Source organism: Rhizobium sp. GR12 (assembly GCF_036596185.1).
Lineage (GTDB): Bacteria > Pseudomonadota > Alphaproteobacteria > Rhizobiales > Rhizobiaceae > Agrobacterium > Agrobacterium nepotum.
Window position 1 is genome coordinate 57672 of sequence record NZ_JASXTH010000010.1, and the last position, 57671, is coordinate 115342.

Annotated in this window: 48 protein-coding genes (2 of these 48 cut by a window edge); 20 read left to right on the forward strand and 28 right to left on the reverse strand. The window is 59.1% G+C overall.

Annotated elements, in window-relative coordinates:
• The 11 genes from QSK43_RS18050 to QSK43_RS18100 all read right to left on the reverse strand — a co-directional run.
• A protein-coding gene (locus tag QSK43_RS18050) for a glucarate dehydratase family protein (protein WP_332304608.1) crosses the window boundary here: on the reverse strand, nt 1–298 show its 5' end (the start). The gene continues 950 nt to the left of window position 1, outside the view; the window shows 298 of its 1248 coding nt (coding positions 1–298); its start codon is at nt 296–298; the stop codon falls past the left edge of the window.
• Between the two features lie 11 nt (nt 299–309).
• Entirely contained in the window at nt 310–1095 is a 786-nt protein-coding gene (locus tag QSK43_RS18055) for a sugar phosphate isomerase/epimerase family protein (protein WP_332304609.1), read from the reverse strand.
• Nucleotides 1092–2126 (reverse strand): hydroxyacid dehydrogenase, encoded by a 1035-nt coding sequence (locus tag QSK43_RS18060; protein ID WP_332304610.1) that lies wholly within the window; start codon nt 2124–2126, stop codon nt 1092–1094. The genes QSK43_RS18055 and QSK43_RS18060 overlap by 4 nt, the downstream gene beginning before the upstream one ends.
• On the reverse strand, nt 2123–3292 hold the full coding sequence (locus QSK43_RS18065; RefSeq protein ID WP_332304611.1) for an SGNH/GDSL hydrolase family protein: 1170 nt from the start codon (nt 3290–3292) through the stop codon (nt 2123–2125). Before QSK43_RS18065 ends, QSK43_RS18060 begins: the two co-directional genes overlap by 4 nt.
• A 15-nt stretch (nt 3293–3307) precedes the next feature.
• Nucleotides 3308–4057, reverse strand: coding sequence for an SDR family NAD(P)-dependent oxidoreductase (locus QSK43_RS18070; protein WP_045020823.1), 750 nt, complete (start codon nt 4055–4057; stop codon nt 3308–3310).
• A gap of 18 nt (nt 4058–4075) precedes the next feature.
• Complete coding sequence (locus QSK43_RS18075; RefSeq protein ID WP_332304612.1) at nt 4076–6406, reverse strand: alginate lyase; 2331 nt, start codon at nt 6404–6406, stop codon at nt 4076–4078.
• Between the two features lie 71 nt (nt 6407–6477).
• A complete protein-coding gene (locus QSK43_RS18080; protein WP_332304751.1) occupies nt 6478–8007 on the reverse strand; it encodes an extracellular solute-binding protein in 1530 nt (509 codons plus the stop codon).
• A 60-nt stretch (nt 8008–8067) separates the two neighbouring features.
• On the reverse strand, nt 8068–8949 hold the full coding sequence (locus QSK43_RS18085; RefSeq protein WP_332304613.1) for a carbohydrate ABC transporter permease: 882 nt from the start codon (nt 8947–8949) through the stop codon (nt 8068–8070).
• 11 nt (nt 8950–8960) lie between these two features.
• Nucleotides 8961–9890 carry an ABC transporter permease gene (locus tag QSK43_RS18090; protein ID WP_045020831.1) on the reverse strand — a complete coding sequence of 310 codons (930 nt, stop codon included), beginning with the start codon at nt 9888–9890 and terminating at the stop codon, nt 8961–8963.
• A complete protein-coding gene (locus tag QSK43_RS18095) occupies nt 9887–11002 on the reverse strand; it encodes an ABC transporter ATP-binding protein (protein ID WP_045020833.1) in 1116 nt (371 codons plus the stop codon). The genes QSK43_RS18090 and QSK43_RS18095 overlap by 4 nt, the downstream gene beginning before the upstream one ends.
• 30 nt (nt 11003–11032) lie before the next feature.
• Entirely contained in the window at nt 11033–11743 is a 711-nt protein-coding gene (locus QSK43_RS18100; protein ID WP_045020835.1) for a GntR family transcriptional regulator, read from the reverse strand.
• 147 nt (nt 11744–11890) lie between these two features.
• Between QSK43_RS18100 and QSK43_RS18105 the strand changes: the two genes are divergently transcribed.
• Nucleotides 11891–12094 carry a hypothetical protein gene (locus QSK43_RS18105; protein ID WP_332304614.1) on the forward strand — a complete coding sequence of 68 codons (204 nt, stop codon included), beginning with the start codon at nt 11891–11893 and terminating at the stop codon, nt 12092–12094.
• Between the two features lie 38 nt (nt 12095–12132).
• Here the strand turns inward: QSK43_RS18105 and QSK43_RS18110 are convergent, their stop codons facing one another.
• Entirely contained in the window at nt 12133–12747 is a 615-nt protein-coding gene (locus QSK43_RS18110) for a TetR/AcrR family transcriptional regulator (RefSeq protein WP_332304615.1), read from the reverse strand.
• Nucleotides 12748–13055: 308 nt separating this feature from the next.
• Between QSK43_RS18110 and QSK43_RS18115 the strand changes: the two genes are divergently transcribed.
• From QSK43_RS18115 to QSK43_RS18130, 4 genes are all read left to right on the forward strand, one after another.
• Complete coding sequence (locus QSK43_RS18115; RefSeq protein ID WP_332304616.1) at nt 13056–14132, forward strand: efflux RND transporter periplasmic adaptor subunit; 1077 nt, start codon at nt 13056–13058, stop codon at nt 14130–14132.
• Nucleotides 14132–15217: an efflux RND transporter periplasmic adaptor subunit gene (locus QSK43_RS18120; protein WP_332304617.1), complete on the forward strand. Its 1086-nt coding sequence runs from the start codon at nt 14132–14134 to the stop codon at nt 15215–15217. Before QSK43_RS18115 ends, QSK43_RS18120 begins: the two co-directional genes overlap by 1 nt.
• On the forward strand, nt 15214–18285 hold the full coding sequence (locus QSK43_RS18125) for an efflux RND transporter permease subunit (RefSeq protein ID WP_332304618.1): 3072 nt from the start codon (nt 15214–15216) through the stop codon (nt 18283–18285). Before QSK43_RS18120 ends, QSK43_RS18125 begins: the two co-directional genes overlap by 4 nt.
• A 225-nt stretch (nt 18286–18510) precedes the next feature.
• The gene (locus QSK43_RS18130; RefSeq protein WP_332304619.1) at nt 18511–19227 is read left to right on the forward strand and encodes a FadR/GntR family transcriptional regulator; all 717 of its coding nucleotides are present in this window, start codon (nt 18511–18513) and stop codon (nt 19225–19227) included.
• Here QSK43_RS18130 and QSK43_RS18135 read toward each other — a convergent pair.
• A complete protein-coding gene (locus QSK43_RS18135) occupies nt 19196–20614 on the reverse strand; it encodes an aspartate ammonia-lyase (RefSeq protein ID WP_332304752.1) in 1419 nt (472 codons plus the stop codon). The two genes, QSK43_RS18130 and QSK43_RS18135, sit on opposite strands and share 32 nt — an antisense overlap.
• A 283-nt stretch (nt 20615–20897) precedes the next feature.
• On the opposite strand from QSK43_RS18135, the gene QSK43_RS18140 reads away from it, so the two are divergent.
• From QSK43_RS18140 to QSK43_RS18180, 9 genes are all read left to right on the forward strand, one after another.
• The gene (locus QSK43_RS18140) at nt 20898–22358 is read left to right on the forward strand and encodes an amino acid permease (protein ID WP_045020844.1); all 1461 of its coding nucleotides are present in this window, start codon (nt 20898–20900) and stop codon (nt 22356–22358) included.
• The gene (locus QSK43_RS18145) at nt 22355–23308 is read left to right on the forward strand and encodes an asparaginase (protein ID WP_332304620.1); all 954 of its coding nucleotides are present in this window, start codon (nt 22355–22357) and stop codon (nt 23306–23308) included. Before QSK43_RS18140 ends, QSK43_RS18145 begins: the two co-directional genes overlap by 4 nt.
• Nucleotides 23309–23627: 319 nt before the next feature.
• On the forward strand, nt 23628–23717 hold the full coding sequence (gene kdpF, locus QSK43_RS18150; protein ID WP_006313429.1) for a K(+)-transporting ATPase subunit F: 90 nt from the start codon (nt 23628–23630) through the stop codon (nt 23715–23717).
• Nucleotides 23718–23850: 133 nt separating this feature from the next.
• Nucleotides 23851–25554, forward strand: coding sequence for a potassium-transporting ATPase subunit KdpA (gene kdpA / locus QSK43_RS18155; RefSeq protein WP_332304621.1), 1704 nt, complete (start codon nt 23851–23853; stop codon nt 25552–25554).
• 9 nt (nt 25555–25563) lie between these two features.
• Nucleotides 25564–25728 (forward strand): hypothetical protein, encoded by a 165-nt coding sequence (locus QSK43_RS18160; protein WP_332304622.1) that lies wholly within the window; start codon nt 25564–25566, stop codon nt 25726–25728.
• Nucleotides 25729–25772: 44 nt separating this feature from the next.
• On the forward strand, nt 25773–27857 hold the full coding sequence (gene kdpB, locus QSK43_RS18165; RefSeq protein WP_332304623.1) for a potassium-transporting ATPase subunit KdpB: 2085 nt from the start codon (nt 25773–25775) through the stop codon (nt 27855–27857).
• A gap of 12 nt (nt 27858–27869) precedes the next feature.
• A complete protein-coding gene (gene kdpC, locus QSK43_RS18170) occupies nt 27870–28436 on the forward strand; it encodes a potassium-transporting ATPase subunit KdpC (protein WP_332304624.1) in 567 nt (188 codons plus the stop codon).
• Nucleotides 28437–28498: 62 nt separating this feature from the next.
• Complete coding sequence (locus QSK43_RS18175) at nt 28499–31201, forward strand: sensor histidine kinase KdpD (RefSeq protein WP_332304625.1); 2703 nt, start codon at nt 28499–28501, stop codon at nt 31199–31201.
• 60 nt (nt 31202–31261) lie between these two features.
• Entirely contained in the window at nt 31262–31951 is a 690-nt protein-coding gene (locus QSK43_RS18180; protein ID WP_045020849.1) for a response regulator transcription factor, read from the forward strand.
• Nucleotides 31952–31987: 36 nt separating this feature from the next.
• Here the strand turns inward: QSK43_RS18180 and QSK43_RS18185 are convergent, their stop codons facing one another.
• Nucleotides 31988–33040: a threonine aldolase family protein gene (locus tag QSK43_RS18185; protein WP_332304626.1), complete on the reverse strand. Its 1053-nt coding sequence runs from the start codon at nt 33038–33040 to the stop codon at nt 31988–31990.
• Between the two features lie 374 nt (nt 33041–33414).
• On the opposite strand from QSK43_RS18185, the gene gltB reads away from it, so the two are divergent.
• Both gltB and QSK43_RS18195 read left to right on the forward strand, forming a co-directional pair.
• A complete protein-coding gene (gene gltB / locus QSK43_RS18190; protein WP_332304627.1) occupies nt 33415–38160 on the forward strand; it encodes a glutamate synthase large subunit in 4746 nt (1581 codons plus the stop codon).
• Nucleotides 38161–38341: 181 nt separating this feature from the next.
• Entirely contained in the window at nt 38342–39796 is a 1455-nt protein-coding gene (locus QSK43_RS18195; protein WP_332304628.1) for a glutamate synthase subunit beta, read from the forward strand.
• A gap of 156 nt (nt 39797–39952) precedes the next feature.
• On the opposite strand, the gene QSK43_RS18200 is transcribed toward QSK43_RS18195, so the two are convergent.
• From QSK43_RS18200 to QSK43_RS18215, 4 genes are all read right to left on the reverse strand, one after another.
• Nucleotides 39953–41308 carry an ATP-binding protein gene (locus QSK43_RS18200; protein ID WP_332304629.1) on the reverse strand — a complete coding sequence of 452 codons (1356 nt, stop codon included), beginning with the start codon at nt 41306–41308 and terminating at the stop codon, nt 39953–39955.
• Nucleotides 41305–41979: a response regulator transcription factor gene (locus QSK43_RS18205; RefSeq protein WP_045020860.1), complete on the reverse strand. Its 675-nt coding sequence runs from the start codon at nt 41977–41979 to the stop codon at nt 41305–41307. The genes QSK43_RS18200 and QSK43_RS18205 overlap by 4 nt, the downstream gene beginning before the upstream one ends.
• Nucleotides 41980–42186: 207 nt before the next feature.
• Nucleotides 42187–43416, reverse strand: coding sequence for an SGNH/GDSL hydrolase family protein (locus QSK43_RS18210; protein ID WP_332304630.1), 1230 nt, complete (start codon nt 43414–43416; stop codon nt 42187–42189).
• A 64-nt stretch (nt 43417–43480) separates the two neighbouring features.
• A complete protein-coding gene (locus QSK43_RS18215) occupies nt 43481–44704 on the reverse strand; it encodes a lytic murein transglycosylase (protein ID WP_045024990.1) in 1224 nt (407 codons plus the stop codon).
• Nucleotides 44705–44899: 195 nt separating this feature from the next.
• On the opposite strand from QSK43_RS18215, the gene galU reads away from it, so the two are divergent.
• A complete protein-coding gene (gene galU / locus QSK43_RS18220) occupies nt 44900–45787 on the forward strand; it encodes a UTP--glucose-1-phosphate uridylyltransferase GalU (protein WP_045024988.1) in 888 nt (295 codons plus the stop codon).
• A 62-nt stretch (nt 45788–45849) separates the two neighbouring features.
• Here galU and uppP read toward each other — a convergent pair whose 3' ends face one another.
• Entirely contained in the window at nt 45850–47319 is a 1470-nt protein-coding gene (gene uppP, locus QSK43_RS18225) for a polysaccharide biosynthesis protein UppP (protein ID WP_332304631.1), read from the reverse strand.
• Nucleotides 47316–47633 (reverse strand): hypothetical protein, encoded by a 318-nt coding sequence (locus QSK43_RS18230; protein WP_332304632.1) that lies wholly within the window; start codon nt 47631–47633, stop codon nt 47316–47318. The genes uppP and QSK43_RS18230 overlap by 4 nt, the downstream gene beginning before the upstream one ends.
• A 97-nt stretch (nt 47634–47730) precedes the next feature.
• Here QSK43_RS18230 and QSK43_RS18235 point away from each other — a divergent pair, with 97 nt between their 5' ends.
• On the forward strand, nt 47731–48096 hold the full coding sequence (locus QSK43_RS18235) for a PAS domain-containing protein (RefSeq protein WP_332304633.1): 366 nt from the start codon (nt 47731–47733) through the stop codon (nt 48094–48096).
• A gap of 73 nt (nt 48097–48169) precedes the next feature.
• On the forward strand, nt 48170–49165 hold the full coding sequence (locus QSK43_RS18240; RefSeq protein ID WP_045024982.1) for a KpsF/GutQ family sugar-phosphate isomerase: 996 nt from the start codon (nt 48170–48172) through the stop codon (nt 49163–49165).
• A 3-nt stretch (nt 49166–49168) separates the two neighbouring features.
• Here QSK43_RS18240 and QSK43_RS18245 read toward each other — a convergent pair whose 3' ends face one another.
• From QSK43_RS18245 to QSK43_RS18270, 6 genes are all read right to left on the reverse strand, one after another.
• The gene (locus QSK43_RS18245) at nt 49169–49636 is read right to left on the reverse strand and encodes an NfeD family protein (protein WP_332304634.1); all 468 of its coding nucleotides are present in this window, start codon (nt 49634–49636) and stop codon (nt 49169–49171) included.
• Between the two features lie 2 nt (nt 49637–49638).
• Nucleotides 49639–50688, reverse strand: a complete 1050-nt coding sequence (locus tag QSK43_RS18250; protein WP_045024977.1) for an SPFH domain-containing protein — start codon at nt 50686–50688, stop codon at nt 49639–49641.
• 58 nt (nt 50689–50746) lie between these two features.
• A complete protein-coding gene (gene hemH, locus QSK43_RS18255) occupies nt 50747–51781 on the reverse strand; it encodes a ferrochelatase (protein WP_332304635.1) in 1035 nt (344 codons plus the stop codon).
• 354 nt (nt 51782–52135) lie between these two features.
• On the reverse strand, nt 52136–54019 hold the full coding sequence (locus QSK43_RS18260) for a 5'-nucleotidase C-terminal domain-containing protein (protein WP_332304636.1): 1884 nt from the start codon (nt 54017–54019) through the stop codon (nt 52136–52138).
• A gap of 217 nt (nt 54020–54236) precedes the next feature.
• The gene (gene omp10, locus QSK43_RS18265) at nt 54237–54611 is read right to left on the reverse strand and encodes an outer membrane lipoprotein Omp10 (RefSeq protein WP_045024973.1); all 375 of its coding nucleotides are present in this window, start codon (nt 54609–54611) and stop codon (nt 54237–54239) included.
• A gap of 148 nt (nt 54612–54759) precedes the next feature.
• Nucleotides 54760–56205, reverse strand: a complete 1446-nt coding sequence (locus QSK43_RS18270; protein WP_332304637.1) for a homospermidine synthase — start codon at nt 56203–56205, stop codon at nt 54760–54762.
• A gap of 82 nt (nt 56206–56287) precedes the next feature.
• On the opposite strand from QSK43_RS18270, the gene QSK43_RS27185 reads away from it, so the two are divergent.
• Complete coding sequence (locus QSK43_RS27185) at nt 56288–56479, forward strand: hypothetical protein (RefSeq protein ID WP_442967855.1); 192 nt, start codon at nt 56288–56290, stop codon at nt 56477–56479.
• A gap of 4 nt (nt 56480–56483) precedes the next feature.
• Here the strand turns inward: QSK43_RS27185 and QSK43_RS18280 are convergent, their stop codons facing one another.
• Together QSK43_RS18280 and QSK43_RS18285 are read right to left on the reverse strand one after the other, a co-directional pair.
• Nucleotides 56484–57119, reverse strand: a complete 636-nt coding sequence (locus QSK43_RS18280) for an aminotransferase class IV family protein (protein ID WP_332304638.1) — start codon at nt 57117–57119, stop codon at nt 56484–56486.
• A 93-nt stretch (nt 57120–57212) separates the two neighbouring features.
• Nucleotides 57213–57671, reverse strand: the 3' end of a protein-coding gene (locus QSK43_RS18285; protein WP_332304639.1) for a M3 family oligoendopeptidase. The gene runs 1392 nt beyond the window's last position; the window shows 459 of its 1851 coding nt (coding positions 1393–1851); its start codon lies beyond the right edge, outside the window; its stop codon occupies nt 57213–57215.

Sequence of the window (57671 nt, forward strand, 5' to 3'; positions counted from 1 at the left end):
TGTGGTCAGCCACAGCTGATTTGGCATTGATGCCGCCGTTGCCGGGCAGTGCGGTGATAACGCGCGATTTCAGCTCGTGAAGATGGAACGGATCCAGCCCGATAAGCGCAGGAGCGGCGCGTCGCAGCCCATCCAACGCCTTGATGCTTCCGTAACTTTCCCCGAGGCCAACCGTACCATCGTCGCACACGACTTCGATGACAGTGCGCAGCGCATGGGGCTGATGCACACCTTTACAGTTCAGCAGCGGCCTGTCGGGAATGGCGACCGGTGTAAGATGAATTTCGGCTATGCGCATCAAAAAGCTCCTTATCGCCACCAGTTGCGCGCTGCCTTCAGCGCATCTTCCAGCGGTGGCAGTTCGGGATGCCAATGGCGCTCCCATTCCAGACTGAGGGGGATGTGTCGTTCGCCCGACTGTAAAAGCGAAAGCAGATCTGTAATGGGAAAATCGCCGTGGCCGGGCAATACGTAGCGCCGTTGCCCATCGCTGCTCATTGTGCTGTCCTTGACGTGCAGATGGACGACGTTTTTCGCGACGTGACGCCAAAGGGTTTTGAGATCGGAGCCTTTAGCCCAGGTATGGTGGGTGTCCCACAAGATCTTTGCTGTCGGCACCCGGTCAATGAAGGCGAGAAGCTGCTCGAAATCCGCCAGCGCATCGTGGGTCTCGATCATCAGGTCGACATTCAGCCCGCGTGATTGTCGCAGCGCCTGCCAGTCATCCAGCAGTTCCGCCGCGCATGTCATCTCGTCCGGCCTTAACCGGCTGCCACCGTCGAAGATACGCAGATAGGAAATGTCAGCAGCTTCCGCCCAGGCAATAAAGGGCTCGATGACGGAAAGGTCGGTGCTGCCGAACAGCCGAATGGACGTGTTGAGGGCGGCAACACTGAGATATCGTTCGGCGAGGAAAGCTGCAAACTCCGCAGGGGTGCCAAACTCGGCAGAGAGCGCCGGGATCAGATCGACCGTACCGGATAGTGCGCGCAGTTCCACACTCGCGATACCATGTCGTTGCGCCAGATCGCTCGTCTCGTGCAGATTGAGTTCGGAGCAGCCAAGCGTTGAAAAACAATAATCGAAAGCGCTCATGCCATACGCTCCATATCCCGCTTCTGAACCGGATGAAGCGGGGCAAGCCCCGCGACGAAACGTTCGATCTCGGTAATGGCCAAATCGGAAAGCGCCCGCAATTCATTGCCCAGCGCCCCGGCAATATGGGGGGTGAGCACGACATTGGGCAAATCGTAGAATGGGCTATCCGTCGGCAGGGGTTCCGGTTCCGGCGTATCGATCAGAATACGCAGCCGCCCCGAAAGCGCTTCCGCCAGCAATGCGTCATGATCGACCAGCCAGCCGCGTGCCGTATTGATGAAGATCGCATGATCAGCCATCAGCGCCAGTTCGCGGGCACCAATCATGTGGCGGGTTTCGGGCAGGATCGGCGCGTGCAGGGAGACCACATCGGACCAGGCGAGAAGCTCGTCGAGCTCCATTTTCGTTGCACCAAGTGCGGCCGCGTCTTCCACCGAAAGAAAGGGGTCGTAGGCGGCGATCTCGAATTTTCCGCGCGCCAGCATGTCCATGACCAGCCGACCAATCCGTGACGCGCCGATAATGCCGACTTTGCGGGAATGATTGCCGAGATAGGGCAGGTTCATGCCACGCCTGCTGCCAAAACCGCCGGTGCCGCGCTCTGCCCGATGTTGGTCTCGCAGACGAAACACATCCTTGCCGCACATGATGATTGCCGCATAGGTAAACTCGGCAACCGGCACGGCCATGGCGGGTGCCGCCGTGGTGATGAGAATATCGGATGTTTCCCAGAATTCGGCGGGGGCAACCGTGCGCACCGAGGACGCGGCATAGGCCACCATCCTGAGCTTTGGCGCACGGGCGAGGCGCTCGCGTGTCAGGGATGGCGTGCCCCAGGCGGCGAACAGAATATCCGCTGCGGCCAACGCTTCTGCACCCGCTTCCGTGTCGAAATCCGTATAGGGGAAACCCGGTATGATGTCGGTTACGGCATTCAACCGTGCCCATCCGCGCGAACCGAAGAAACCTTCGGGAAGCTCGTTCCGCATTGCAATCAACAGCTGTGGCTTGACTTGAGATTGTCTCATGGACGTACCGGACTTGAAACAGGGCGAACCTCTATGCGGGTGACGTCGATTTCGATCGGTCGAGAACCGGGCCGCAGGATCACATCGAGAAAAAGTTCGGGAGGGGCTTCACCTAACCTGAGTTTCAGGGGAGGGGTTCTGAGCGCTCCGCGCCATTGGGTGGCAGGGAAAGGAAAAAATCTGCCGTCTTCCGAACGGAAAGGCGCAAGTGCAACTGCCTCCTGCCCTTCGGCTGCAGCATCTTTCAGACGGAGCGATATTCCGAGCACGTCCCTATGTGCCGGCACCTCTACATCGCATATGGCCTCCACCCAGAAGCCTGTGCCCGGATGGACAAGCCGCCCGCCGAGACGGTGGCTCTGCTCACTCGTTTCCGTGACTGTCAGGGCTGAAAAATCCGATGCCAGATTGCCTGCCGGATTGTTCACCGGGTCAAAACGATCGTCTCTCGCCAGGATACGGGCCGGCGCGCGCGGCACGATCGTCTCCAGATAGGTCGCAAGCAGCTTTCCGACGGCAAAGGCGCCGGTCACCGCAAAATGGGTGCCGTCGTCGGAATAGCCGGGATAGGGCTCGCCGAATTCACTTGCGGGATCGACCCAGGCCGAGTTCCAGTCGAAGACATGGCAATTGGCGTGATCTGCGGCAAATTCGATGCTCTGCCGGTTGATCCAATGCGCCTTTGCCCGCTCCGCACCGCCAGCCGGCCATTTCCCAATGCCACGGGCAAGGATCGGGAGCAGGATGACGGTCTTGCCCGCGTCGAGCAAAGCCGAAACAATCCGCGCTCGTGTATCCGCAATCGTCTGGCGTGTTTCCACCATCATGTCGTTGGTGCCGGCATCGACGATGATCAGATCGAAAGCCGATTGCAGCAGTCGCGGCAGCCGTCGTTCAATCTCGATTGCCTTCTGGCCGGAAACCCCGAAATTGAGGCCGGAAAAGAACCGGCTGACACCCGGCCGATTGCTCGGTTCCCAGCCGGGTGGTGCGGATGGATCATGGTGGACAGGGCAGCAAAGCCTGCCATGCGACAATACCTCGGCCCAGCTCATCCAGCCGCGTGCCGATGTGGCAAGCGAGGCCGCGTCGCCAATATGGTTCTGCTGGACGAGCGAAGTGCCGAGAACGGCAATCCGGCTCGCCCTTGGTAACGATACGGACATGGTTTTTACCGGATATCAGGAGAACAGGACGCCGCCATTGATGTCGTAGCAGGCGCCGGTGATATAAGCGGCATCGTCGGACGCAAGGAAAGCCACCAGACCCGCAACGTCTTCACTCGAACCTTCCCGCTTCAGCGATGTGGCGCCTGCTACCCTTTCACGCACTTCGGGTTTGGTGAAGGTGTCGTGGAAGGTTGTCGAGATCATGCCGGGGCAGACGGCATTCACGCGAATATTCGGGCCGACTTCCTTGGCAAGTCCGCGGGTGAAAGTCATCACGGCACCTTTGGAAGTGGCATAGGCGAGCGCGCCCGGACCACCGCCGTCACGGCCCGCCTGCGACGAGAAGGTGACGATCGCGCCATTCTTCGCCATTTTCGGCAGTGCGGACTTGGCTGTCAGGAAGAGTGACGTCAGGTTGACGTCGAGGACCTGATGCCAGAAGGCTTCGTTCATATCCGCGATTGTCTTGCGGGCGATAAGGCCACCGGCCACATGGACGAGGCCATGGATCTCGCCGAATTTGTCCACGGCGGCAGAAATCGCAGCTTCGACTTCGCTTGCATTTGTCAGATCCGCCTTGATCGCCAGAGCCTGGCGGCCAAGCTTTTCGATTTCGGCAACGGCCGTGGCCGCACCCTCGGCCGCACCATTATAGGTGAGAACGACATTGGCGCCTTCCTGCGCAAAACGAATGGCGCATGCCCGGCCGATATCCCGGCCGGCGCCGGCGACAACAACGGTCCTGTTGGTAAAACGCTGCATTTGAAGAACCTCGTATGGTTAGAATTGCTTGGGAAGGGAGAGCTTGAAACGCTCGTCGTCGACGTCGCTGAAATAGATGTCGGTCGAAAACCCCTGATCATCGATGAAGCTGAAGATGCGTTTCGGCTCCTTCAGGCTGTAAGGCACCAGAAGGGTGACCAGCCGATGCCGGGTGGCCGCTGGAACCGTGGCGCAGACGTGATGGTGGATATCAAGACTCTCGAATTCCCGGGGATCGATGTCCGGAAAACCTTCGACGGCCGCAATTTGCGGTGTGCCGGCTGACGAGAAGACAAACTGGCCGTAAAAGCCCGCCTTTTGACCATTGTAGCGAAAGCTCGACCTGCCGGTCTGTGGTGCCCCTGTGGTGTGGCAAAGCCATTGCAGTTCCTGGGGTTCGGAGCACTCCACCTCGTCGACAATCACAAAATAGCTGTCGTTGACGAAGTGAATTTCGCGCTGTGCTTTCTGAACCAGCGGGTTCGCGACCCGATAGGCAGCCGCCGCATCCCCGACAATCCGGACATGTCCGGGCTTTTCCTCAACCGAGACGATGCGGCCGGCGGCACGGCGGGCGAGCGCCTTGTCCTTTTCCGCATATTGTCCCTTGCCGCCGATAAGGACGGCGTTTTTCGACCTTGTCTGACGGCGCCAGTTCAGATGCATCTGCGAGTTGAACGCCACGTAATAACCGGACTGGATCGCCAGATCCTCGCCATAGGCATAGAGGACAAAGGCATTCTGGTCGCCATGGCTGTGGCTCAGCGAACCGTAAGGACTGGATTTGAAGACGAATTGCAGATGCCGTTCCGGGTCTTCCATATGTTTCTGGATGGTCGCCCAACCGATATCATCGAAAACGGCGAGCGCCGGCAGGTCGGCAGGCGAGACGGCTTCCACCTGCTGATAATCGTGACGATAGACGAGATCGTCGAAGTTCAGGTCCCACCAGCCGTAATTGTAGAAGGCCATTTCCGTGCCAGCCGCATCGGCTTTGATGTGATCGAAATACCATTGGTAATGGCCGTTGCCGGTAACGCCGGCGAACTGACGCACATTGTAGCCCAGTTTCAGGCCGGGAAGATCGCCAAGCGTGGAGTCGTCGCCAAAGTTGGCGCGGCGGGTTCCCGGCGCCTTGGTATAAAGCGGGAAGCGCCCCGTGTTCTGGAAAAATGGCCGCTGATAGAGATCGTAACCGATATAGGAGCGGATGAGATTGGCTGCCTCTATGAGATAGGCCATGCCGGTCATCCAGTAATGCGGCCCTTCCGCCCAGCCGCCGTCGGTTCCAGCCCAGGGAGAATAGAGGGTGGCAAGGAATTCAACGGTGTAATCCAGCCATTCGCCTGCCTCGTCGCTTTCGCCCTGAAGCGCGATACAGGCCGGCGTCAGGACTGCCGAAAGCGAACGTACGGCATGACTGTCATAGGGAAACACGTGGATGCGGGCATGCGCAATGACATGGTCGGCAACCTCCCGCGTCCGCTCAAGAAGAACCGACCGCACGGTCTCGCGCTCGTCCTCGCTCAGATGGTCGTATAGCCAGTCATAGCCCCAGGCGAGTGCCACGACGACACGGAACCCTGCCTCGTCATTATAGGCCCGGGAAGTCGCGCCTTTCGGATCCCAGCCGGCGACTGCCAGCAGCCACTTGCGGGATGCATCCAGCAGATCGTCGCGTCCGAGCACGCGGCCGGCAATAGCCAGGTGCCGGATCGCATAGATCACTTCCTGGCAGTCGATATACATCTGCCGCCAGAGCGACGCGACGCGCATATTGTTGGGATAGGGCTGTGGCTCCGGCATCACCGGCCGCTCCAGCCAGGGTTTTGCCGATTTTTCGTAGAATTCGGACCACCCGCAATGGTTGGGGTCCTTTGCCACGGCCTGGGAGAAGGAGCTCAATTGTTCTGGATTGAGCCAGAGCCGCGGATGGCTGGCATGGGCGGCTGCATGACGGGCCTGCCTGCCGGGCAGCGGTGTTTTCGACAGCGAAGCACCGATCTCGAAACTACGCACGGTACTCCAGTTGGAATCCGGTGTTCCGGACTTCTGGTCCCACAGCGCATAACACCAGTGATAACGGCCTTCCGGCAGAGCTTCGTCCGGCGTGAAGAAATTCCAAGCGAGATCTTCAAAGACGAGCGTCTTTTTGTCTGCAAAGCCGGGATCGGTGGAAATGCGCAGCACGTAACGCGCGCCGTCATCGATATCGGGTAGCCATGAAAAACGCGGAGGGTTTTCCGTCGGTAACGCTTCTTCGCTCGGCTCGTAGCCAATGGTCAACGAACCCGGCCGGGGTTCATCGAGAAGAGCTTGTCTGGATATGGCCGGGGCAGAGGGACGCATTGCGCTCTAACTCCTATGAAAGCAGAAGGGAAAGGATGGCGGCGGCGAAGCCGCCATCACGGTCGAAGGGTTTATTGCGCGGCCTTGTACTGACGGTCGTAGGCCGATTGCATGATCTTGAGGACCTCGTCGTAACCGAGCGCGGTCAGGCGCTTCTTGTAGGCATCCCAGCCGGTATCAACGTCCTGGGCGCCCAGCACCCAAGTCTGCTGCATCTCGGTCATGTAGGTGAGGATGCTTGGCCAGTAGCGGTCGAAGGTCGCCTTTTCCTCGGCGTTCAGGGAAACACCCATGAACTCGTCCTTGAGGCAATTGCATTTGTCGTACATATCGATGCCTTCAAGCGCGATCTTGTTCGTCCATTGGCGTTCATATTCGTAGTCCATCCAGTATCCACGCGGGATCGCCGCACCGACCGCCCAAAGCTGGGCATTCACCGGATCCTTGTTGTCGAGGATTTCCTTCTTGAACTGCGGCTTGCCGTCGACCATCTCGTAGGTCAGGCCTTCGACGCCGAAATTCGACAGGATGCGTCCCTGTTGCGAGAACCAGAAATCGAAATATTTGATGGTTTCGACCGGGTGTTCGTTGGTTGCCGAAATGGCCCAGCCAACGGGCTGGACACGTAGCCGGCGGGAATCCTCGAACCGTTGGCCCGAAACCGTCCTTGGCGGGAGCATCGGCTTCAGTGCGAAACCGTCGATCTTCGGTGACAGGGCGTCGTTGTAGGTCGAAGTGCTGGCGAACCAGTCATGCGTCATGCCGCCGAGATTGTTGCCCAGAAGATATTCGCGCGAACGGGCGCCGCGGGTGAAAATCTCTTTGTCGATCAGACCTTCCTTGTACCACTTGGCCACATTGGAAATGCCGGTCTTGTAGTTTTCTTCCGCCCAGGGATGACGCAGCTGTCCGTCATAAACGGCAAAGTCACCATACCGCTCGGATCCGGACACGCGCGCATCCCACAGGTTGATGAGGCGGACGGCATCGATTTCCTCGCGGGCAAAATAAGGAACTTCATCCTTGAGGCCGTTGCCGTTCGGGTCCTTGTCGCGGAAGGCTTTCAGAACCTCGTAGACCTCTTCCGGTGTTTCAGGCTGCTTCAGGCCAAGCTTGTCGAGCCAATCCTGACGGATGAACCAGCCGCGTGAGAACTTGCCGTCCGGCACATAGGGAATGAAATAAAGCTTGCCGTCCGGTCCGGAGATGGCATTGCGAATATCCTTATGGCTGTCGAAGAATGCCTTGAGGTTGGGGGCGTTTTCCTCGATCAGGTCATCGAGTGGAATGAACGCGCCCTCCAGCCCGTAACGAATGAAGTCCTCCTTAAGCCCGCCGGTGGCATCGCCGCCGACGATATCGGGAAGGTTGCCCGAGGCGATCAGAAGATTGAAGGCATCGCGGCTGCTGGTGGTCGCCAGCGACGCCACATTGCGGACGTGGATGTTGGTGATTTCCGCAGCCTTCTGCTCCACCGGCCATTTTTCCGAATAGACGTATTTGTCGCGGAAGTGGAAATGGATCGTAAGCTCCAGCGGATCCTTTGAAATTTTGCCTGAATCCTGCGCCGATGCCGGCAAGGCCAAGGTCGCGGCTGTCATCAACGCCAGTAGGGGCGCGCCTTTTCGTAGTGCTCTCACAGGTTCTCCTCCCTTGTGCTGCTACTCTTTCACTCCGCCCAGCAGAATTCCTTTGGTGAAATACTTCTGCGCGTAGGGGTAAATGATGAGGACGGGAATGATGGAAGCGATCATGATCGCTGATGTCACCGTCTCGAACGAATAGTGGGCAGTGAGCAGGCTCGAGGCGAATTCGTCGTTCGAGTTCAGATCGACGATCACGCGCTTCAGATAGACCTGAAGCGGGATCTTTTCCTCGCCACGTAGCAACACCATGGCCCAGAAATAACCGTTCCAGCGCGAAACGATGCAGAACAGCGCAACGGTGACGATTGCCGGTTTGGAAAGCGGAATGAACACCTTCCACAGTAGCTGCAATTCGCTGGCACCATCCATCTTGGCGGCCTCTTCAAAGGACTTCGGAACGGTCTCGAAGAAATTGCGCAGCAGAATGACGTTGAAGGCGTTTGCCGCGAACCCAAGAATGATGCCCAAGCGGCTGTCGAGAAGTCCAAGATCGCGCATGTTCAGAAAGAAGGGGATCATGCCGGCGTTGAACCACAGCGTGAAGGCGATGGCGATGTTGAAGAAAGTGCGGCCGCGCAGGCGTCTGCGCGAAAGTGCGTAGGCGCCGGGGATCATGATCAGCAGGCTCATCAGCGTGCCGCCGAAGGTGTAGATGAACGTGTTGCCATAGGCGACCCAGAACATCCTGTCGGACAATACCCTGTCGTAAGCGGCAAGCGTGACATCGACCGGCCAGAACGTGACGCGGCCAGCCGTGACGGCGGCACCCGAAGACAGCGAGACCGACAGCACATAGAGGAAGGGATAAAGCGTCGACAGGACGAACAGGCCCAGAAGAATGGCATTTGCCCAGCCAAAAATTCTGTCGCCGCGAGAATACAGATTGAAGTTTGCCATCTTTCAGCTCCTCACCAAAGCGATGTCGAGGAGACTTTTCGGCTGATGCGATTTGCCGAATAGACAAGGACGAAAGCGATGACCGCATTGAATAGTCCGGCGGCCGTCGCGAGATCGTATTGGGTGCCCTGGAGACCGGTGCGGTAGATAAAGGTGGAAACGACGTCCGCCGTCTCATAGGTGGATGGGCGGTAGAGCAGAATGATGTATTCGAACCCGACCTCGACCAGATTACCGATGCGGATGATCAGCATGATCACGATTGTCGGCAGGATGCAGGGCAGGGTAATCCGCCACATCATCTGCCAGCGCGATGCCCCGTCCACCCGGGCGGATTCATAAAGCGTCGGGCTCACGCCGGCGATGGCGGCGAGATAGACGATGGATTCGAAGCCTGCCTCCTTCCAGACCGACGAGCCGATATAAATAGGGCGGAACCATTCCGGCTGGGTCAGGAAGTAGATCGGCTCGAATCCAAGGCCCTTCAGCAGGAGATTGACGATGCCGATCGATGGCGACAGGAAGTTGATGACGATGCCGGCGACGATCACCACCGAAATGAAGTGCGGCAGGTAAACGATCGTCTGAGCCCAGCGGCGGGCAACGCCACTTTGAACTTCGTTGAACATCAGGGCCAGAATAATGGGGACCGGAAAGGCGAAGATCAGACCAAGGCCACTGATTTTGATGGTGTTCCAGAAGGAGCGCACGAACATGTCATTGTGGAAGAGTTCAACGAAATTCGCAAAACCGACCCACGGGCTTTTTTCGATGCCGCGAAAAATCGAGAAATCCTGGAATGCGATGACCAGCCCGTACATGGGTTTATAGAGGAAAACCGCAAACCAGATAATCATCGGCGCAAGCAGCAGGTAGAGTTGCCAGTCCCGGCGCAGATCTTCCTGAAGATCGTGAAAGCGTTCCTGAAAACTCTGTTTCATGGTCGCATGTCGCCTTTGGTTTTCAGCGACCTGCCGGTCGCCGCGTCGAAGACATGGATGCGTGTAGTATCGATACTGAGCCGGCTAATGCCGTTGAGGGCATGATCGCCATAGAGCGTTTCGGCCTTGGCGATAAATGGCTGGCCATCGGCCTTGCCGTGCAGCAGCGCCTCGGCGCCCAAGGGCTCCACGAGGTCAATGCTGCAATTTAAAATTTCACGGCCGTCGTCAGCTTCCACCGACATGATTTCCGGCCGCAGGCCAAGTTTGACCGATTGCCCCTCCGTCGCATTTTTCGCGAAGGCTTCGGGAATGCTGAAGCGCTGGCCGGAGCCGCCTGTAAGCGCGACCTTCACAACGCCATCCCGCTTTTCGATGGTCCCGTCCAGAAGGTTCATCGGCGGCGAGCCGATGAAGCTTGCGACAAATATGTTGGCCGGTTCGAGGAAAACCTCCATCGGTGAGCCGACCTGCTCGATATGGCCGCCATTCATGATGACGATGCGGTCGGCCAGCGTCATCGCCTCGACCTGATCATGGGTGACATAGATGCTGGTGGCATGCATCCGCTTGTGCAACAGCTTTATCTCGGCGCGCATGTGGGTGCGCAGCTTGGCGTCGAGGTTCGAGAGCGGTTCATCAAACAGGAAGATTTTTGGTCTGCGCACGATGGCACGGCCCATGGCGACGCGCTGACGCTGGCCGCCGGAAAGATCAGCCGGCTTGCGGGCCAGATATTCGGTGAGCCCGAGGATCTGTGCAGCTTCCGCAACGGCCTTGTCGATGACGGCTCGCTTCTCTCCCCTGACGCGCAGGCCGAAGGCGATGTTATCGGCCACGCTCAGATGCGGGTAAAGCGCGTAGTTCTGGAACACCATTGCGACATCGCGGTCTTTGGGGGCAATTTTGTTGACCACCCGACCGTCCATCGAAACCGTGCCGTCTGAAATGTCTTCCAGCCCAGCGAGCATGCGCAGCGTGGTGGATTTTCCGCATCCCGAAGGACCGACAAGGACAACGAATTCCTGCGGCTGTATGGAAAGATTGATACCGTGGACGACTTCGAAAGCGCCGTAACGCTTGACGACATCGTTGATTTGAACTGCAGACATGAAAGGCCCCTCCTCAAAAGCCTTGAATGTTCAGTCAGGCGTCTTCGCCCCCCGTGAAACGCGCTTCCTCGTGACACGCGTGTTGACCTGCTCGATGAAGGTCCAGATCTTCGGGTTCTTGGAGAGTTCTGCGATTTTGGTTTCGAGTGATCCGAGATGGCGCTGGACGGCTTCGCGTGCCGCCTCGACATTGCCCGACTCGATGGCATCCACGATCGCTTCGTGTTCCTCGATCACCTTTTCGGTGCGGCGGACCGCAAAAACGCGCTTCAGGTGGCGCATCCGGTCCATTTCACCTTTCGCCTGGTTAACGACGCTCCATGCGCCGGGAAGGCGTGCAGCCGCAAATATGGTGCGGTGGAATTCCTCGTCCAGCAGGAAGAAGTTAGTGAACTCCTCGTCCTCGGCGGCGATGCGCTGCTGGGAAATGCAGGTCTTCAGACGGGCGATGTCTTCCAGCGAATGCCGCTTGGTCGCCTCGATGACAGCGCCTTCTTCCAGCTTGAACCGGATAAAGCAGGCTTCCATGTAACGCTGTACGTCGATCGGCGAGATATAGGTGCCGCCTTGCGGCACTACGGTCACAAAACCCTCTTCGGAAAGGCGAATGATCGCCTCGCGCACCGGTGTCTTGCTGACATGCAGCAATGCCGCGATCTCTTTTTCCGACAGCGCCCGCCCGGGAAGCAGCTTTACCTCGACAATCAGCTTGCGCAGCAGGGCATGAATCCGGTTGGTCATGTTTCCATCGGTCGGCAAATCTCGCGACGTTACGAGTTCAGACAGCGGCAACGATGGGAATTCGATGGGGTTAGACATATCAATGACCAAACTGAGATATCAGATAGTGTTTTGACATATCTGTTGGATTTAGGGGAGTCAAGGTCGGTGATTGAAAAGAATCTGCGCCGAGCCACGTTGGCCTGCGACATGCAGCCGGAAAAATGCGGCTTGGTGCCGGGCACCCGCGCTCTCCACCAATCTCGCGCCAGCCGCATTTATATTGAGAGCGGCGTCCGTGACGCCTTCTTTGAAAAATCGTTGTTGGAATTGGGCAAAGGGCTGGAGAAACGGAGGGTTCCCGGTCTGTGAAGGACCTCCGCTCCCCTTGTTCGGCAAGAGGGCACTAATTACGCCTGTAGCCCGCGCAGGATCAATTCGAGGTGAATCTTCAGGACGGCCTGCCTGTCCAAGCTGCGTCGGTCGTTGAAAATCAGCCGAAAAACCAATGTACCGATCATGGGCGACATGACGACCTTGGCGAGTTCGGGGGGGTTGGCCCGGAACCTTTTCTTGGCCACGCCGTCCTCAAGGATCGTGTGAATGCGCTCCAGCACCGGCGCCATCAAGACGTCGTGATGCCGGTCGATGAGATCGGGGAACTTTGCGCCCTCCGCGACAACGAAACGGAAAAGCTCCCGCATTCTTCTATTGTCGACGAAGGCGTCGAACAGGAATTCGAGCAGCAGGCGAAGTTCCTCGACGGGGTCGTCGGAAGTGCGGGCATAGGCCCGAAACGCATGTTGAAACGGTACGGAGACGTGCTCGATCATCGCCTCGAAAAGGGCTTCTTTGGTTTCGAAATAAACGTAGACCGTACCTTTCGTGACCCCCACCCGTCCCGCGATGTCCTCGACCCGCGTCGCCGTAAATCCCCTTTTGGTGAATTCCTCGAATGCGGCGTCGAGAATTTCTAATGGACGTTGTATCTTCTGTTCTGCACGTGACAGTTTTGCTTTCGCCATAACCCGGATCCTTGCTTATTTTTTCGGCGCGTGCCCTTCTGTCCGTCTCGATCGGCGGAAATGACAGGCAGCTTGCCTATTGCACCAGCACAAAAACCGGAATCGATTTTTGCAAGACGCAGTGCGTGGTTCAGTCAGTATGTCGGCGCACTCCCGATGCATCCGAAAGGGACCATCGGACACTGTCGGAATGATCATGCGGGAAGCCCGATTTGACGTCCACGCAGGTTCCAATGGCGGCGTAAGAATTTCATTGACTATTCAGTCAGTCAAATATTATAGGATGGGGCGAAGATCAAGAGGTCACCATGAAAAGCATTCTTTTAGCAGTGGCGATTGGCAGCATTTTCGCTTTGTCGTCCTGCAGCAATGAAGAACCACCTGCTGAAAAACCATTGCGCATCGTCGAGGTGGTCACGGCGGCGAAAAAGCCGGTCGGTCGCGGCAGTGTCATCACAGGCGAAGTAAGGGCGCGGGTTCAGACGGACCTGTCTTTCCGTGTGAGCGGCAAGATCACCGAGCGGTTGGTGGATGTGGGCGCGGCGGTAAAGACCGGGCAATTGCTTGCCCGCATCGATCCAGAGGAGCAGAAGGCCGATATCGATGTCGCCTTGGCCAATCTGCAATCCGCAGAAGCGCAGATGACGCAGGCGAAGCTGGCGTTTGACCGCCAGCAAAGTCTTTTCAAGACGCAGGTAACCTCACGCTCTGCCGTCGACAAGGCGCAGGAAACCCTGCTCACCACGCAAGGGGCGGTGAGATCGGCGCAGGCGCAGCTGGACACGGCGCGCGATGCGCTGTCCTATACCGAGCTCAGGGCCGATGCGGACGGCGTGATCACGGCGCGCAATGTCGAAGTCGGGCAGGTGGCGCAGGCCGCTCAGCTCGTCTTTACGCTGGCGCATGACGGGCCGCGCGATGCGGTTTTCGATGTTTACGAATCCCTGTTCCTCGAGCGCGACATCGATAATCTCGTCAATGTCAGCCTCCTGTCGGATCCCACCCGCAGCGTGGAGGCGCCAGTGCGGGAGATTTCCCCGACGATCGATCCGGACAATGGAACGATCAGGGTCAAGGTTGGCCTGAATGGCGATCTGACGATGCCGCTCGGAGCGCCCGTTTCAGGCCATTTCCGCTTCCAGCGGGTCGATGCGATCGAGCTTCCCTGGTCAGCGATGACGTCTCAGAACGGTCTTCCCGCCGTCTGGGTAATCGATCCGCAATCCTCGGAAATCGCGATGCGCCGCATCGGGGTCGCCGATTACGAGACGGGTCAATTCGTCGTCGCGGAAGGGCTTCTTCCCGGCGACCTCGTGGTGACCAGCGGGACCAAATTTCTCCGCATGGGTGAAAAGGTCGCCTATGAAAAGGGGCAGGCACAATAATGTTCAAGATAAACAGAAGCTTGTTTTTGCTGCTCCCAGCGATCGCGGTCTCCTCCTGCCAGGAAAAGCAGGAAGCCCCCGCTGAGGCGCCGCGTCGGGTCCTCTCCATCATCGTGGAGGAGAAGTCGGCCGATGTACTGCGACTGACCGGCACGGTGGAATCCAGAATTCAGACCGACCTCGGCTTTCGTATTCTCGGCCGGATCATCGCCCGCAATGTCGATGTGGCGGATCTTGTCAAGAAAGGCGATGTCGTGGCGTCGATCGACCCACTCGCGCTCGAACTTTCAGTGAAGAGTGCGCAATCCGATCTTTCCAATGCCGAAGCGCAATTGGCGAATGCGGTGACGACCGAGCAGCGCCAGCGTGTGCTGGCGGAAGCCCGCAGCGGCACGGAAGCCGCATTGGAAGAGGCCGAACAGGCCTCGCGAACCGCCAATGCCGCCGTCGCCAAAGCCCGCGCAAATCTGGACAAGGCCGAAGAGCAGCTGGGTTATACGCAGCTGCATGCGGAATTTGATGGCGTGGTAACCGCGACGTCAGGCGAAATCGGTCAGGTCGTCTCGGCCGGCCAGACGGTCGTGACCATCGCCCGCCCGGAAGTACGCGACGTGGTGGTCGACGTTCCGCAATTTGCGGCACAGCGGCTGGAGATCGGATCGACCTTCGAGATCGCCTTGCAGCTCGATCCGAAAATACGCACCACCGGCGTGGTGCGCGAGATTGCTCCGGAAGCCGAAACCGCGACGCGCACGCGCCGCACGAAAATCAGCGTGCAGGATGCGCCACCGACATTCCGGCTTGGATCCGTTGTCACGGCTTCGGTGCTTACCGCGTCCGACCCGCGGATCATGCTCCCGTCGTCGGCGCTGCTGCACAAGGATGGCGGATGGGGCGTCTGGATCGTCAATACTGATACCGCGACGGTCACCTACCGGCCGGTCACGGTGGAGGGCGAGCCCGCTGAAGGCGGCAATGCGCGCGTCACCGGCGGCCTCAAGCCCGGCGAACGCGTCGCCAGCGCCGGCGTTCACAAGTTTACGGATGGACAAGCCATCAGGATCGATCAGGAGGTCCATCAGTGAAGAAATTCAACCTCTCCGACTGGGCGCTCGAGCACCGTTCGCTCGTCTGGTACTTCATGCTGGTCTTCGTTCTTGCCGGCGTTTTCTCCTATCTCAACCTCGGACGTGAGGAAGACCCGAATTTCACCATCAAGACCATGGTGATCAGCGCGCAATGGCCCGGCGCCTCGGCGGAGGAAGTGGCCCGGCAGGTGACTGACAGGATCGAAAAGAAGCTCGAAGAACTCGACAATCTCGACCATCTGCGCAGCCAGACGGTGGCCGGCCGGACCACGATTTTCGTGGAACTCGTGCCCGAAACCAAGGCGAGGAACGTTGAGCCGACTTGGGTGCGGGTGCGCAACATGATCGGCGACATCAAGGGTGATTTCCCCTCGGGCGTCGTGGGTCCGTTCTTCAACGACCGTTTCGGTGATGTGTACGGCAACATCTACGCCTTCACCAGCGATGGTCTCAGCCAGCGGCAATTGCGCGATCTGGTGGAAGATGCACGCGCGAAGGTTCTGACCGTTGACAATATCGGCAAGGTCGATGTCATCGGCGCGCAGGACGAAGCGATCTATCTGGAGTTTTCCACGCGGCAGATCGCGGCGCTCGGCATTGATCAGCAGTCGATCATCAAGACGCTGCAATCCCAGAATGCCGTTACCCAGTCCGGTTTTGTTAACGCCGGTCCCGAGCGTGTCGCGCTGCGCGTCAGCGGCCAGTTCACCACGGAAGACAGCCTGCGGGCCATCAACCTGCGCGTCAACAACCGGTTCTTCCCGCTGACGGAGGTGGCAACGATCAGGCGTGGTTACGCCGATCCGCCGTCTTCGCTTTTCCGCTTTAACGGGCAACCGGCCATCGGCCTTGCCATCGGCATGAAGACCGGTGCCAACCTCGTGCATTTCGGTGAGGCGCTGGACGCACAGATAAAGCGTATCGTGACGGATTTGCCAATCGGCGTCGATGTGCACCGGGTATCCGATCAGCCGGCCGTGGTGGATGAGGCGGTCTCCGGTTTCACCTCGGCCCTGTTCGAGGCGATCGCCATCGTTCTCGTCATCAGCTTCATCAGCCTCGGATTGCGGGCGGGCATGGTCGTTGCCGTGTCCATCCCGCTCGTGTTGGCGATCACTTTCGTTTATATGGAATATACCGGCATTTCACTGCAACGCATCTCTCTGGGCGCACTCATCATCGCGCTCGGACTTCTCGTCGACGATGCGATGATTGCCGTCGAGATGATGGTCGCGCGGCTCGAGGTCGGAGACGATCTCAGAAAAGCGGCGACCTATGTTTATACCTCCACCGCTTTTCCGATGCTGACCGGCACGCTGGTCACCGTCGCCGGCTTCATTCCCGTCGGCCTCAACAACAGCGCGGCGGGCGAATTCACGTTCACCCTCTTCGTGGTGATCGCTGTTTCGCTGATCGTCTCGTGGATCGTCGCGGTCCTGTTCACGCCGCTGCTCGGCGTGACGATATTGCCGAAGACGATGAAATCGCACCACGGGAAGAAGGGTCGATTTGCCTCCGGCTTTTCCTGGCTTCTGGGCCGTGCCCTGCGCTGGCGCTGGGTGACGATCATCCTCACCATTGCGCTGTTCGGCCTTTCCGTCGGCGGCATGAGCCTCGTGCAGCAACAGTTCTTTCCTTCGTCGGACCGCGTGGAGCTTATCGTCGACTGGAACCTGCCGCAGAACAGTTCGATTGCCGAAACCAACCGGCAGATGGCGCAGTTCGAGCAGGAAGCGCTGGCGAAGAACCCGGATATCGACCACTGGACAACCTATGTCGGCGAAGGCGCACCGCGTTTCATCCTCTCCTTCGATGTGCAGACGCCGGATGTCACCTTCGGTCAGACGATCATCGTCACCAAGGGGCTTGATGTGCGCGACAAGGTCCGCGCTGAGTTGCAGGATTATCTGAACCGGACATTCACCGGCACCGACGCCTTCGTGAAATTGCTCGATATCGGCCCTCCGGTCGGCAAACCGGTGCAATACCGCTTGAGCGGTCCGGATATCCAGCATGTTCGCGAACTTGGCCAGCAGCTGGCGGGCGTCGTCGGCGAGCATAAGCTTCTTTCCAACATGGTCATGGACTGGAACGAGCCGACGCGCGTGGTCAAGGTCGATGTTTTGCAGGACAAGGCCCGGCAGCTCGGCGTCTCGTCGGAAGACATTGCCAATACCATGAACAGCATTGTCGAGGGTTCCACCGTGACGCAGGTCAAGGATGGCATTTACCTCGTCAATGTGGTGGCACGTGCGCAGTTGGCGGAACGCGGCTCCATCGAGACATTGCAGAACCTGCAATTGCCGGCGACGAACGGCAAGGCCGTGCCGCTGTCGGCAATCGCCAATTTCCGCTACGAGCTGGAGCAGCCGACCATCTGGCGTCGCGACAGGATCCCGACAGTCACCGTCAAGGCTGCAATCATCGGTCCGACACAGCCGGCGACAATCGTGGAGCAGTTGAAACCGAAACTCGAGGCTTTCGCAAAGGCGCTCCCCGTGGGTTACAAGCTGGAGACAGGCGGCTCAGTGGAATCCAGCGCGGATTCGCAAGCGCCAATCGTCGCTGTGGTGCCCTTGATGCTGTTTGCAATGGCGACAATCCTGATGCTCCAGCTGCAAAGCTTCAGCCGGCTGTTTCTGGTCTTCGCCGTGGCGCCCACGGCATTGATCGGCGTGGTGGTGGCGCTGCTGCTTTCCAATGCACCGATGGGCTTCGTCGCCATTCTCGGCGTACTTGCGTTGATAGGCATCCTGATCCGCAACTCGGTCATTCTCGTCGTCCAGATCGAACATCTGAGAAACGAGGGGGTTTCGGCCTGGCGCGCGGTCATCGAGGCGACAGAGCACCGCATGCGGCCGATCATGCTGACGGCGGCGGCGGCGACGCTGGCCCTCATCCCCATATCGCGGGAGATTTTCTGGGGCCCGATGGCCTATGCGATGATGGGCGGCATTGTGGTCGGCACGGCGCTCACGCTGCTTTTCCTTCCGGCGCTCTACGTCGCGTGGTTCCGCATTCCGCGTGAGGGTGACCAGCCGGAAGAACAGGAAATCAAGGCGTGATATCCGACGACAAACGGACACACCCTCGTGATCGCGAGGGTGTGTCCGGGCAGGGGCGGCAAGGTCGCCCTCTCGCCTAAATTCCCTAAAAATGGCCGCCATCGTTGTTCCTCCGGTCCGGATGGTGTTAGGAAGATCGGCTTAGCTGCGGGAGCGGCGCTGCCCTTCTACAGACGGGCGTCTGTTCCCATGTTGCGGGCGATCAAGGGTGTAGGAGGTTGAAAGATGGGCGGATTATCGGATTGGCTTGCGGACGCACAGCCGATCAATCGCAAGAATGCTGCGGAAGTTGTGTTCGATGATATCCGTTCGGCGATTACCTCAGGGCAGCTTGCGGTTGGAACCCGGCTGCCGTCGGAGGCTCATCTGGCGGTACGATATGGTGTCAGCCGGCCGATCGTCCGCGAGGCGCTGCGCTCTCTCCAGACTTTGGGTTTGACCCAGACCCGCACCGGAAGCGGCACCTATGTCATGACGGGAACGCCTCCATCCGAATTGAGTTATGGGGCCTATTCCGCCCGCGATCTGATCGAGGCACGCCCCTTCATCGAAGTGCCGGCGGCCGGGTGGGCGGCGCTGCGGCGCACGGATGCGCAATTGGGGATATTGCTGGAACTATGCGACCGGATGGAAGCCGAAGAGAGGCCGCATCCCTGGGTGCTGCTGGACGGGCAATTCCATTGCGCGATCGCGGAAGCCTCGGCAAACGCTTTGTTTGCCAAGGTCGTGGCCGATGCCCGCGAGGCACTTTCCCAGCAGTCCGAAATGGTGAACCTGATGGCGGGCCGTCGCGTCGCGTCGAATTTAGAGCACCGCCGGATCGTTGAGGCGATCCGACGGGGTTCCGCGCCTGAGGCGCGCGAGGCGATGGAGCTTCACCTGGGGCAGGTGAAGCAGGTGGTGACGACGATCATTGGAGAAGATCGGGTTCGCCAGCCATAAGGGTAGGCAGATTGGCGAGGTGGCGGGGGCTAAGCGCCTGCTGGAGTTGCGCCTCCGTCAGATATCCGCGCTCCAGAACCACCTGCGGCACGGTGCGTCCGCTGGCAAGCGCTTCCTTCGCGACTTCGGTCGCCGCGTAATAGCCGATGATCGGATTGAGCGCGGTTGCCAGCCCGATCGATTCTTCAACACGCTGCGCCATGATTGCGGGATTGGCGACGATGCCATCGACACAACGTTCCGCCAAAGTCCGGCAGGCCGCGCTCAGCTGGCTGATGCTCTGGGAAAGGGCGCGCACGATGATCGGCTCGAAGGCGTTCAGCTGAAGCTGTCCGGCTTCGGCGGCCATGGTGATGGTGATGTCGTTGCCGATCACGGCATAGGCCACCTGGTTGACCACTTCGGGAATGACCGGATTGATCTTGCCCGGCATGATGCTGGAGCCCGCCTGAACGGATGGCAGGGTGATCTCGCCGATGCCAGCGCGTGGGCCGGAAGAGAGCAGGCGCAGGTCGTTGCAGGTTTTCGACAGTTTGACGGCGACGCGTTTCAACACGCCGGACAGATGCACGAAAGCGCCGGGATCCTGCGTCGCTTCGATAAGATCGACCGCCGTCTCCAATGGTCGCCCGGTCAGTCGCGCCAGATGCTGGCAGGCGAGTGCCGCATAACCGCGCGGTGCATTCAGCCCGGTGCCGATGGCGGTGGCGCCGAGATTGATCTCGTGCAGCAGAGCGACTGATTCGATGAGACGCGCCTGGTCTTCGCCCAGCATCACCACGAAGGTGCGGAACTCCTGGCCGAGCGTCATCGGCACGGCGTCCTGCAGCTGCGTGCGCCCCAGCTTGATGAAGCCGGAAAACTCCTGCGCCTTGCGGTCGAAGGCGTCTTTCAACACCCCCATGGAGGCCGCGAGATCGTCGATCGCCTCGATCAGCCCGACATTGATCGCTGTCGGATAGGCGTCGTTGGTCGACTGGCTGAGATTGACATGGTCGTTCGGGTGAAGGTGGGCATAGTCGCCCTTTTGGTGGCCAAGCAGTTCAAGCGCGCGGTTGGCGATGACCTCGTTGGCATTCATGTTGGTGGAGGTGCCGGCTCCGCCTTGGATCTCATCCACCACGAATTGCTCATGAAGCGCACCGGCGCGGATTTCCCGGCATGCCTTGACGATTGCCTCCATGCGCTCGCGGTCGAGCAGTCCCAGCTCGTGATTTGCGAGGGCCGCAGCTTCCTTCACATAGGCCAATCCCCTGATGAGATATGGGTTATGGCCGATGGTCACGCCCGTGATCTGAAAGTTTTCCACCGCACGCGCGGTATGTACGCCCCAATAAACATCTGCCGGAATTTCTTTCGTTCCGAGCAAATCCTGCTCCCTGCGCATCACGCCCACTTTTTCCTCCAATGGCTCAAAGCTTTATCTAAATCTGTAAAGCTGTCTTACAGATTTATTGACCTTAGACACTCCTTGTGCGGAGGTCAATAATGATCGTATGCCCTTGACGAACAGCTTTCTCTGCGATTATGAAAAGCGAAAATCTGTCATGCAGCTTTACAGCGTGCATGGGCATGCCGGCCACATTTCCAGCGAGGACCGTGCCAGTTCCTATTTTGATTTTCGGCGTTGCGCCGACTGCAAAGCAAATTCATTGGGAGGAGAAATATCAATGAAATCTGTGAAAACGGCGTCTGCCGAACGTGAGGTCTTCGTCGAAGAAGACCTCGGCTACCACAAGGCTCTCAAACCGCGCCAGATCCAGATGATCGCCATCGGCGGTGCGATCGGTACCGGGCTGTTCCTCGGCGCGGGTGGCCGGTTGGCGCAGGCGGGTCCTGCGCTGGTGTTTGTTTATGCGCTTTGCGGATTTTTCGCGTTTCTCGTTCTGCGCGCGCTCGGCGAGCTTATCATGCATCGCCCGAGTTCCGGTTCTTTCGTGTCCTATGCCCGCGAGTTCTACGGCGAAAAAATGGCTTTCGCTGCCGGCTGGATGTACTGGCTGAACTGGGCAATGACTTCGGTGGCGGACGTGACTGCGGTTGCGCTCTACATGAATTTCTTCAAGAATTATGTTCCCTGGCTGGCCGGTATCGACCAGTGGGTGTTCGCACTGACCGCACTTCTGGTCGTGCTGGCGATGAATATGCTTTCGGTGAAGGTGTTTGGCGAGCTTGAATTCTGGTTCAGCCTGATCAAGGTGCTGGCGCTTGCCGTTTTCCTCGTCGTCGGCGTTTATTTCGTCATCTTCGGCACGCCCATCGAAGGCCATGTTACCGGCTTCAGCATCATCACCGACAATGGCGGCTTCTTCCCGAACGGTATTCTTCCCGCCTTTGTCATCATTCAGGGCGTGGTGTTCGCTTATGCCTCGATCGAACTGATCGGCACGGCGGCTGGGGAAACCGAAGATCCGCGCAAGGTCATGCCCCGCGCCATCCGCGCCGTGGTCTTGCGCCTCGTGGTCTTTTATGTCGGCTCGGTGTTGCTGTTCACACTGCTTCTGCCCTATACCGCCTACAAGGCGGGTGAGAGCCCCTTCGTTACCTTTTTCGGTTCCATCGGTGTCCAGGGGGCGGATGTGATTATGAACCTCGTCGTTCTGACTGCCGTGTTGTCCTCGCTCAATGCCGGTCTTTATTCCACCGGCCGTATTCTCCACTCCATGGCGGTCTCCGGATCGGCCCCGGCGGCGCTTGCGAAGATGAACAAGGCCGGCGTGCCCTATGGCGGTATTGCGGTGACGGCCGCCGTCACCGTTCTCGGCGTGGCGCTGAACGCCGTCGTGCCGGCTGCTGCCTTCGAGATCGCACTTAATCTCTCGGCGCTCGGCATCATCTGCGCTTGGGCGGTCATCGTGCTCTGCCAGCTTAAACTGTGGCATCTTTCCCGCCGTGGCGAACTGGTTCGCCCGGATTTCCGCATGTTCGGTGCGCCTTACACCGGCATCCTCACGCTTGTTTTCCTGTTCGGCGTGTTGGTGCTGATGGCGTTTGACTATCCCGTCGGCTCGTGGACCATCGCTTCATTGCTGATCATCATCCCGGCGCTGGTCATCGGCTGGTACCTGCTGCGTGACCGTATCCACCGTCTGGCGGACGAGCGTGTGGCGGGTGCGGGAGCGTCGCGTTGAGCGGGCAGGATAAAACTCCACTGGTGGCGGTCATCGCCACCGGCGGTACCATCGCCAGCAGGCGCGGCGCCGATGGCGTCAGCACACCCAGCCTTTCAGGCGAGGACCTGCTGTCCTTGGTTCCGCAGGTCACCGCCCGGCTCAAACCGGTCGATCTGATGGCGAAGGATTCGTCCAGCCTGACATTGGCCGACATGCAGCGCATCAGCGATGCGGTGGGCGTGGAGCTCAACGATCCAGCTGTGGCGGGCGTCATCGTTCTGCATGGAACCGACGCCATGGAAGAATCCTCGCTGCTCGTGCATTTGCAGCACGTCATTACGAAGCCGGTTGTCTTTACCGGCGCGCAGTTTACAGCGGACCATCCGGATGCGGATGGGCCGGCCAATCTGGCGAAGGCCATAGAAACCGCGCTCGATCGGGAGAATGCCGCAAAAGGCGTTCTCCTGTCCTTCGGTGGTCGTTGTCTGCCGGCCTGGGGTCTCTACAAGCTTAGCGCGGACAAGGCGGATGCCTTCCGCTCCGCACGGCCGGTGGCTCGTGCCGCAGCGCTGAATCTTGCCGCTCCCGTCGCCGATCTGAGGATCGATATCGTTGCGATTTATCCCGGCTGCGACGCCGCGCATATCGAGGCGAGCCTGCAGGCCGGTACTGATGGCATCGTGCTTGCCGCACTTGGCTCTGGCAACGCCAATCCGGGCATTGCCGTGGCCGTGAAGCGCTGTGCTGAGCGCGGCGTTCCCGTCGTCGTTTCCAGCCGGGTGCCGGAAGGCCTGCTGGTGGCGAGTTACGGCGGCGGCGGCGGCGGTCACGATCTTGTCGTGGCGGGTGCCGTTCATTCCTCCACACTTAGGCCGGGACAGGCCCGCATTCTGCTGGCGGCGCTTTTAGCCAACAACAGCCCGGCGGGAACCATCCATTCCGCGTTCGGCGAGCCGCATTCTCATTAAGCAGCGGCAGCGATGCCCGCGCTGGCGGGCATCGAAATTCCTATAGGATTCCTATTTTATTCCATCTTCGCCCGTCTCGAACCTTTATGCGGTTCGGGTGCATTCTTCTGTGCGAGAAGGGATGGTGTTCCCTTCTTAAGCCAGAAAGAATGAAAAGCGACGTCCCACATGACGGCGCTTTTCTTCCTGTCCGGCTCCTCGGTTCAAAAGGGAGTCCCCATCGATGATGGACATTATTCTGATCGGCGCGGCCATGGTGTTTTTCGCACTCTGCTTTGCCTATACGCGCGCCTGCGACCGGCTTTAAGGGGAGGCTGCGATGATATTCGACTATGTTTTGAGCGGTGCTGTCACCGTCTTTGTCGCCGCCTATCTCACATATGCTCTCATTCGCCCCGAACGCTTCTGATCGGGAAGCGGCCGTTTGAGCGGCGGAGAAAACCGGTTCCGGATCCGTCGCTCTCTCTTTCTGTCTGAGCATCGTATTTTCCGAAAACCGCATGACACTTTTCGGTCCGATGCTTTATTGAAAGTTCAATACCATGACCCTCAATGGATGGTTTCAGGTCCTGCTTTTCTGCGGGATCGTTGTCGCGCTGGTGAAGCCGCTTGGCTTCTATATGGCGCGTGTCTTTAGCGGCGAACGCACCCTGCTTTCGCCGGTTCTCGTCCCCGTCGAGCGCGGCCTTTATGCCCTTGCCGGGACAAGCGAACGCGAAGAGCAGCACTGGACGACCTATGCGGTTTCCATGCTCCTCTTCAACCTCTTCGGTTTTGCCCTGCTTTATGCCCTGATGCGCTTTCAGGGCGCGCTGCCGTATAATCCGCAAGGGATGGCGGCAGTCGAGCCGGAGCTTTCCTTCAACACGGCAGTCAGCTTCGTCACCAACACCAACTGGCAGAACTATGGCGGCGAAAGCACCATGTCCTATCTGACCCAGATGGCCGGTTTCACTGTACAGAATTTCGTTTCCGCCGCGACCGGCATGGCGATTGCCATCGGGCTTATCCGCGCCTTCGCGCGTGCCTCCGGCAAGGCCATCGGCAATTTCTGGGTGGATATGGTCCGCGCGACGCTCTACGTGCTCTTGCCTATCTGCATCGTGCTGACCCTGGTTTACGTATGGCTCGGCGTGCCGCAGACGCTGGGCGCTTATGTGTCGGCGCAGACATTGGAAGGCGCGCGACAGACGATTGCTGTCGGCCCCGTCGCATCGCAGCTGGCGATCAAGATGCTCGGCACCAATGGTGGCGGCTTCTTCAACGCCAATTCCGCGCATCCGTTCGAGAACCCTGATGCCATCTCCAACATGATCCAGATGGTGTCGATCTTCGCGATCGGTGCTGCCTTCACCAACGTCTTTGGCCGTATGGTCGGCAATGCCCGTCAGGGCTGGGCGATCCTTGCCGCCATGGGCGTTCTGTTCATCGCCGGCGTTGCGGTCACCTACTGGGCTGAAGCGGCCGGAAATCCGCTGATGCACAGCTTCGGTCTTGCCGGCGGTAACATGGAAGGCAAGGAGGCTCGTTTCGGCGTGGCGCTCTCGTCGCTCTTTGCGGTCATCACCACTGCTGCATCCTGCGGCGCGGTCAACGCCATGCATGGCAGCTTCACGGCGCTCGGCGGTCTCATTCCGCTCATTAACATGCAGCTGGGCGAGGTGATCGTCGGCGGCGTCGGTGCGGGTTTCTACGGTATTCTCCTGTTCATCATCATCGCCATCTTCGTGGCGGGGCTGATGGTCGGGCGCACACCGGAATATCTCGGCAAGAAGATCGAAGCCAAGGAAATGAAGATGGCGGTTCTGGCCATTCTCTGCCTGCCGCTCGCCATGCTTGCCTTCACCGCCACGGCCACCATTCTGCCCTCGGCGGTCGCGTCGGTCGGCACGGCCGGACCGCACGGATTTTCCGAGATCCTCTATGCCTATACGTCGGCGGCTGCCAATAACGGTTCAGCCTTCGGCGGGCTTACGGGCAATACCCCCTGGTACAACATCACCCTTGGCCTTGCCATGTTGATGGGGCGTTTTCTGGTCATCATTCCCGCACTGGCGATTGCCGGTTCGCTGGTTGCCAAGAAGACGGTTCCGGCATCGGCCGGCACCTTCCCAACGGATGGTCCGCTCTTTGTCGGTCTGCTCGTCGGCACGATCCTCATCGTCGGCGGTCTTACTTTCCTGCCGGCTCTGGCGCTCGGTCCGGTCGTGGAACATCTGGTGATGGCCGCAGGTCAGGTTTTCTGAGGTGGCGCCATGACCAGAGACAATCCCCGACGCAACCGCATCCTTCCTGTCCGCACCGGTGCTCCTGTCAACAGGAGCGCCGGTCCCGGCGGCTGGTGCGCATCCAATCTCATTCTTGCGATGATGGCGGCTCTGTTCGCCGCCGTCTGCGCTCTCGAAGTTCTCACGGGCTGATCGACCCTCATCGGTCGCCCTGTTTCAAACACTGGAGCCTCTTCATGAGCCAGTCCAAACAAGCGAGCATCCTCGATTCTCGCATTCTCGTGCCGGCCATTGCCGACGCATTCAAAAAGCTCAATCCGCGCACCCTTGCGCGCAACCCGGTCATGTTCGTCGTGGCGACGGTATCGGTGCTGACGACCGTGCTGTTCATTCGCGATCTCATCATCGGCAGCGCAAATCTCGGTTTTTCCTTCCAGATCAATCTCTGGTTATGGTTCACCGTGCTGTTTGCCAATTTCGCCGAGGCCGTCGCCGAAGGGCGCGGCAAGGCGCAGGCGGATTCGCTGCGCAAAGCCCGCACGGAAACCCAGGCGAAACTTTTGACCGGCGATGATCGCAGCCAGTATAAGATGGTCGCGGGCACAAGTCTGAAGGTGAACGACGTCGTCCTGGTCGAGGCCGGAGATATCATTCCCTCCGACGGCGAGGTCATCGAAGGTGTTGCCTCCGTCAACGAGGCGGCGATAACCGGCGAATCCGCCCCCGTCATCCGCGAATCCGGCGGTGACCGCTCGGCCGTCACCGGCGGCACGCAGGTTCTGTCGGACTGGATAAGGGTTCGCATCACCGCCGCTGCCGGCTCCACCTTCCTCGACCGGATGATTTCGCTCGTCGAAGGCGCTGAACGCCAGAAGACGCCGAACGAGATCGCGCTCAACATTCTGCTCGCGGGCATGACGCTGATCTTCGTTCTGGCCACCGCGACCATTCCGAGTTTCGCGGCCTATGCCGGCGGCTCGATCCCGATCATCGTGCTGGTGGCGCTGTTCGTGACGCTTATCCCGACGACGATCGGTGCTCTTCTGTCGGCCATCGGCATTGCCGGCATGGACAGGCTGGTGCGCTTCAACGTGCTTGCCATGTCGGGCCGCGCCGTGGAAGCTGCCGGTGACGTCGATACGCTTCTGCTCGACAAGACCGGCACCATCACGCTCGGCAACCGGCAGGCAACCGAATTCCGCCCCGTCACCGGCGTGTCCGAACAGGATCTGGCCGATGCGGCGCAGCTTGCATCGCTTGCCGACGAAACACCGGAAGGCCGTTCCATCGTCGTTCTCGCGAAGGAAAAATACGGTATCCGCGCCCGCGACATGCAGAAACTGCACGCCACTTTCGTGCCCTTCACTGCCCAGACCCGCATGAGCGGGGTGGATTTCGAAGGCGCCTCCATTCGCAAAGGCGCTGTCGATGCGGTTCTTTCCTATGTCGATGGCGGCGTTGCGCAACACGGTAATGCGGCGCTTGCCGTTAAAAACGAAACGGATGCCACGCGCGACATCCGCATGATTGCGGAAGAGATCGCCAAGACCGGCGGCACACCGCTCGCCGTCGTGCGGGACGGAAAGCTGCTCGGCGTCGTGCAGCTGAAAGACATCGTCAAGGGCGGCATTCGCGAGCGCTTCGCGGAGCTTCGCCGCATGGGCATTCGCACGGTGATGATCACCGGCGACAATCCGATGACGGCTGCCGCCATTGCGGCCGAGGCCGGTGTGGACGATTTCCTCGCCCAGGCGACGCCGGAAAACAAGCTGGACCTCATCCGCGAGGAACAGGCCAAGGGCAAACTCGTTGCCATGTGCGGCGATGGCACGAACGACGCTCCGGCGCTGGCGCAGGCGGATGTCGGCGTTGCCATGAACACCGGCACCGTCGCGGCGCGTGAAGCCGGTAATATGATCGATCTCGACAGCGACCCGACCAAACTCATCGAGATCGTCGAAATCGGCAAGCAATTGCTGATGACCCGCGGCGCGCTGACCACATTCTCCATCGCCAACGACATCGCCAAATATTTCGCCATCATCCCGGCGATGTTTTTGACCCTCTATCCGCAACTTGGCGTGCTGAACGTCATGGGCCTTTCGACGCCGCAAAGCGCGATCCTCTCCGCCATCATCTTCAACGCGCTCATCATCGTCGCACTCATCCCGCTATCACTGAAGGGCGTCAAATATCGCCCTATCGGTGCCGGGGCGCTGCTGTCGCGCAATCTGGTCATCTATGGTTTCGGCGGCATCATCGTGCCCTTCATCGGTATCAAGGCCATCGACCTTGCCATCACGGCGCTCGGTCTCGTCTGAGGAGTAAAGAAAATGTTGAAACAGCTACGTCCGGCACTGGTCTTGATCCTCGCCACCACCGTCATCACCGGCCTTGCCTATCCTCTGGGCATGACGGGCCTCGCGCAGGCGATCTTTCCCTTTCAGGCAAATGGCAGCCTCGTCAAAAAGGGCGGCACCGTTATCGGGTCGCAATTGATCGGGCAGTCCTTCACCGGCGAAAAGTATTTCCATGGCAGACCCTCCGCCGCCGGTGACGGCTACAATGCCGCTTCGTCTTCCGGCTCCAACCTCGGGCCGACGAGCGCCAAGCTCATCGACCGGGTGAAGCATGACTACGAGGCTGCAAAGGCCGAAAATCCCGTAGCCGAGGTTCCTGCCGATCTTGTGACGGCGTCCGGCAGCGGTCTCGATCCGCATGTTTCGCCGCAGGCCGCCTATTTTCAGGTGTCGCGCGTCGCCAGGGCAAGGGGCATTGATGAGGCGTCGCTGCGCGCCATCGTTGACGCCCATGTCGAGGGACCGGAACTCGGTTTCATGGGCGAACCCGTCGTAAACGTGCTGGCGCTCAACATGGCCCTTGACGCGGCCGGCTCGTAAACTGAAATGGCTATGGCGTTTTTCAAGAAGCGCCATAGCCCTGACGACTGGTGATCGGTTCCATGCCTGACGATAATCGCGATATGCCGAGCAGACCGTCGCCGGATGCGCTGCTGGAAAACGCCCGGCGCGAAGCGCGCGGCCGGCTGAAGATCTTTCTGGGCGCAGCGCCTGGTGTCGGCAAAACCTATGAAATGCTGATGTCCGGCCGGGCAAAGCTTGCGGATGGCGTTGACACCATTATCGGTGTCGTGGAAACGCATGGCCGCAAGGAAACCGAAATGCTGGTGCAGGGCTTCGAAATCATTGCGCGCAGGCGCATCGATTATCGCGGTCAGGTGCTGGAAGAGATGGACCTCGACGCCATTCTCGCTCGCCGCCCCTCTCTGGTTCTGGTCGATGAACTCGCACATACCAATGCCGCCGGTAGCCGCCATCCCAAGCGCTATATGGATGTTCAGGAAATTCTGGCGCAGGGCATCGACGTCTATACGACGCTGAACATCCAGCATGTCGAAAGCCTCAATGATGTGGTGGCGCAGATCACCCGTATCCGCGTGCGGGAAACGGTGCCGGACAGCATCATCGACCGTGCCGACGATGTCGAAATCATCGATATTACCCCCGACGATCTGATAAAGCGCCTGCAGGACGGCAAGGTCTATATGCCCCGCACCGCGCGGCGCGCCATCGAGAACTATTTTTCGCGCGGCAATCTGACGGCGCTGCGTGAGCTTGCGCTGCGGCGCACCGCCCAGCGGGTCGACGAGCAATTGCTCAACCACATGCAGTCACATGCCATTTCTGGCCCATGGGCTGCGGGAGACAGGGTGCTGGTCTGTCTCGACCATGGCGGCAACGGCCCCGGCCTGGTGCGTTATGCCCGAAGGCAGGCGGATCGCCTGCGCGCGCCATGGACGGCGCTGCATCTGGATACGCCCCGCTCGCAGCAATTATCGGAAGCGGACAAGGACCGGTTGGCCAGCACCATGCGGCTTGCCCAGCAGCTCGGCGGCGAGACCGTGACCTTGCCCGCGCTCGACCTGACGCGCGAAATCATCTCCTATGCCAATGCCAACAATTTCACCCACATCATCATCGGCCGCCCAAGAAAATCGTGGTGGCAGCGGATCTTGCAGCGTTCTTTGACGCATGATCTGATCGACCACGCCGGCGACATCAGCGTGCATGTCATTTCCGGCGACAAGAGCGAGGAAAAGCCGGCGCAGAGTGCAAAGCTTGCGTCGCCGCCGTCGCGCCGGTCCCTGCGGGCTTATCTCAACAGCACCCTGTTCGTCGGACTGGCGATCGTGGCCGGCATCGTGCTCGATCAGACGCTCGACGTTCAAAATCTGGCGCTCGTCTTCCTGATGGCGGTTCTGGCCGCCGCCGTGCGCGGTGGGTTGGGGCCGGCGCTTTATGCCTCGGTGCTCGGCGCTGTTGCGTTCAACTTCTTCTTTCTGGAGCCGCGCTACACGCTGACGGTGAGCGCGCCGGATAGTGTCGTTGCCCTGCTGTTTTATTTCGGCGTGGCGTTGGTAGCCTCCAATCTGACGGTCGCCGTGCAGCGGCAGGCGGCGTCCGCGCGGGCAAGGGCGCGAATTACCGAGGACCTGTATCTTTTTTCCAAAAAGCTGGCTGGCACCGGCACGTTGGACGACGTGTTGTGGGCAACCGCTTTCCAGATGGCTTCGATGCTGAATGTCCGGGTCGTTCTGCTGCTGCCGGAAAACAATACGATAGCGGTCAAGGCAGGTTATCCCCCGGATGATACGCTGGTGGATGCGGATATTGCGGCTGCCCAATGGGCCTGGGAACACGACAAAGCCGCGGGCCGGGGCGCCGACACTCTTCCTGGCGCCAAGCGTCTTTATCTGCCGCTGCGCACCGGCAGCGGTGCTGTGGGTGTCGTGGGGCTGGACGACGACCGGCTCGGCCCGCTTCTCACGCCGGAGCAGCAGCGTATGTTCGATGCGCTGTCCGATCAGGCGGCACTCGCGATCGAGCGCATCCAGCTCGTCTCGGATGTCGACCGGGCGAAGCTGGCCGCAGAAACCGATAGGCTGCGCACGGCGCTTTTGACCTCCATATCCCATGATCTCAAGACGCCGCTCGCCGCTATTCTCGGCTCCGCAGGAACGCTCAAGGATTTTGCCGACGATATTCCACCCGACGCACGTACCGAGCTGCTTTCAACCATCGTCGAGGAATCCGAACGGCTGAACCGCTTCATCTCCAACCTGCTCGACATGACGCGGATCGGTTCGGGCGCGATGGAGCCGAATTACGGGTTGCATTTCGTCGGCGATATGATCGGGACAGCACTTTCACGCGCGGCAAAAATCATTGTGAGGCACGAGATCGCTCTGGATATTCCCTCTGACCTGCCGATGCTGAAGGTCGATCCGGTGCTGTTCGAACAGGTGCTGTTCAATCTCATCGACAATGCAGCCAAATATGCGCCCGAACACACCGCAATTGACATTCGCGGGTGGCGGCTGGGCAGGCATGTCTTCCTGTCCGTTGCGGATGAGGGGCCGGGCATTCCCCCCGACGATACGCAGCGGGTTTTCGACAGTTTTTACAGGGTGCGCAAGACAGATCATGTGCAGGCCGGGACAGGTCTCGGGCTGTCCATCTGCAAGGGGTTCGTTGAGGCCATGGGCGGGTCGATCCGGGCGGAAAACAGGCCGGATCGCTCAGGCGCACAATTTACCATAAGCTTGCCGGTTCCCGCCGAGGCGCCTGTGCTAGATCATGATTAGGGCGCGATTCCAGACGACAACCGTTCACGCGTTTCGCCATGCCGCTGAAGGAGATCCGGAATGACCAGTTCCGCCGTTCGCATTCTGATCGTTGACGACGAACCGCCGATCCGCAAGCTTTTGCGGGTAGGTTTGTCGACTCAAGGATATGCGGTCAGCGAGGCGATGAATGCCAGGGTCGCGATGGAACTGATGAACGAGGACAAGCCCGATCTCGCGGTTCTCGATCTCGGCCTGCCGGATATGTCGGGCCATGATCTTCTGGCGAAGTGGCGGGGGGAGGGGCTGGCCCTGCCGGTCATCATCCTTTCCAGCCGAACGGACGAAGCGGGCATCGTCAAGGCACTGGAGCTGGGGGCCGACGATTATATCACCAAGCCTTTCGGCATGAACGAACTCGTCGCCCGCATCCGCGTCGCCCTGCGCCATCGCCTTCAAAGCCAAGGCGAAAGGCCGGTGTTCCAGACCGGCGACCTGTCGGTCGATCTCGTCAGGCGCATCGTCAAGGTGGAGGACAGGGAGGTAAAACTTTCGCCCAAGGAATATGACATCCTCAGGGTTCTGGTGCAGCATGCGGGCAAGGTGCTGACGCACCGTTTCCTGCTGGAGCATGCGTGGGATGAACTGACCGACGTGCAATATTTGCGGGTCTACGTGCGCCAGCTTCGCCAGAAGATCGAGAAGACCCCGGATCAACCGCGCTACATCCTGACGGAAACCGGTGTCGGTTACCGGTTGCAGGACGTTTGAGGGCGTCGTTTTAATACGACGCCCGCAGAGGTTTCGTCAGACGGCGGCGCAGATCGACAGGAATTCGTCCACATCGGCTTCTGTCGTCGCAAAGCTGGTGACCATACGGATCAGCACCTCGTCCTTGCCGACCTTTTCGGGCATATCACGCGGCACCAGCCAATCGTAGAATTTCGCGCCTTTTGCCGTTGCCGCCTCGGCTGCGGCCTTCGGCAGAATGGCGAAAACCTCGTTCGCCGTGGTCGGCCATGCTAAACGCGCGCTGTTGAGCGAGGCGAAACCGGCGCGCAGCCGGGTGGCCATGGCATTGGCGTGATTTGCGAGACCCATCCAGAGATCGTCCTGCAAATAGGCTTCGAATTGCGCGGCGATGAAGCGCGACTTCGAAAAAAGCTGGGCGGTACGCTTGCGCAGGAAGGCGAAGTCTTTGGCGAGCGCAGGATCGAAAAACACGATCGCTTCCGCGCACCAGCAACCGTTTTTCGTGCCGCCGAAAGACAGGACGTCGACACCGCGTTTCCAGGTCATTTCGGCAGGCGTTGCGCCGAGCGCGGCAAGCGCGTTGGCAAAACGCGCGCCGTCCATGTGCAGCGGCAGGCCGTTCTCCCTGGCGATTTTGGCGATGGCGTCGATTTCATCGAGCGTATAGACCGTGCCGGCTTCGGTCGCCTGCGTCATGGTGATGGCTGCGGCACGTCCATGGTGAACCGCATCCTGCGGATAGCGCGCAATACGTTCGATCAGGTTTTCCGGCAGCATCTTGCCGTTCGGTCCCTCCACGGCGACCATACGCATGCCGCTGAAGAAATCCGGTGCACCGCACTCATCCTCGATCACATGGGCTTCGGAGTGACAGAAGGTCAGGCCGCCGGGGCGGGCGATACTTGCCAGCGAAAGCGAATTGGCCGCCGTGCCCGTTGCGACGAAAAACACCGCCACTTCGCGTTCGAATATCTCATTAAAGCGGGCTTCGATGGAAAGATCGAGTGCGCTGCTGCCGTAAGCGGCGGCAAACCGGGTGGATTCCCGCGAAAGCCGTTCGTTGACGGCAGGGTGGGCGCCAGCCCAATTGTCTGAAGCAAAAAACATCTCTGAAGGCTTTCCGATGGCTGGGGTTCTGAGTTTGCGAATGCACGGGGACGATGTTCGGCAAAGTTCTAGGACCTAACTTGGCGATTGGCAAATCCGGCAATGAAAGCAAAGGGTCGGATCGCTTTGCGACAAGAAAGTTTCGCATAATAGGTCAGTATCGAAATTTCGCGGCAAATCGGTGGTCCCACTAATTGGATTCGCACCCTTGCTAAATCCGATGGTTTCTGCCAAAATTCTTGCGAATTGAGACAGCTTTGCTGTCCTAAATTTGATCGAGCCGGTTTGTACACGGATTTTTCGGAAAGCGAAAATTCGTGTCGAGCCGGATCTTCGCATGAAACCATGCAAGTAATTTTGCAGGAGGGACAAAAATGACGCACAAGCCGCAGGCAGAGATCGCCGCCGCAACCCAGACCACAGACTGTCCCACCGCGGCTGTGGCCGCACCCGTTTCTGCGAAGGGGCGTTTCGCGGGCGGCTTGCCGGAAAAGCAGGGTCTTTACGATCCGCGCAATGAACACGATGCCTGTGGCGTCGGCTTTGTCGCCCATATGAAGGGCGTCAAGTCACACCAGATCGTCAAGGATGGCCTGTTCATTCTCGAAAACCTGACGCATCGCGGCGCGGTCGGTGCCGATCCGCTGATGGGTGATGGCGCCGGCATTCTCGTGCAGATCCCCGACCGTTTCTTCCGTGAGGAAATGGCGGCGCAGGGCGTTACGCTGCCGAAGGCTGGCGAATATGCCGTCGGTCACATCTTCATGCCGCGCGATCCTGCCCGTATCGAGCACTACAAGCAGGTCATCATCGATCTGATCGGTGAGGAGGGACAGCAGTTCCTCGGCTTCCGCGACGTGCCGGTCGACAATTCCTCGCTCTCCAGGGCTCCGGACATTGCCGGGACAGAACCGCACCACGTTCAGGTCTTCATCGGTGCCGGCCGCGATGCCGCCACCAATGCCGATTTCGAGCGTAAACTGTTCCTGATCCGCAAGGTCATCTCCAACCGCATCTATGACGAGGGTGGCGGCAAGGAAGCGCAGGATTTCTATCCTGTCTCGCTCTCCTCCTCGACCATCGTCTACAAGGGCATGTTCCTCGCCTATCAGGTCGGCGCTTATTACAAGGATCTGGCGGACCCGCGTTTCGAATCCGCGGTTGCGCTGGTGCATCAGCGTTTCTCCACTAACACCTTCCCGTCGTGGAAGCTGGCGCATCCCTATCGCATGGTCGCCCACAATGGCGAGATCAACACGTTGCGCGGCAACGTCAACTGGATGGCTGCACGTCAGGCCTCCGTTTCGTCGGTGCTGTTCGGTGACGATATCTCCAAGCTCTGGCCGATTTCCTATGAGGGCCAGTCGGATACCGCCTGTTTCGACAATGCGCTCGAATTCCTCGTGCGCGGCGGTTATTCCATGGCGCATGCCGTGATGATGCTGATCCCGGAAGCCTGGTCGGGCAACCTGTCCATGTCGGCGGAACGCAAGGCGTTCTACGAATATCATGCCGCGCTGATGGAGCCGTGGGACGGTCCCGCCGCCGTCGCCTTCACCGATGGCAAGCAGATCGGCGCAACCCTCGACCGCAACGGTCTACGCCCGGCGCGTTATCTCGTCACCGACGACGATCGCGTCATCATGGCGTCGGAGGCTGGCACGCTGCCGGTGCCGGAAGAGCGCATCATCAAGAAGTGGCGTTTGCAGCCGGGCAAGATGCTGCTGATCGACATGGAAAAGGGCGCGATCATTTCCGACGAGGATGTGAAGCACGAGCTTGCTGCCAAGCATCCCTACCGCACCTGGCTTGACCGCACCCAGCTCATTCTCGAGGACCTGAAGCCGGTGGAGCCGCGGGCGCTGCGCCGCGACGTGTCGCTGCTCGACCGTCAGCAGGCCTTCGGCTATACCAGCGAAGATACAAAGCTCCTGATGTCGCCGATGGCAACGACGGGTCAGGAAGCCATCGGCTCGATGGGTACCGATACGCCGATTTCGGCCATGTCGGACAAATCCAAGCTGCTTTATACCTATTTCAAGCAGAACTTCGCGCAGGTCACCAACCCGCCGATCGACCCGATCCGCGAAGAACTGGTGATGAGCCTCGTTTCGTTCATCGGTCCACGCCCGAACCTTCTCGACCACGAAGGTGCGGCCCGCGCCAAGCGACTGGAAGTGCGCCAGCCGATCCTGACCAATGGCGATCTGGAAAAGATCCGCTCCATCGGCCACACCGAAGACCGCTTCGACACCAAGACCCTCGACTTCACCTATGATGTGGAGCGCGGCGCCGAAGGCATGCCGGACATGCTCGAGCGTCTGTGCGAGCGGGCTGAATCCGCCGTTCGCGGCGGTTACAACATCATCGTTCTTTCCGACCGTCAGCTCGGCCCGGACCGCATCGCGATCCCGGCACTTCTGGCGACCGCCGCAGTGCACCATCACCTGATCCGCAAGGGTCTGCGCACCTCGGTCGGTCTCGTCGTGGAAACCGGAGAACCGCGCGAAATCCACCATTTCTGTCTGCTCGCCGGTTATGGTGCGGAGGCGATCAACCCCTATCTCGCCTTTGACACGCTGCTCGACATGCACAAGCACGGCGCGTTCCCGAAGGAAGTGTCCGATGACGAAGTCGTCTATCGCTACATCAAGGCGGTCGGCAAGGGCATCCTCAAGGTCATGTCCAAGATGGGCATTTCCACCTATCAGTCCTATTGCGGCGCGCAGATTTTCGACGCCATCGGCCTGTCCTCGGAATTCGTCGAGAAGTACTTCTTCGGCACGGCTACCTCCATCGAAGGCGTCGGCCTGACGGAAATCGCCGAAGAAACCGTAACGCGTCACACGGCGGCTTTCGGCAAGGATCCGATCCTTGCCAATACGCTCGATATCGGCGGTGAATACGCCTATCGCATGCGCGGCGAAAGCCACGCCTGGACGCCGGATGCCATCGCCTCGCTGCAACATGCCGTTCGCGGCAACAGCAAGGAACGCTACCGCGAATTCGCCGCGATGGTGAACGAAACGGCACTGCGGATGAACACCATTCGCGGTCTGTTCAAGGTCAAGTCGGCGGAAGCGCTTGGCCGCAAGCCGGTTTCCATCGATGACGTCGAACCGGCGGTCGATATCGTCAAGCGGTTCTCGACGGGTGCGATGTCCTTCGGCTCGATCAGCCGCGAGGCGCATACCACGCTCGCCATCGCCATGAACCGCATCGGCGGCAAGTCCAACACCGGCGAAGGCGGCGAAGAATCCGACCGCTATATGCCGCTTCTGAACGGCAAACCGAACCCCGAGCGTTCTGCCATCAAGCAGATCGCATCCGGCCGCTTCGGTGTGACGACGGAATATCTCGTCAACGCCGATATGTTGCAGATCAAGGTAGCGCAGGGTGCAAAGCCCGGCGAGGGCGGACAATTGCCCGGCCACAAGGTGGATGCGACGGTTGCCAAAACCCGTCACTCGACGCCGGGCGTCGGCCTCATCTCGCCGCCGCCGCACCACGATATCTATTCCATCGAAGATCTGGCGCAGCTGATCTACGACCTGAAGAACGTCAACCCGGAAGCCGATGTTTCGGTGAAGCTGGTGTCGGAAGTGGGCGTGGGCACGGTTGCGGCGGGTGTCGCCAAGGCGCGCGCCGACCATATCACCATTGCTGGTTTCGACGGCGGCACAGGTGCCTCGCCGCTGACTTCGCTCAAGCATGCCGGTTCGCCCTGGGAAATCGGCCTTGCCGAAACCCAGCAGACGCTGGTGCTGAACGGTCTTCGTTCGCGTATCGCGCTGCAGGTGGATGGCGGTCTGAAAACCGGCCGCGACGTCATCGTCGGCGCGCTGCTCGGTGCAGATGAATTCGGCTTCGCCACCGCGCCGCTGATTGCGGCCGGCTGCATCATGATGCGCAAATGCCACCTCAATACCTGCCCCGTCGGCGTCGCAACGCAGGACCCGGTTCTGCGCAAGCGCTTCAAGGGCACGCCGGAACACGTCATCAACTACTTCTTCTTCGTGGCCGAAGAAGTGCGCGAGATCCTCGCTTCGCTTGGCGTTACCAGGCTGGACGAGATCATCGGCGCTTCCGAACTGCTCGAAAAGGATGAGATGCTGGCGCACTGGAAGGCCAAGGGTCTGGATTTCAGCCGCATCTTCCACAAGGTCGAGGCTCCGAAGGAAGCAACCTTCTGGACCGAGCGCCAGAAGCACCCGATCGACGATATTCTCGACCGCAAGCTGATTGAAAAGTCGCTGCCGTCGCTGGAAAATCGCGAGCCTGTCGTTTTCGAAGTGCCGATCAAGAACGTCGACCGTTCCGCAGGCGCCATGCTATCAGGTGCACTCGCCAAGCGCTGGGGCCATAAGGGGCTGAAGGACGATACGATCCACGTGACGCTGCGCGGCACGGCGGGTCAGTCCTTCGGCGCGTTTCTGGCCCGTGGCATCACCTTCGATCTGGTGGGTGACGGCAACGACTATGTCGGCAAGGGTCTCTCGGGTGGCCGCATCATCGTGCGTCCGCCGGAAAACACCCGCATCATTGCGGAAAACTCCATCATCGTCGGCAACACCGTTCTTTACGGCGCGATCACCGGCGAGTGCTATTTCCGCGGTGTGGCGGGCGAGCGTTTCGCGGTGCGCAACTCCGGCGCGCTGGCTGTTGTCGAGGGTGTCGGCGACCATGGTTGTGAATATATGACGGGCGGTATCGTCGTCGTTCTGGGCGAGACGGGCCGTAACTTCGCGGCCGGCATGTCCGGCGGCGTTGCTTATGTTCTGGATGAGAAGGGTGATTTCGCCACCCGCTGCAACATGGCCATGGTCGAGCTGGAGCCGGTTCCGGAAGAGGACGACATGCTGGAAAAGCTGCACCATCACGGCGGCGACCTCATGCACAAGGGACGTGTGGACGTCTCCGAAGACATGACGCGTCACGACGAGGAGCGTCTCTACCAGCTGATTTCCAACCACTTCCACTACACGAATTCGGCGCGTGCCAAGGATATACTCGATCGCTGGAGTGAGTTCCGTCCGAAGTTCCGCAAGGTCATGCCGGTTGAGTACCGCCGTGCGCTTGAGGAAATGGAGCGCATGCGCCTGGGCGTGGCGGCGGAGTAATCCGCCGCGTGAGAACACTACACCAACTGGTCTCGCTGACGATTGCGGTCGCCGTTCCCACGGTGATCTATTGGACAAGCGGCGAGACCGGATTTGAGTTCATCGTATTGGGGGCGGTTTTGGTTTCGCCACCTGATACTGGGGCCCGACGGGCGCTCCGCTTTGATGTGAGGACATAAACGTGGGTAAGGTTACAGGTTTTCTGGAGATCGACCGGCAGGTGGGCAAGTATCAGCCCGCATCGGATCGTATCCGCCATTTCCGCGAATTCACCATTCCGATGTCGGATGCCGAGGTGCAGAAGCAGGCGGCACGCTGCATGGATTGCGGCATTCCCTATTGTCATGGCCCGACGGGCTGTCCCGTGCACAACCAGATCCCCGACTGGAACGATCTGGTCTATAACAACAATTGGGAAGAGGCGATCGGCAATCTGCACTCCACCAACAACTTCCCGGAATTCACCGGACGCGTCTGTCCCGCGCCCTGCGAGGAAGCGTGCACGCTGAACCTTGAGGATGCGCCGGTCGCCATCAAGACCGTCGAACAGGCGATTGCCGACAAGGCCTATGAGCTGGGCTTCATCGTGCCGAAGCCGGCGACGATCCATACCGGCAAAAAGGTTGCCATCATCGGTTCCGGCCCTTCGGGCATGGCGGCAGCACAGCAGCTTGGCCGCGCTGGCCATGAAGTGCATGTCTACGAGCGTGAATCGAAGCCCGGCGGGTTGTTGCGTTACGGCATTCCGGATTTCAAGATGGAGAAGAACTTCATCGATCGCCGTGTCGAACAGATCAAGGGCGAAGGCGTTACCTTCCATTGCGGCGTCAATGTCGGCATGGATGTGACGGTCGAGGCGCTTCTGGCCGATCACGATGCCGTTCTTTATTGCGGCGGTTCGGAAACTCCGCGCCCGGCCGGTATCGGCGGTGCTGATTTTAATGGCGTTTACGACGCCATGCCCTACCTCGTGCAGCAGAACCGCCGCGTCGGCCGCGAAAATATCGACAGCATCGGCTGGCCGGCCGATCCGATCCTCGCCGGCGGCAAGCACGTCGTCGTCGTCGGTGGTGGCGATACGGCGTCTGACTGCGTCGGCACGGCATTCCGTCAGGGTGCGGTGAAAGTCACCCAGCTCGACATCCGCCCGATGCCACCGGAAAAGGAAGACAAGCTTGCGGTCTGGCCCTTCTGGGCGACGAAGATGCGTACTTCTTCCTCGCAGGCCGAAGGCGCTGTTCGTGAATTCCAGGTCGCCACGCTCGAATTCGTCGGCGAAGATGGCGTTTTGACAGGTGTGAAATGCTGTCAGGTGGACGACCGGCGCAAGCCTATCGCTGGCACGGAGTTCATCATCAAAGCCGATCTCGCCTTCATCGCCATCGGTTTCTCCGGCCCTTTCACCGACAGCGTGTTGAAGGAAATGGATGGCAAGCTGTCGCTCAACACCGATCGTCGCGGTTCCACCAACGTGATCGCCAACGAAACGGACTATAAGACCTCGGTCGACAAGCTGTGGGCGGCGGGCGACGTTCGCCGCGGCCAGTCGCTGGTGGTCTGGGCGATCCGCGAAGGCCGTCAGGCGGCGCGTGCGATCGACGAAGAGCTGATGGGCGCAACCCTCCTGCCGCGCTGAGCGAGTTGATGCGGCGCAAGCCGTTGTAACGAAAACAGAAGGGCCTGTTGTGTTTCGCAACAGGCCTTTTGTTTGACAGGAAACAGCTGCGAAAACCGCAAGACTGTCTTCGGTTCATAGGCGGTGCCTACCGGATGATTCCTCCCGTGCCGCGTTTCAGCAATAGGGAAGGCTGATGCGGAAAGACGCACCGCCGGTGGAAGAATCGCTGATGGATATCTCGCCGCCATGGTACCGGACGATTTCCTGCACGAGGTTGAGACCGAGCCCGGTGCCGCGATCCTTCGGTCTCAGCCGGTGGAAGGCGTCGAACACGGCTTCCCGGTCTTCTTGCGGAATTCCGTTCCCTTCGTCGGATATTTCGATCACGCGGTTACACGCCACCCTAAGGGTGATCGTTCCGCGATTGCCACCGTGCTCGATGGCATTTTGCACGATATTCATGATGGCGCGTTGTAAGGAGGCCTCATCCGCAAGGGCGAGGATCGGTTCCTCGTCCGCTTCGAACGCCAGCGCATAGCCCTGCGAGATCGCGAGTGGCGCTATATCCGCGACCACTGCTCTGCACAGCCCGACAAGATCGAGTGGCACCAGAGACAGTTTTTGTCCGCTCAATCGCTGCAAATCGAGCAATTGTTCAGCCAGCAGGGCAATACGGGCGGCGTCGGCCAAAATACGCGCGCGCTCCGGTCCATGGACAAGCGCTTCTATCCGGGTCTGCAAAATGGCGACCGGTGTGCGCAACTCATGAGCGGCATCGAGGATAAATCTTTTGTGGCGCTCGTAGCCATCGTCAAGACGTCTCAACGCGCCGTTGACGGCCTGCACGAGAGGCGTCACCTCTCTCGGTATGTTGGTTTCCGGCAGCCGGTTGCCTCGCTTGTCGATATCGATCGTCTCCGCCTGCCGTACGATATTGGACAACGGCTTGAACTCTCTGCGAATGATCCAGTAAATGGCGATGATCGTGACGACCGACATCAACAGAAAAACGGGCAACATCAGTAGATTCGAGAATATGAGTACCGGAATGGTCATGCTGTAGAGGCCGCCGCGGCCCACCATGGCAAATTCGCCTGCGGGCCCTGACGCACGTCTGACAACGATCATGCGCAGATTTGCGAGATAGGAATAGGAGAGCGGTGCATCGCGAAGGTCGGAGACTTTGACGTCACTCAACTGTTGGTCCATGTTGAGAAATGCTTCAGGCACACGGCCATCTTCTATGATCTCGCCTTCTTCACTGATCGCGACGAACCAGAAATTAGGTGTTTTGTCGCGCAGTGCGGCTAGCTCCTCTGTCACCTTCAGGCTTATATGACCGTTTTCGTCTCTCTCGAGGGCGCTTGCTACGATCTGGGCGGATTGCGGGTCAAGCATGGCGCTTTCAGCACCCTTGGGAAGAATATAGCTGACCAGGGATACGCTGAGTATGAAGAGGCTACCGATTTGAAACGCCAGCATTTGCAGCGTCAGCCGGCGCTTCAGCGATTTTCTTTGCGCCAGCTTCATGCTGTCGCCCTCAAAAGATAGCCAACACCGCGAATACCGTGGACCTCGACACCCGCATCCACTGCCAGCAATTTGCGGCGCAAACGGGAAATATGGGAATCGAGCGCATTGGACTGGATTTCGTCGTCGAAGTTGTAGACGGCATCCTCAAGCAGCGCGCGCAGCACCGTTCTGCCTTGCCGCCGCAACAGGGCTTCGAGAATAAGCAGTTCGCGCCGGGTCAGGGCGAGAAATTCACCTCTGATGCGCACTTCGCGGGTTTCGAAGCAAAATTCCAGCTTGCCCAGTTTCGCCGTCATCGTCACGGCCCCGACCGGCCGGCGCAACAAGGCGCGGATGCGGGCGAGAAGCTCTTCGACGGCGAACGGCTTGGCCAGATAATCGTCCGCGCCGAGGTTCAGCCCATTCACCCGATCCGCAAGCGTGCCTTGCGCCGTCAACACGATGACGGGCGGGGTGACTGGCAGCAGGCGCAAATCCTGTATGAGCCGGATGCCGTCGCCGTCCGGCAATTGCCGGTCGAGCACGACGAGATCGTGGACACCGTCCATGATCGCGTGTCGCGCGAGATCAAGCGTGCCGACATTGTCTACGATGATATCGAAGCGGTGGAGAGCGGCGGACAGGGCTGCTGCCATTTCGCGTTCGTCTTCAACAAGCAGCAGGCGCATGAACTCGTCTCGGCAATGTCTGGCGTGCACCTTCCAGGCGGGAAGGAATGCTGGGCGTTAAATAAATATCACCCTGCAGGGAAGGCCGGGCAGGAGGAGGCAATTGGCCGCCCCACATTCCTGCGAAGCTATACCTACCCTGCCACTGCCGGATTGCCTGAACATTACGCCCGTCCGGGCGGTCGTCACGCGGAGAGAGGAAAGCGCCTATTGTCTGGCCGGAGCGGTATCCGGAACCACGCGATAATCATCGATACGGCCCGCCGGGGCGTCTGCCATCTCGCCCCGTTTGGTTAGCCGTTCGCGTGGCGATTCCACCACCGAGACGCGTGCCGGTCCGGCAGAGGCGTCGCCAAGCAGCTTGTCACCGCCATCGAGGTCCGGATCGGTCAGGCTGATCGGCTGCGTGCGCACCTGTCCCGCATCGATGCCGAGTGCCGGCAGGGACGTGAGCGCCGGCAAATTGCTGCCGTCCAGTTTCACGAGGTCCGGCCCGGCGCTGTCGAGGTGCCTGCGCACGAATTTTTCGACGTAAAAGGCGAGCTTGCGTTTGCCGGCGCTTGTCATACCGACGCCATCGGCTTCGCGCAGGCGGGCCTGCTGGCCGTTCATGTCGTAGCCGGTGATGACGAATTTTCCGGCCTCATCGACGAAGCCGTCCCAGACATCGACGAATTCGCCGCCGTATTTTTCGACATGGCTGCGATAAAGCCGGTTGAAACCGACGAGATCGGCCGTGAGCGAGGACGACTGAAAGGCGGGCAGGCCAACCCATAGCAGCGGCACCTTGGGCCGGCCGGCAAGGGTCAGCAGTTCATCGATCCGCCGCTCATATTCCTTGAACCAGACGTCGGTACCGAATTTTTCCCTGACATCGCCTATCTGCATCTGCTGGCGATCGTTCGATCCCATCATGATGACGATGGTGGCGGGATTGGTCTCGGTTATGAATTTCGGCAGGTTGGCGAACCAGTCGTAATAATCCGTGCGGACCAGACCGGAGGAACCGTTCGCACGCACATCGACGGCAATTGCCGGCGAGCTTGCAAAGGCGTTGACCAGTTCTTCCCCCATGCCGCCAGCCAGAAAATCACCGATGACCAGAACACGTCTTGCATTTTCAAGCTTGGCGGCCGGCTCCGGCTTTTCGGTTCGCATCTGAACCACCGAAGGCGTCTTTCTGGCGGGTTGGGGGCGGGTGACCGATCTTTCGCGTGGCGCGGCAGGAAAGTCCCGGCGGCTCCGGGGCCGATATTCGCGGGTTGGCGCGTCCTCGCGGCCAACGGGCCTGCCAAACAGCATTTCGAACAGGGTGCGCCGCTGTTCCTGGGCAAAGGTTTGCGAAGGAATGAGCGGGGTGCAGATGGCAGCACAAAGAAGGACGACACAGATGCGCCAGCCTGTCCTTCCGCTTTTCGCCGCAGGTTTCCTACTCATGATATCGACCTTTCCGGATTGTTCGGCGACGTTGATGACCGTCACCGAATTTACCGGTACATTATCAATTGCGCAGGGCTTTCAGCAATCGCTGCGATGGCTGACCGTCGGTTTCCATGCCCATGCGCGACTGGATGGCGCTGATGGCGGCCTTCGAACCGGAGCCGAAATTTCCGTCGACCTCGCCATCGTAATAACCCAGTTCCTTCATGCGGGTCTGGAGTTCGAATTTTTCACGAATATCCAGCGTGCCGTCCGGGCGTGGCCATTTCTGCTGCACGCCGCCATAACCGGCGATCTCGTCCGCGAGCAGGCCCACGGCCAGCGCATAGCTGTCGGACGCGTTGTATTTCTTGATGGTGAAGAAGTTTTTCATCATCAGGAAACCGGGACCGTTTGCCCCGCCCTGCAATTTCAGCATGGCGCGGTCGGAGCCGCGCGTGAAGTTCTTGCCGTTCGGGCGCGAGAATCCGAGCTTCGCCCATTCCGCAATGGACTTCGTCTGGCCTTCGTAACGCGCACCGCCACGCGGAACAGCGGTTTCATAACCCCAGGTCCGGCCGGGTTCCCAGCCGTTCTTGGAAAGAAGATTGGCAGCCGTAGCCAGCGCGTCGGGAACCGAGTGCCAGATGTCACGCTTGCCATTGCCGTCGGCATCCACCGCATAAAGCAGATAGCTGGTTGGAATGAACTGGGTGTGGCCCATCGCACCAGCCCAGGAACCGGTCAGCTGCTTCGGCGTGACATCGCCGGACTGCAGGATTTTGAGAGCGGCGATCAATTGCGTGCGTGCGAACTTGGCGCGTTTGGGATCGGAATACGCGAGTGTGGCCAAGGCCTGCGGAATATTGTGCAGGCGCTCCGGCTTTTCGAGAACCGCGCCGTAATTCGATTCCATCGACCAGATTGCGAGAATGATATGTTTGTCGACGTTGAAATTGCGCTCGATCCAGTTCAGGGTCGTCGCATGTTTCATCTTCATTTCGCGGCCGATACGCACCGTGTACGGATTGACGCGGGAATCGAGATAATCCCAGATCTGGGTGGTGAATTCCGGCTGAAAGGTCGCCTTGCGCAACGCATCCGGATCCGGCTCGCTGACGCCGGCAAAGGCTTTCTGGTAGGTTGCCTTGCTAATGCCTTCTTTCGCCGCTGTTGCGTAGAACTGGTTGATCCACTGCTTGAACCCTGCATCGGCCCGGGCCGAGACGGGGGCCAGCGAGATCGCCAGACCTGCAACCATCATGCAGCCGAATTTGCGGACATTTGAAAGGATCATCTTTGTCATCGTCAGTCTTTCGTTCTCTCGAATATCATTTCGATTGCGAAAACGCATCGGTCGTCGTCATGGATAACAAAAGAATATCAACAAATTCTTTACCATTAATAGATGGTAGCGTCACCCTTTACAAAACGTTGTTATTTTTGAAATAACAACGTCGTGCGGGGATTGTGATCAAGTTTTATCTCTCAGGAGGGATATGTGGTAGAACAGAAGAAAATTCGGAAGGCCGTATTTCCGGTCGCAGGTCTTGGTACGCGTTTCCTGCCTGCAACCAAGGCGGTTCCGAAAGAAATGCTTACTGTCGTAGACAAGCCGGTCATTCAATACGTCGTCGACGAGGCGGCGGAAGCGGGCATCGAGCATTTTGTATTTGTCACCGGCCGTGGCAAAGCGGTGATTGAAGATTATTTTGATATTCAATTTGAACTCGAACAAATGCTGCGCGAGCGCAACAAGAATGCCGAACTGACATTGCTGGCCGGCCTTCTGCCCAAGGCGGGCACGGCAAGTTTCACGCGCCAGCAGGTGCCGCTTGGTCTCGGCCACGCGGTCTGGTGCGCACGTGATATCGTCGGCGACGAACCTTTCGCCGTGCTGTTGCCCGACATGATCATGCATTCGCAGAAAAGCTGCCTGAAAGGCATGGTCGAACTGTACGACCAGACCGCAGGCAACGTCATCGCGGTGCAGGAATGCGCTCCCGATCAGACACATAAATACGGCATCGTCGGCGTGGGCAATGCGGTGGGCGAAGGTTTCAAGATCACCGAAATGGTCGAAAAGCCTGCCAAGGGAACGGCGCCGTCGAATTTCTATATCAACGGTCGTTATATCCTTCAGCCTGAGATTTTCGATATTCTCGAAAATCAGGAACGGGGCGCGGGCAACGAAATCCAGCTGACGGACGGCATGCTGACGCTTGCCAAGTCGCAGGAATTCGCCGGCTATCATTTCCGCGGTCAGACATTCGATTGCGGCGCCAAGGATGGGTTCATTCTGGCCAACGTCGCCTTCGCTCTCGAACGCGCCGATATCCGTCCCGCGATCGAGGAGCCAATCAAGGCCCTGATCGAAGGCCTGAAGTAATTCAGCCAAAAAATATGCCATGGGATCCCGGCCTTGTGCCGGGATTTCTGTTTTGAGGCAATTTATCGTTTCAGAACGAGCCCTGCGCCGACGCGTAGTTCGCTGCTGTCATAAACCGGCGTCCACTGGTAGCTGACGTCAGCTGTCAGGTCGAGATAGCGGTTCAGCCCCCAGGTCAGGCCAGCGCCTGCGGTATATTCCACGGCATTCTCCGTGTCGGAGGAGGGGAATGTCCGGTGGACGATCTGCCCCGTCAATCGCGCGACGAGATCGCTGCGCAATTCGTGCGTCAGGCCGGCATCGAGCCGATAGGAAATCCAGCCGCCCTGCGGGCCGCCGGCAAAATCCTCTATCATCGTGCGCAGGCCGAGATTGACGTTTGTGCCGCGCTGGGGCGACCAGTTCAGTTCACCGTCCAGCGTCAGCGCGCCGATGGCGGCAAGGCGGTCATCGTCATATTGCTTGCGCAGATAGCCGATGGCGGCCTCACCTCGGGTCTTCTCGCCAAGATCGACTTCGGTTCCGATCTTCGCGCCGTAGGAATTCGAGGATCGGGCGTAACCGGAATTGTCCAGACGCCGGTCATATTTGGTCGTTCCCGCGTTCAGCTCGAGGAAGGGGATCAGGGCCGGCGACAATTCGTAGCCAATGCGACCGCGCAGGTTCGCGTCTTTCTGATCGCGATCGCTGAGACTGATCGGCTGGCCGTTCAGGCCCTTCGCATCCGTATAGACCGTTCGCGAGAGATCGAGCGCCGCCAGTCCGCGCAGCTTGCCGAAATCCCGCTCGATCGAGGCGCCGGTCGTAAAACGGTGTTCTCCGCCCTGCACGGAAGCACCGCTCAAGGCGTTGGGGTCCGTTGTGCCCTCACGGCTGAATTCATAACCGGCCTTGAGATTGGCCCTCGTTTCTTCGCCGAGATCAAGCCGCAGATCGGCCTCTATCCTTGCTCTCGGTTCCTCACCGTTCTTGCTGCCGAAATTTCTCTCCCAGGCGCCGTCGCCTGTCACGGTCAGCGCATGGCGGGACCAGTCGCTGGTCAGCGTACCGCGGATGCCCGTTGTCAGATAATTGCGTCTGGAGGGGCCGCCGGTATTCGTCTGTTTTTCCGTATTGATCGTCTGGCTGATCGAAGGCCGCAGCAGAAATGTGCCGAGCCGGATGCCGGGTGTCTGTCCGGGTTCGGTCGCTATTCGCGGATTTTCACCGCCGTCCACTGTCGGCTCATAGGGGTTTTCGGCGTCGGCATAAGGTTGGCCCGCGTCTTCCGGCTGTTCGGAGATCGGGTCGCCGGGATTGTTCGAGGGGCGCCATAATTGCGGTGCGGGCGCAACGCTCGCAGTGCTTGCCTCGCTGTCCGTTGCCGGATTGCCCGAAGGTGTCGCGTCGGTGGATGGAACCACGCCCGGCCGGGGCGTCAACGCAGTCTGCGCGAAAGCGGCTTGCGGCGAGTAGAGAAGCGTGCAGGCAAGCAGCAGGGCTGCTGCTTTCCGCGACGTCGGCAGACGTGTGGCGGTGCCCTTCACATTCATTCCTCTTCACCCGGCGAATTTGGGCCGATGCCGGATCGAAAGTCGCCAAAGCATTTCCTTGGGGGCCGGATGAACGGCAGGCCGATGAAATGACGTGGACAAACCGGTGACCAGACAGGCGACGCAAGTTTTAATATCGCTTTAACAATAGGGTTTTTATGGTTAACAGTTGATAAAGATTGCTGGATTTTAGCACGCCGGCGAGGGCGAAAAAAATCGAGGCCGTGGTCGTTCGGTTCGGCGGTTTCCACCCGCGCGGCTGGAGAAAATATGCTGCGAGTGCTAAATATTTCTAATATGTAAGATTTAAACATTTCAATCTGGTGCGGAATCGCCTTATTATTGAAAGAGACTGATCCTTTATTGCCCAGAAAATCCTATTGATTTTATTTTATGTGACAGCGTCGTTTCATGAATCCCGTTTTGTACATCAAGAAGGTCGGCTTTTATTGCTGGGATATTACCCACGACCTATTTTATCTGGACGAAGTCTGCGCTGAACTCTTCGGGATTCCGCAGAGACAGGCGATGCAGGGCATCAGCATTTTCCAGATGCTCGAAAAAGTGGATCTGGATCATCGAAATCGCGTGATCGAGACCGCATTGATCACCCTGAAGGCTGCAAGCTTCTACAGCCAGGAATATGCCGTGCGCCGTAACGATGGCTCGGTCTTATGGGTACGGACTGTCGGACGATATCTGGTCGACGAGGAAAACATCCCTTTCAAGCGGCTTGGAACGATGGAGGAGATGTCTCCGCCGGACTTACTGCACTAAGTTGCCGCCCTAAAAAAGCAGCACCGCCGGCTGGAGAGTAGACATATTCCGGGTGAAAGAGTATCAGTCGGCCATGATTACGCGCGCCGTCAAACTGGTCGAAGACAATGCCATCGAATCCGCCGTGCGGACGATTTCGATGGAGCGGGCTGGCCTTGCCGCCCTTGAGGCCGCTCTCAGGAACAGCCTTTCCGAGCCTTTCTGCAAGGCGATCGAGACCATCGGCCAGTCGAATGGCCGCCTCATCATTACCGGCGTCGGCAAAAGCGGCCATATTGGCGCGAAGCTCGCAGCCACCTTTGCCTCCACGGGAACGCCTGCCTTTTTCGTGCATGCGGCGGAGGCCAACCACGGCGATCTGGGCATGATCGGTGGCGATGATGTGGTGTTGGCGATCTCCAAAGGTGGTGAAAGCGCGGAGCTGCGCAGCATCATCAACTATTCGCGCCGGTTCTCCATTCCGCTGATCGCGCTCACCTGTTCTGAGAATTCATCGCTGGCGAAAGCCTCCGATATCGTGCTTCTGGTTCCCAATGAACAGGAAGCCTGCCCGCTCGGTCTGGCGCCCACCACCTCCACATTGATGCAGTTGGCATTGGGCGATGCCCTTGCCGTCGCTCTCCTGGAAGCGCGCAATTTCACCGCCGGTGATTTTAAGGTGTTTCATCCCGGTGGCAAACTGGGCGCCGGCCTGACGCTGGTCAGCGATATCATGCATACGGGCGACAGGGTGCCGCTGGTCGGCAGGGGAACGGCCATGCCGGAGGCGGTCGGCGTTCTTTCCCGCAAACATTTCGGCTGCGTCGGTATTCTGGATGAGGACGGGCGTCTTTGCGGTATCGTTACCGAGGGCGATCTGGCGCGCAACCTCTCGCGCAACCTCGCCGAGTTGAGTGTCGACGACATCATGACGCGCACCCCGAAAACGGTCAAAAAATCGGTGCTGGCGACCAGCGCCCTGGCGACGCTGGAAAAATTCCATATTGGCGCGCTGATCGTGGTCGATGAGGACAACAGGCCGATCGGCCTGGTGCATTTCCACGATCTCTTGAGGATCGGCGTGGCCTGATCGCTATGGTCGGTCGAGCCGTTCTATCGTCAGGGTGCGGCCACGCGCGGCTGCGATCCTGACGCGCGTTCCCGCTGGCAGGTCTTCGCCGTCGATTGACCACCAGGTGTCGTCCAGCCTGATACGGCCACGGCCTTCGACGATCGGTTCCTGCAATGTCGCGGTGCGGCCGACAAGGCTTGCCTCCCGCTGATTGAGGAACGGTTCGTCGCTTGCGGCCCGGTTCTTCCCGAAATATTTCCGGCCCAGCAGGGCAAAAACGATGGAGAGCGCGGCAAACAGCACCAGCTGCAACTGCCACGCCCAGAATCCCGTTTCCCACAGAAGCAGGGAAAGCGCGCCGATGACGAGCGCCGCAAGGCCGATCCAGATCAAGAATACACCCGGAGCGACGAGTTCGGCGGCCAGCAGCACGAAGGCGACGATCCACCAGCTCCATGGTCCCAACTCGGCGGCAAGTCGTTGCAGCATCGTTATTTCTCCGATGAAGAGCCGAAGGGATTACCCGGTATCGCCACGTTGACGGTCTGGCCGGAAGATCGTGTCGGCGGCACCGATCGGGAGGGCTGCGGCGCGGGCGGGGCTGTCGGCGCATCACCTTTGTCGCCGAAGACCTCTTTTGCAATCGCGCCGATACCGCCGAGAGAGCCGATAAGCGCGGAGGCTTCCATCGGCATCAGCACGATTTTCGAGTTCTTGGCTGTGCCGATATCCGACAGGGCCTCGGTATATTTCTGGGCAATGAAGTAGTTGATGGCGTGGATATTACCGGCGGCGATGGCTTCCGACACCATGCGGGTGGCGTTGGCTTCAGCCTCCGCCAGACGCTCGCGGGCCTCGGCATCCCGGAACGCCGCTTCGCGCTGGCCTTCCGCTTCGAGAATGGCGGATTGCTTTGCGCCTTCCGCACGCAGGATCTGCGCGTTGCGGGAGCCCTCGGCTTCCAGTACCTGGGCGCGCTTTTCACGTTCCGCCTTCATCTGCCGCGCCATGGAAGCGACCAGGTCCTTCGGCGGCGCGATATCCTTGATTTCGATGCGCGTGACCTTGATACCCCATGGTCCCACCGCCTCGTCCACCACACGCAGGAGCCGATCGTTGATGACATCGCGGTTCGACAGCAATTCGTCGAGATCCATCGATCCCATCACGGAACGGATGTTGGTCATGGTGAGGTTCTGGATAGCATTTTTCAGATCAGTGATCTGGTAGGCGGCCTGTGCGGCGTTGAGCACCTGATAGAAGGCCACCGCATCGGCGGAAACGCTGGCATTGTCGCGGGTGATGACCTCCTGGGTGGCGATATCCAACACCTGTTCCATCACATTCATGCGCGCGCCGATGCGCTCGAAGAACGGTACGATCAGGTTGAGGCCCGGCTCAAGGGTGCGGGTATAACGCCCGAAACGCTCGACCGTGTAGCGATTGCCCTGCGGCACGGTCTTGATGCCGGCAAACAGTACCAGAATGACCAGCACCACGGCTGCCAGAACAACAATATCGAAACCGCCCAATGCAATCATCACTTTTCCTCCAGAAACCAAACCATCAGCGGTTTACCCTTATATCGTTATGGCAAGATTACACCCAACCTTGCAACTCCCGACGTACAACCTTTTCGAGAACGGTCATGCCCTCGGCGCTGTCGTTGAGACAAGGAATATGGGTGAATTTCTCTCCGCCATTGTGCAGGAAGATTTCTCCGGCCTCCCCGGCAATTTCCTCCAGCGTCTCAAGACAATCCGATACGAAGCCGGGATTCATGACGGCGATGCGTTTGATGCCTTCCGAGGCCAGCTTTTCCACGGTCTTGTCGGTATAGGGTTGCAGCCATTCTTCCGGCCCGAAACGCGACTGGAAGGTGATCATGAAATTCCTGTCGGTCCGCCCCAACGCCTCCCGCAGCAGACGGGCAGTTTTCTGGCAGTGGCAATAATAGGGATCGCCCTTTTTGAAGTAGGACTGCGGAATGCCGTGGAAGGAGGTGATCAGCATCTCCGGTTCCCAGTCCAGCGTCGCCAGATGGTTTTTGACAGAGGCGGCGAGTGCCTCGATATAGGCTGGATCGTCGTGATAAGGCGGCACGGTGCGCAGCGCGGGCTGCCAGCGCAGCTTCATCAGATGTTCGAAAGCCTTGTCGTTGACCGTTGCCGTGGTCGATGCGGCATATTGCGGATAAAGCGGGAAAAGCAGGATTTTTTCGCAACCCTGTTCCTTCAGCGCGTCGATTTTCGAGGCGATGGAAGGCTGTCCGTAACGCATGGCCCAGTCGACGACGACATTGGGCAAATCCTTCAGCGCCTGCGCCATCAGTTCGCCTTGGCTGCGGGTATAGGTGCGCAGATAGCTTTCATTGCGTTCGTGGTTCCAGATGGCCTCATAAGCCTTGCCGACCTTCTGCGGGCGCTTGTTGAGGACGATGCCGTAAAGGATCGGGTACCAATAGAAGCGCGACCATTCGATAACCCGTTTGTCGCTCAGGAATTCCGCCAGATACCGGCGCATCGGCCAATAATCCGTACCATCCGGCGTGCCAAGATTGACGAGCAGGACGCCGACCTTTCCGAATGTTATGCGTGGATGATCTGCGGGAAGTGCGGATAGTTCTGTGGCCATGAATGATACCCTGAAACTCTGACTGGTTGCATGAGAGCGTTTCCGTTTGGGACCAAGGGCGGAAACGCTCCATCTTTTGTTTTTTTGCATGGCCGGACGCAAACCGTAACGGGTTTGCCGGAAATGCTCGAGCTATACGCCCGTGCCGTCAATTGGTTCACGTGTTCTAGGTGAAATTTTTCAGGATTGAACCACCAGCGGAGGTGATTTCCGGAGCCGGCGGCCGGGCAGAATGCTTTCCGACAATATTCAACCCGTAACAGACTGTATTTATTGTAAAAATAAGAAGCCGGCCATCGTAAGGAGGGCCGGCTTCCGGTCTGCGGCAAATTGCCCTGTTTGTCGCCTTCCGGTCTATTGCGCCGGAAGCTCCAGCTCTTCGCCGATCTCGATATGGTTCGGATGCTTCAGTGTGTTCGCCTCGGCAATCCTGGTCCAAAGCGCGCCGTCGCCATATTTCGCCGCCGCAATCTTCCAGAGCGAGTCACCCTTTTCTACGACATACTTGCTGACGGCAGCAGCGGCTGCTGCCGGCGCAGTGGCGGCAGGTGCCGGGGCGGGAGCGGCTGCCGTGGGCGCCGATGCGGCTGGTGCTGCGGGTTTTGCCGGAGCCACGTAACCGGCAGGCGTGACCTCGCTGATGCGTCCGTCCGTATGGGGCTTATAGGGGCTGTTGGCGGTAATATAGGCCGCGACAGCCTCTTCGAGGTTCGGGCCGAAGTCATAGGCGTTGATCGCCTTGGTCGCAAAGACCTTGAAGCCGTCGCCACCGGTACGCACGTAATTATTGGCCGCGACGATATAGGTCTTTGCCGGGTCGAGAGGCACGAAGGCTTCACCCTCTTTCACCTCAACCGAAACGATGCGGCTGCCAGCCGGCTTCGAGCGGTCGAAGGAATATTTCAGGCCGGAAACCTGCATGAAACGGCCAGCGACGTCATCGATCTGGCTGACGCCGTTTTCGAGCGCGGCCAGAATATCCTCACCTTTCAGCTGGAAGGTCGCAACGGTGTTCTGGAACGGCAGAACCGTCAGAACCTCACCCATCGAAACATCGCCGCCATCGATGGAAGAGCGCAGGCCGCCGCTATTTGCGAAAGCGATGGTGACGCCCTGATCCTTGACGCGGGCAAGCGTTGCATCCGCTACCAGATTGCCCATGGAGCATTCCTTGACGCGGCAAACCTTGCGGTCTCCCTCGATCGGGCCCTCCGAAGAACCGACGACCTTGGTTTTCAGCGCCTCGATCGGCGCTTTCAGCTCATCGATGCGCTTGAGCGTGGCTTCGTCGGGTTTGAACGACGAATCGATCAGGATGGGATCGCCCTTGCTTTCCTTCACCACGCCGCTGTCGTCGAAGACGACGCGCAGGTCACCCAGATATTTGCTGTATTGCCCGGCCTGAACGACCGGAACCTTGTAGCCGCCGGGATTGTCGACGAGCGTCGGATAAGGCCCTTCGGCCTTCTGGTCGGTGTTGGAAAGCAGCGTATGCGAGTGTCCGCCGACCACGACGTCGACATCCGGGATTTTCGCGATGAATTCGAGATCGCGCGGATATCCGACATGGGTAAGCGCAATGATCTTGTCGACACCCTCGCCTTTCAGCTTCTGCACCTGCTCACTGATTTTCGCGACGTCTTCGGCAATGGTGATGTTGGGGCCGGGCGTTGCCAGTTCCGCCGTGTCGTTGGCGACGGCGCCGACGATACCGATTTTCTGTCCGCCGACTTCAAGGACTATGGAAGGCTTGACGCGATCGCCGATTTTCGAGGCGGCGCTGGCAACCACATTGGCTGTCACGACCGGAAACTGGACCTTGTCGAGGAAGCCCGCAAGCCCGTCCTCACTGTCGTCGAACTCATGATTGCCGACGGTCATGGCGTCGAACTTCATGGCGTTCAGCACTTCGGCTTCAACCGTGCCCTTGTAGGTGGTGTAGAACAGCGACCCTTGAAAATTGTCGCCGGCATTGAGCAGGAGAACGTTCTTGCCTTGAGCCTTGAGCGCGTCCCGGGTCTGGTTGATTGCGGTCAGCAGGCGTGCCGCGCCGCCGAAGCATTCGTTTTTCCCTTCCTCTTCAGCAGAGCAGGTCGAGTCGAATTTGTTGATGGATTCGATACGGGAGTGAAAATCGTTGATGTGAAGAATGTTGAGTTCGTAGTCGGCAAGAGCCGCTCCGGCCGAAAGCGTTATTGCAGAAACGCTGAGCATGCCCAGTCCCAAAATTTTCTTCATGGTCCCTCTCTCCTGTTCAAAGCGGAAGCCCGGGCCGGTCGATCATCATCCGGCCGTGCACATTCTCTAATCTGAAAGTATGTCAGTCTTTCAAAGCGCGATGTTTCCATTTAGCGGCAGTTGCCGCAAGCGAAATTATGACAGATGCGCGATAAAGAAAAACGCACGCTTGAAGCGTGCGTTTCAAAAGATCATCCCATTGAAAATGGTGACATTATCAGCCTTGGCGGGTCAACGAGAACTGGCTGTTGCTGTCCGTCGTGCAATTCAATTGTGACGGAGAGACGAGAGCGCAGTTGACGCGCGACTGCGTGTTGCGCACCAGCGACGTCATGTTGATTTCATAGAGCGTCGGCGAGATCGTGACATAGGTGCCGGAGGCCAGAAGCGTATTGGTATCGGTCGAGCGGGTTGAGAAAGCGCCGTTCTGGAACGATGATACGATGCCGTTGCGGTCGATCCAGCGACCGTCGACGGCCGGCCCGCGGGAAAGCGAAGGGCTGATCGAGGTCTGCTGGGAGGGACCCGGCGCAACGCATGAAGACACCGCCATGGCGGCACAAAGCAAAGCAGCGCTTGTCTTGAAGTTCATGAGCCTGTTCTCCTGCGATTCGATGAAATCTTCTGTGCTTCGACCATGCCGTGAAGCGTTCCTTATTTCAAGGCAACGTTGTTTGCTCTCCCGGGTTCCTGACGTCCCGTATGAAAACACCGGCGTGACAAATATGCGACTCCGTTCCTCAGCGCACGAGGATGTTGCGGAACTGCCATGGATCCGAGGTGTCGATATTGTCGGGAAACAGGCCGGGGCGGCCATCGAGCGGCGTCCAGTCGGTATAATGCCCCTCGACCGGGCCGAGGTAAGGCCGCTGCACCTCGAGGCAACGGCGATAATCCATTTCATCCGCCTCGACGATGCCGGCCTGCGGATTTTCGAGCGCCCAGACCATTCCGGCCAGCACTGCGGAGCTGACCTGCAGTCCGGTCGCGTTCTGGCTGGGGGCAAGCGCCCGCGCCTCCTGCAACGTCAGCCGCGAGCCATACCAATAGGCGTTTTTATCATGACCATACAGAAGAACGCCCAGTTCATCGGCGCCATCGACAAGCTCGTCTTCGCCAAGCACATGCTGGATCGCCTGCGGTGTGCCGCCATTGCCGAAAAGTTCGTGCAAGGAAAGGACGGCGTCGTTGCAGGGGTGGTAGGCATAATGGCAGGTCGGCCGGTAGATCAGATCGCCATCGTCATTGCGGATGGTGAAATAATCGGAAATGGAGATGGCCTCGTTGTGGGTGACAAGAAATCCATATTGCGGCCCCTGTCCGGGACACCATGTCCGCACCCGCGTATTGGCGCCGGGCTGATCGAGAAAGATCGCCGCCTTGTTTCCTTTTCTCTGCTTTTTCGCGTTTTTCGGCATCCAGTTTTCATGCGTTCCCCAACCGAGTTCGGCGGGTTGAAAACCTTCGGCGATAAAACCTTCGACGGACCATGTGTTCCAGAAAGCGCCAAAGGGCTTGGGGTCTTTTGCCCGCTGCGTGTCGCGCTCCGCCACATGCACGCCCTTGACGTCGAGCTGTTGCATGAGCTTTGCCCATGCTTGCCGGTCATGTGGTTGCGGCTCTTCGATATCGAGGCCGGTATCCCTGGCGAGATTGATCAGCGCCTGCTTCACGAACCAGGATACCATGCCCGGATTTGCACCGCAGGTGGAAACTGCCGTGGCGCCGCCCGGTTTGCGCGCCTTTTCTTTCAGCAGGGTCTCGCGCAGCGAATAATTGGTTCTGGAGGCATTGTCGGCATCGGCATCGAAATAAAAGCCGGGCCATGGCTCCACCACGGTGTCGATGTAGAGCATGCCATGTTTGCGGCAGAGCCTCATCAGATCGACGGATGCGGCATCGACCGAAAGATTGACGCAGAAGCCCTGACCCTGGACCCCTTTAAGGAGCGGCTTGAGCACCTCCTTGTAGTTTTCCTTGGTCAGATGCGTGCGGATATGGCGGATGTTCTTCTCGGTCAGATACGCTGCGATATCTTCGCGGGGGTCGATGACGACGAGCCGGGTGCTGTCGAAGTTGAAATGACGTTCGATCAACGGAAGAGTGCCGCGCCCGATGGAGCCGAAGCCGATCATGATGATGGGGCCGTCAATATCGCCGTAAATCGGGTGGTTTGCGTCCGTCATTCGTCATTTTTCCTTTTTCAGCCAATAAGTAAGCTAGATCACAAAAGCGTGCCACAATAAAGGGCAGGTGGATGACGGACATATGACGGTGGCGCAAGTCGGGGACGAGAAAATCGCGATCGATCATCGCGCGGAGATTCCGTTCGCCGGTTTTTCCTATAGCTTTCTGGCAGGAATGACGGTCTATCGGATGGTGGAAAGCGCCGACGACGCGCGTGCCGATCAGGCCCTCTACGTGGCCAAGAAAAAGGCCGCGACCGGCTTTTGGCGATGACGGTTTAAACCAGTTCCGCCGCAATCAGCCCGTGCAGCGAATTGCCGACGAACAGCCGCCGGCCGACAATATCCTGCGGTTTCAGCGCCTGCCCGCGCGCCTTTCGCTCGCGGATGAGATCGGCGCGCAGGACGCCCGGCAGAATGCCGCTGTCAAGCGGCGGCGTCAGCAATTGCCCGTCTGGCATTTCGACGAAGATGCTCGTTGACGATCCCTCGCACAACTCGCCGCGCTCGTTGAGCAGCAGAACCTCGTCCGCCTCTTCGGTTGAAAATTCGGCGCGGGCGGCATCGTAGGGTTCCCGCCGCGACGACTTGTGGCGATAGAAGGTATCGGCGGAATCGAGCGTGGTTTGTCTCGCGATGCGGACGCGCCAGATCGTGTCTTTTGTAAACGGTCGGAAATCGACCGTTTCGATGTCTAGTTCGCCCTTGTAGTTCATGACAAGCTTGACGCAGAGCGGGTTTTCACCGCCCACCTTCTTTTCCAGCACTTGGACCGTGTTGGCGGGCGTGCGGAAACCGAGCGCATCGGCGGAGCGTAACAACCGACGCATATGCTGCTCTATGCGCTGAAAGCCCGATTGCGGCTCCCAGCGCAGGGTTTCCCTCAAGGTCAGATCGGCGGGTTTGCGTTTCATCGCCTTTGCTCGTCGCCTGTTGCCATCGTCAGTACCGGCAATATCAACCGGCAAAGCTTATCCGAAACAGGATAGTCTCGCCGGCCGGTGAGGTTAAGCCTGTTTGTCATCCAGCGCTTCCAGCTCGTCGATCAGACCCTCGATCATCGAAAGCCCCTTGTCCCAGAAGGAAGGATCGGTCGCATCGAGGCCGAAGGGTTTCAGAAGCTCCGAATGGTGCTTGGTGCCGCCCGCTTTCAAAAGCTCGAAATACTTCTCCTGAAAGCCGGTCTCGGCCTTCTGATAAACCGCATAGAGCGAGTTCACCAGGCAATCACCGAAGGCATAGGCATAAACATAGAAGGGCGAATGGATGAAATGGGGGATGTAGGTCCACCACGTCTCATAGCCTTCGGAAATCTTGATCGCCGGGCCGAGGCTCTCGGCCTGAATGGAAAGCCACAATTCGCCGATCTGCTCCGAGGTCAGCTCACCCTGCTTGCGGGCGGTGTGCAGCTTGCGCTCGAATTCGTAGAAAGCGATCTGGCGCACGACCGTGTTGATCATATCCTC

What these genes read in the sequence shown, in the direction of transcription:
- QSK43_RS18215 (WP_045024990.1), bottom strand. Translation starts at nt 44,704, where the DNA reads ATGACAAAGATGATCCTTTCAAATGTCCGCAAATTCGGCTGCATGATG.
- QSK43_RS18210 (WP_332304630.1), bottom strand. Translation starts at nt 43,416, where the DNA reads ATGAGTAGGAAACCTGCGGCGAAAAGCGGAAGGACAGGCTGGCGCATC.
- QSK43_RS18090 (WP_045020831.1), bottom strand. Translation starts at nt 9,890, where the DNA reads ATGAAACAGAGTTTTCAGGAACGCTTTCACGATCTTCAGGAAGATCTG.
- QSK43_RS18115 (WP_332304616.1), top strand. Translation starts at nt 13,056, where the DNA reads ATGAAAAGCATTCTTTTAGCAGTGGCGATTGGCAGCATTTTCGCTTTG.
- QSK43_RS18245 (WP_332304634.1), bottom strand. Translation starts at nt 49,636, where the DNA reads ATGCTGCAACGACTTGCCGCCGAGTTGGGACCATGGAGCTGGTGGATC.
- QSK43_RS18250 (WP_045024977.1), bottom strand. Translation starts at nt 50,688, where the DNA reads ATGATTGCATTGGGCGGTTTCGATATTGTTGTTCTGGCAGCCGTGGTG.
- QSK43_RS18205 (WP_045020860.1), bottom strand. Translation starts at nt 41,979, where the DNA reads ATGCGCCTGCTGCTTGTTGAAGACGAACGCGAAATGGCAGCAGCCCTG.
- QSK43_RS18100 (WP_045020835.1), bottom strand. Translation starts at nt 11,743, where the DNA reads ATGACCAACCGGATTCATGCCCTGCTGCGCAAGCTGATTGTCGAGGTA.
- uppP (WP_332304631.1), bottom strand. Translation starts at nt 47,319, where the DNA reads ATGAATGTGAAGGGCACCGCCACACGTCTGCCGACGTCGCGGAAAGCA.
- QSK43_RS18280 (WP_332304638.1), bottom strand. Translation starts at nt 57,119, where the DNA reads ATGAAACGCAAACCCGCCGATCTGACCTTGAGGGAAACCCTGCGCTGG.
- QSK43_RS18270 (WP_332304637.1), bottom strand. Translation starts at nt 56,205, where the DNA reads ATGACGGACGCAAACCACCCGATTTACGGCGATATTGACGGCCCCATC.
- QSK43_RS18185 (WP_332304626.1), bottom strand. Translation starts at nt 33,040, where the DNA reads ATGTTTTTTGCTTCAGACAATTGGGCTGGCGCCCACCCTGCCGTCAAC.
- kdpC (WP_332304624.1), top strand. Translation starts at nt 27,870, where the DNA reads ATGTTGAAACAGCTACGTCCGGCACTGGTCTTGATCCTCGCCACCACC.
- QSK43_RS18135 (WP_332304752.1), bottom strand. Translation starts at nt 20,614, where the DNA reads ATGCGCAGGGAGCAGGATTTGCTCGGAACGAAAGAAATTCCGGCAGAT.
- QSK43_RS18095 (WP_045020833.1), bottom strand. Translation starts at nt 11,002, where the DNA reads ATGTCTGCAGTTCAAATCAACGATGTCGTCAAGCGTTACGGCGCTTTC.
- omp10 (WP_045024973.1), bottom strand. Translation starts at nt 54,611, where the DNA reads ATGAACTTCAAGACAAGCGCTGCTTTGCTTTGTGCCGCCATGGCGGTG.
- QSK43_RS18180 (WP_045020849.1), top strand. Translation starts at nt 31,262, where the DNA reads ATGACCAGTTCCGCCGTTCGCATTCTGATCGTTGACGACGAACCGCCG.
- QSK43_RS18130 (WP_332304619.1), top strand. Translation starts at nt 18,511, where the DNA reads ATGGGCGGATTATCGGATTGGCTTGCGGACGCACAGCCGATCAATCGC.
- kdpB (WP_332304623.1), top strand. Translation starts at nt 25,773, where the DNA reads ATGAGCCAGTCCAAACAAGCGAGCATCCTCGATTCTCGCATTCTCGTG.
- QSK43_RS18060 (WP_332304610.1), bottom strand. Translation starts at nt 2,126, where the DNA reads ATGAGACAATCTCAAGTCAAGCCACAGCTGTTGATTGCAATGCGGAAC.
- QSK43_RS18175 (WP_332304625.1), top strand. Translation starts at nt 28,499, where the DNA reads ATGCCTGACGATAATCGCGATATGCCGAGCAGACCGTCGCCGGATGCG.
- hemH (WP_332304635.1), bottom strand. Translation starts at nt 51,781, where the DNA reads ATGGCCACAGAACTATCCGCACTTCCCGCAGATCATCCACGCATAACA.
- QSK43_RS18055 (WP_332304609.1), bottom strand. Translation starts at nt 1,095, where the DNA reads ATGAGCGCTTTCGATTATTGTTTTTCAACGCTTGGCTGCTCCGAACTC.
- QSK43_RS18085 (WP_332304613.1), bottom strand. Translation starts at nt 8,949, where the DNA reads ATGGCAAACTTCAATCTGTATTCTCGCGGCGACAGAATTTTTGGCTGG.
- kdpA (WP_332304621.1), top strand. Translation starts at nt 23,851, where the DNA reads ATGACCCTCAATGGATGGTTTCAGGTCCTGCTTTTCTGCGGGATCGTT.
- QSK43_RS18075 (WP_332304612.1), bottom strand. Translation starts at nt 6,406, where the DNA reads ATGCGTCCCTCTGCCCCGGCCATATCCAGACAAGCTCTTCTCGATGAA.
- QSK43_RS18080 (WP_332304751.1), bottom strand. Translation starts at nt 8,007, where the DNA reads ATGACAGCCGCGACCTTGGCCTTGCCGGCATCGGCGCAGGATTCAGGC.
- QSK43_RS18235 (WP_332304633.1), top strand. Translation starts at nt 47,731, where the DNA reads ATGAATCCCGTTTTGTACATCAAGAAGGTCGGCTTTTATTGCTGGGAT.
- QSK43_RS18140 (WP_045020844.1), top strand. Translation starts at nt 20,898, where the DNA reads ATGAAATCTGTGAAAACGGCGTCTGCCGAACGTGAGGTCTTCGTCGAA.
- QSK43_RS18230 (WP_332304632.1), bottom strand. Translation starts at nt 47,633, where the DNA reads ATGTTTAAATCTTACATATTAGAAATATTTAGCACTCGCAGCATATTT.
- QSK43_RS18110 (WP_332304615.1), bottom strand. Translation starts at nt 12,747, where the DNA reads ATGGCGAAAGCAAAACTGTCACGTGCAGAACAGAAGATACAACGTCCA.
- QSK43_RS18120 (WP_332304617.1), top strand. Translation starts at nt 14,132, where the DNA reads ATGTTCAAGATAAACAGAAGCTTGTTTTTGCTGCTCCCAGCGATCGCG.
- kdpF (WP_006313429.1), top strand. Translation starts at nt 23,628, where the DNA reads ATGATATTCGACTATGTTTTGAGCGGTGCTGTCACCGTCTTTGTCGCC.
- QSK43_RS18200 (WP_332304629.1), bottom strand. Translation starts at nt 41,308, where the DNA reads ATGAAGCTGGCGCAAAGAAAATCGCTGAAGCGCCGGCTGACGCTGCAA.
- QSK43_RS18160 (WP_332304622.1), top strand. Translation starts at nt 25,564, where the DNA reads ATGACCAGAGACAATCCCCGACGCAACCGCATCCTTCCTGTCCGCACC.
- QSK43_RS18065 (WP_332304611.1), bottom strand. Translation starts at nt 3,292, where the DNA reads ATGTCCGTATCGTTACCAAGGGCGAGCCGGATTGCCGTTCTCGGCACT.
- QSK43_RS18260 (WP_332304636.1), bottom strand. Translation starts at nt 54,019, where the DNA reads ATGAAGAAAATTTTGGGACTGGGCATGCTCAGCGTTTCTGCAATAACG.
- QSK43_RS27185 (WP_442967855.1), top strand. Translation starts at nt 56,288, where the DNA reads ATGACGGTGGCGCAAGTCGGGGACGAGAAAATCGCGATCGATCATCGC.
- QSK43_RS18070 (WP_045020823.1), bottom strand. Translation starts at nt 4,057, where the DNA reads ATGCAGCGTTTTACCAACAGGACCGTTGTTGTCGCCGGCGCCGGCCGG.
- QSK43_RS18240 (WP_045024982.1), top strand. Translation starts at nt 48,170, where the DNA reads ATGATTACGCGCGCCGTCAAACTGGTCGAAGACAATGCCATCGAATCC.
- gltB (WP_332304627.1), top strand. Translation starts at nt 33,415, where the DNA reads ATGACGCACAAGCCGCAGGCAGAGATCGCCGCCGCAACCCAGACCACA.